At 41.5% G+C, this 57,671-nt stretch carries 46 protein-coding genes (1 of these 46 cut by a window edge); 21 read left to right on the top strand and 25 right to left on the bottom strand.

Features of this window, described 5'->3' with window-relative positions:
- On the bottom strand, window positions 1–1,262 hold the 5' portion of the coding sequence (uvrD, locus tag J8L86_RS05995) for a DNA helicase II (RefSeq protein ID WP_211029331.1). The gene continues 907 nt to the left of window position 1, outside the view; only the first 1,262 of its 2,169 coding nucleotides appear in the window; it begins with the start codon at window positions 1,260–1,262; the stop codon falls past the left edge of the window.
- 713 nt (window positions 1,263–1,975) lie between these two features.
- Here uvrD and J8L86_RS05990 point away from each other — a divergent pair.
- The 4 genes from J8L86_RS05990 (at window position 1,976) to J8L86_RS05975 (ending at window position 3,978) form a co-directional block, all read left to right on the top strand.
- Complete coding sequence (locus J8L86_RS05990) at window positions 1,976–2,464, top strand: hypothetical protein (RefSeq protein ID WP_211029329.1); 489 nt, start codon at window positions 1,976–1,978, stop codon at window positions 2,462–2,464.
- A gap of 120 nt (window positions 2,465–2,584) precedes the next feature.
- A complete protein-coding gene (locus tag J8L86_RS05985; RefSeq protein ID WP_211029326.1) occupies window positions 2,585–3,046 on the top strand; it encodes a hypothetical protein in 462 nt (153 codons plus the stop codon).
- Window positions 3,047–3,131: 85 nt separating this feature from the next.
- Window positions 3,132–3,551: a hypothetical protein gene (locus tag J8L86_RS05980; RefSeq protein WP_211029325.1), complete on the top strand. Its 420-nt coding sequence runs from the start codon at window positions 3,132–3,134 to the stop codon at window positions 3,549–3,551.
- A gap of 184 nt (window positions 3,552–3,735) precedes the next feature.
- A complete protein-coding gene (locus tag J8L86_RS05975) occupies window positions 3,736–3,978 on the top strand; it encodes a hypothetical protein (protein ID WP_211029323.1) in 243 nt (80 codons plus the stop codon).
- A 36-nt stretch (window positions 3,979–4,014) separates the two neighbouring features.
- On the opposite strand, the gene J8L86_RS05970 is transcribed toward J8L86_RS05975, so the two are convergent.
- Window positions 4,015–4,371, bottom strand: a complete 357-nt coding sequence (locus tag J8L86_RS05970) for a RidA family protein (RefSeq protein WP_080916895.1) — start codon at window positions 4,369–4,371, stop codon at window positions 4,015–4,017.
- A gap of 213 nt (window positions 4,372–4,584) precedes the next feature.
- On the opposite strand from J8L86_RS05970, the gene J8L86_RS05965 reads away from it, so the two are divergent.
- On the top strand, window positions 4,585–5,529 hold the full coding sequence (locus J8L86_RS05965; RefSeq protein WP_211029321.1) for a LysR family transcriptional regulator: 945 nt from the start codon (window positions 4,585–4,587) through the stop codon (window positions 5,527–5,529).
- 42 nt (window positions 5,530–5,571) lie between these two features.
- Here J8L86_RS05965 and J8L86_RS05960 read toward each other — a convergent pair whose 3' ends face one another.
- The gene (locus J8L86_RS05960; protein ID WP_065109359.1) at window positions 5,572–6,111 is read right to left on the bottom strand and encodes an outer membrane beta-barrel protein; all 540 of its coding nucleotides are present in this window, start codon (window positions 6,109–6,111) and stop codon (window positions 5,572–5,574) included.
- Between the two features lie 397 nt (window positions 6,112–6,508).
- Here J8L86_RS05960 and J8L86_RS05955 point away from each other — a divergent pair, with 397 nt between their 5' ends.
- The 4 genes from J8L86_RS05955 (at window position 6,509) to J8L86_RS05940 (ending at window position 14,557) form a co-directional block, all read left to right on the top strand.
- Window positions 6,509–7,618: an efflux RND transporter periplasmic adaptor subunit gene (locus J8L86_RS05955; protein WP_211029319.1), complete on the top strand. Its 1,110-nt coding sequence runs from the start codon at window positions 6,509–6,511 to the stop codon at window positions 7,616–7,618.
- Window positions 7,615–10,671, top strand: coding sequence for an efflux RND transporter permease subunit (locus J8L86_RS05950; RefSeq protein ID WP_247663247.1), 3,057 nt, complete (start codon window positions 7,615–7,617; stop codon window positions 10,669–10,671). Before J8L86_RS05955 ends, J8L86_RS05950 begins: the two co-directional genes overlap by 4 nt.
- The gene (locus J8L86_RS05945; RefSeq protein ID WP_247663246.1) at window positions 10,658–12,130 is read left to right on the top strand and encodes an efflux transporter outer membrane subunit; all 1,473 of its coding nucleotides are present in this window, start codon (window positions 10,658–10,660) and stop codon (window positions 12,128–12,130) included. Before J8L86_RS05950 ends, J8L86_RS05945 begins: the two co-directional genes overlap by 14 nt.
- Before the next feature lie 108 nt (window positions 12,131–12,238).
- Window positions 12,239–14,557, top strand: a complete 2,319-nt coding sequence (locus J8L86_RS05940) for a patatin-like phospholipase family protein (protein WP_211029317.1) — start codon at window positions 12,239–12,241, stop codon at window positions 14,555–14,557.
- Between the two features lie 76 nt (window positions 14,558–14,633).
- Here the strand turns inward: J8L86_RS05940 and J8L86_RS05935 are convergent, their stop codons facing one another.
- Window positions 14,634–15,242: a hypothetical protein gene (locus tag J8L86_RS05935; protein ID WP_247663245.1), complete on the bottom strand. Its 609-nt coding sequence runs from the start codon at window positions 15,240–15,242 to the stop codon at window positions 14,634–14,636.
- 71 nt (window positions 15,243–15,313) lie between these two features.
- Window positions 15,314–17,515 (bottom strand): LruC domain-containing protein, encoded by a 2,202-nt coding sequence (locus J8L86_RS05930; protein ID WP_247663244.1) that lies wholly within the window; start codon window positions 17,513–17,515, stop codon window positions 15,314–15,316.
- 1,071 nt (window positions 17,516–18,586) lie between these two features.
- Between J8L86_RS05930 and J8L86_RS05925 the strand changes: the two genes are divergently transcribed.
- Complete coding sequence (locus J8L86_RS05925) at window positions 18,587–19,099, top strand: hypothetical protein (protein ID WP_211029315.1); 513 nt, start codon at window positions 18,587–18,589, stop codon at window positions 19,097–19,099.
- A gap of 46 nt (window positions 19,100–19,145) precedes the next feature.
- A complete protein-coding gene (locus J8L86_RS05920) occupies window positions 19,146–19,733 on the top strand; it encodes a hypothetical protein (protein WP_211029313.1) in 588 nt (195 codons plus the stop codon).
- A 48-nt stretch (window positions 19,734–19,781) separates the two neighbouring features.
- On the opposite strand, the gene J8L86_RS05915 is transcribed toward J8L86_RS05920, so the two are convergent.
- The 5 genes from J8L86_RS05915 to udp form a co-directional block, all read right to left on the bottom strand.
- Complete coding sequence (locus J8L86_RS05915) at window positions 19,782–20,876, bottom strand: glycosyltransferase family 4 protein (RefSeq protein ID WP_211029311.1); 1,095 nt, start codon at window positions 20,874–20,876, stop codon at window positions 19,782–19,784.
- Between the two features lie 292 nt (window positions 20,877–21,168).
- On the bottom strand, window positions 21,169–22,113 hold the full coding sequence (locus J8L86_RS05910) for a stomatin-like protein (RefSeq protein ID WP_055023521.1): 945 nt from the start codon (window positions 22,111–22,113) through the stop codon (window positions 21,169–21,171).
- Entirely contained in the window at window positions 22,113–23,048 is a 936-nt protein-coding gene (locus tag J8L86_RS05905) for a slipin family protein (RefSeq protein WP_065109351.1), read from the bottom strand. Before J8L86_RS05905 ends, J8L86_RS05910 begins: the two co-directional genes overlap by 1 nt.
- 128 nt (window positions 23,049–23,176) lie before the next feature.
- On the bottom strand, window positions 23,177–23,647 hold the full coding sequence (locus J8L86_RS05900) for an NfeD family protein (protein WP_055023523.1): 471 nt from the start codon (window positions 23,645–23,647) through the stop codon (window positions 23,177–23,179).
- Between the two features lie 336 nt (window positions 23,648–23,983).
- On the bottom strand, window positions 23,984–24,742 hold the full coding sequence (gene udp / locus J8L86_RS05895; protein WP_055023524.1) for a uridine phosphorylase: 759 nt from the start codon (window positions 24,740–24,742) through the stop codon (window positions 23,984–23,986).
- A 306-nt stretch (window positions 24,743–25,048) separates the two neighbouring features.
- Here udp and J8L86_RS05890 point away from each other — a divergent pair, with 306 nt between their 5' ends.
- The gene (locus tag J8L86_RS05890) at window positions 25,049–25,258 is read left to right on the top strand and encodes a YdcH family protein (protein WP_055023525.1); all 210 of its coding nucleotides are present in this window, start codon (window positions 25,049–25,051) and stop codon (window positions 25,256–25,258) included.
- 95 nt (window positions 25,259–25,353) lie between these two features.
- Here the strand turns inward: J8L86_RS05890 and J8L86_RS05885 are convergent, their stop codons facing one another.
- Window positions 25,354–25,815, bottom strand: coding sequence for a hypothetical protein (locus tag J8L86_RS05885; protein ID WP_211029309.1), 462 nt, complete (start codon window positions 25,813–25,815; stop codon window positions 25,354–25,356).
- 283 nt (window positions 25,816–26,098) lie between these two features.
- On the opposite strand from J8L86_RS05885, the gene J8L86_RS05880 reads away from it, so the two are divergent.
- The 3 genes from J8L86_RS05880 (at window position 26,099) to J8L86_RS05870 (ending at window position 27,836) form a co-directional block, all read left to right on the top strand.
- Entirely contained in the window at window positions 26,099–26,932 is an 834-nt protein-coding gene (locus tag J8L86_RS05880; protein WP_055023527.1) for a mechanosensitive ion channel domain-containing protein, read from the top strand.
- A gap of 293 nt (window positions 26,933–27,225) precedes the next feature.
- Window positions 27,226–27,645, top strand: a complete 420-nt coding sequence (locus J8L86_RS05875; protein ID WP_080916917.1) for a hypothetical protein — start codon at window positions 27,226–27,228, stop codon at window positions 27,643–27,645.
- The gene (locus J8L86_RS05870; protein ID WP_055023529.1) at window positions 27,642–27,836 is read left to right on the top strand and encodes a helix-turn-helix transcriptional regulator; all 195 of its coding nucleotides are present in this window, start codon (window positions 27,642–27,644) and stop codon (window positions 27,834–27,836) included. Before J8L86_RS05875 ends, J8L86_RS05870 begins: the two co-directional genes overlap by 4 nt.
- A gap of 27 nt (window positions 27,837–27,863) precedes the next feature.
- On the opposite strand, the gene J8L86_RS05865 is transcribed toward J8L86_RS05870, so the two are convergent.
- Window positions 27,864–28,334 carry a GNAT family N-acetyltransferase gene (locus J8L86_RS05865; protein ID WP_055023530.1) on the bottom strand — a complete coding sequence of 157 codons (471 nt, stop codon included), beginning with the start codon at window positions 28,332–28,334 and terminating at the stop codon, window positions 27,864–27,866.
- Between the two features lie 198 nt (window positions 28,335–28,532).
- Between J8L86_RS05865 and J8L86_RS05860 the strand changes: the two genes are divergently transcribed.
- Window positions 28,533–29,252, top strand: coding sequence for a DUF3313 family protein (locus J8L86_RS05860; RefSeq protein ID WP_211029307.1), 720 nt, complete (start codon window positions 28,533–28,535; stop codon window positions 29,250–29,252).
- A gap of 369 nt (window positions 29,253–29,621) precedes the next feature.
- Here J8L86_RS05860 and J8L86_RS05855 read toward each other — a convergent pair whose 3' ends face one another.
- Window positions 29,622–30,500 (bottom strand): radical SAM protein, encoded by an 879-nt coding sequence (locus tag J8L86_RS05855; protein ID WP_119967889.1) that lies wholly within the window; start codon window positions 30,498–30,500, stop codon window positions 29,622–29,624.
- 155 nt (window positions 30,501–30,655) lie between these two features.
- Here J8L86_RS05855 and J8L86_RS05850 point away from each other — a divergent pair, with 155 nt between their 5' ends.
- Window positions 30,656–30,913 carry a hypothetical protein gene (locus tag J8L86_RS05850; RefSeq protein ID WP_055023532.1) on the top strand — a complete coding sequence of 86 codons (258 nt, stop codon included), beginning with the start codon at window positions 30,656–30,658 and terminating at the stop codon, window positions 30,911–30,913.
- An 88-nt stretch (window positions 30,914–31,001) separates the two neighbouring features.
- Here the strand turns inward: J8L86_RS05850 and J8L86_RS05845 are convergent, their stop codons facing one another.
- The 4 genes from J8L86_RS05845 to J8L86_RS05830 all read right to left on the bottom strand — a co-directional run bounded on the left by J8L86_RS05845 (window position 31,002) and on the right by J8L86_RS05830 (window position 38,763).
- The gene (locus J8L86_RS05845; RefSeq protein ID WP_055023533.1) at window positions 31,002–31,319 is read right to left on the bottom strand and encodes a putative quinol monooxygenase; all 318 of its coding nucleotides are present in this window, start codon (window positions 31,317–31,319) and stop codon (window positions 31,002–31,004) included.
- 21 nt (window positions 31,320–31,340) lie between these two features.
- Complete coding sequence (locus J8L86_RS05840; RefSeq protein WP_211029305.1) at window positions 31,341–31,820, bottom strand: GNAT family N-acetyltransferase; 480 nt, start codon at window positions 31,818–31,820, stop codon at window positions 31,341–31,343.
- Between the two features lie 132 nt (window positions 31,821–31,952).
- Complete coding sequence (locus J8L86_RS05835; RefSeq protein ID WP_211029303.1) at window positions 31,953–35,117, bottom strand: TonB-dependent receptor; 3,165 nt, start codon at window positions 35,115–35,117, stop codon at window positions 31,953–31,955.
- 484 nt (window positions 35,118–35,601) lie between these two features.
- Window positions 35,602–38,763, bottom strand: a complete 3,162-nt coding sequence (locus tag J8L86_RS05830; protein WP_080916927.1) for a TonB-dependent receptor — start codon at window positions 38,761–38,763, stop codon at window positions 35,602–35,604.
- Window positions 38,764–39,094: 331 nt separating this feature from the next.
- Here J8L86_RS05830 and J8L86_RS05825 point away from each other — a divergent pair, with 331 nt between their 5' ends.
- Entirely contained in the window at window positions 39,095–39,889 is a 795-nt protein-coding gene (locus J8L86_RS05825) for a S1/P1 nuclease (RefSeq protein WP_211029302.1), read from the top strand.
- Window positions 39,890–40,108: 219 nt separating this feature from the next.
- Here J8L86_RS05825 and J8L86_RS05820 read toward each other — a convergent pair whose 3' ends face one another.
- The 5 genes from J8L86_RS05820 to zntR form a co-directional block, all read right to left on the bottom strand.
- Window positions 40,109–41,986, bottom strand: coding sequence for a cytochrome c3 family protein (locus J8L86_RS05820; protein ID WP_211029300.1), 1,878 nt, complete (start codon window positions 41,984–41,986; stop codon window positions 40,109–40,111).
- Between the two features lie 421 nt (window positions 41,987–42,407).
- Window positions 42,408–44,363 (bottom strand): hypothetical protein, encoded by a 1,956-nt coding sequence (locus J8L86_RS05815; protein WP_065109341.1) that lies wholly within the window; start codon window positions 44,361–44,363, stop codon window positions 42,408–42,410.
- A 570-nt stretch (window positions 44,364–44,933) separates the two neighbouring features.
- On the bottom strand, window positions 44,934–46,775 hold the full coding sequence (locus tag J8L86_RS05810; RefSeq protein WP_211029298.1) for a hypothetical protein: 1,842 nt from the start codon (window positions 46,773–46,775) through the stop codon (window positions 44,934–44,936).
- Window positions 46,776–47,086: 311 nt separating this feature from the next.
- Window positions 47,087–48,460 (bottom strand): SO_0444 family Cu/Zn efflux transporter, encoded by a 1,374-nt coding sequence (locus J8L86_RS05805; protein WP_065109339.1) that lies wholly within the window; start codon window positions 48,458–48,460, stop codon window positions 47,087–47,089.
- 24 nt (window positions 48,461–48,484) lie between these two features.
- Window positions 48,485–48,937: a Zn(2+)-responsive transcriptional regulator gene (gene zntR, locus J8L86_RS05800; RefSeq protein WP_211029296.1), complete on the bottom strand. Its 453-nt coding sequence runs from the start codon at window positions 48,935–48,937 to the stop codon at window positions 48,485–48,487.
- A 303-nt stretch (window positions 48,938–49,240) separates the two neighbouring features.
- Here zntR and purH point away from each other — a divergent pair, with 303 nt between their 5' ends.
- Entirely contained in the window at window positions 49,241–50,830 is a 1,590-nt protein-coding gene (purH, locus tag J8L86_RS05795) for a bifunctional phosphoribosylaminoimidazolecarboxamide formyltransferase/IMP cyclohydrolase (protein ID WP_211029294.1), read from the top strand.
- Window positions 50,831–50,925: 95 nt separating this feature from the next.
- Window positions 50,926–52,227, top strand: a complete 1,302-nt coding sequence (purD, locus tag J8L86_RS05790) for a phosphoribosylamine--glycine ligase (protein WP_211029292.1) — start codon at window positions 50,926–50,928, stop codon at window positions 52,225–52,227.
- A 327-nt stretch (window positions 52,228–52,554) separates the two neighbouring features.
- On the opposite strand, the gene J8L86_RS05785 is transcribed toward purD, so the two are convergent.
- On the bottom strand, window positions 52,555–53,130 hold the full coding sequence (locus J8L86_RS05785; protein ID WP_211029291.1) for a type VI secretion system amidase effector protein Tae4: 576 nt from the start codon (window positions 53,128–53,130) through the stop codon (window positions 52,555–52,557).
- 1,026 nt (window positions 53,131–54,156) lie between these two features.
- Between J8L86_RS05785 and nhaC the strand changes: the two genes are divergently transcribed.
- Window positions 54,157–55,632 carry a Na+/H+ antiporter NhaC gene (gene nhaC / locus J8L86_RS05780; RefSeq protein ID WP_211029289.1) on the top strand — a complete coding sequence of 492 codons (1,476 nt, stop codon included), beginning with the start codon at window positions 54,157–54,159 and terminating at the stop codon, window positions 55,630–55,632.
- Between the two features lie 30 nt (window positions 55,633–55,662).
- Here nhaC and J8L86_RS05775 read toward each other — a convergent pair whose 3' ends face one another.
- A complete protein-coding gene (locus J8L86_RS05775) occupies window positions 55,663–57,015 on the bottom strand; it encodes an FAD-binding oxidoreductase (protein ID WP_211029287.1) in 1,353 nt (450 codons plus the stop codon).
- Between the two features lie 59 nt (window positions 57,016–57,074).
- Window positions 57,075–57,665 carry a GNAT family N-acetyltransferase gene (locus tag J8L86_RS05770; RefSeq protein WP_055023547.1) on the bottom strand — a complete coding sequence of 197 codons (591 nt, stop codon included), beginning with the start codon at window positions 57,663–57,665 and terminating at the stop codon, window positions 57,075–57,077.
- Window positions 57,666–57,671: the final 6 nt, after the last annotated feature.

The following is a 57,671-nucleotide window of genomic DNA, read 5'->3' as shown; positions in this document are numbered from 1 at the left end:
CGGTTACCAATACCACGGGTTGGCGTGTTAACCACACGTTCAAAAGCGGCATCATCATCTTTGTTGTTGATAAGTCGCATGTAACCCATGGCATCTTTAATTTCTTGACGCTCGAAGAAGCGTAAGCCGCCATAAATTCGGTAAGCTAAGCCTTTATGCAGCAACGCTTCTTCAAGCACACGAGACTGTGCATTAGAGCGATATAAAATGGCGCAATCAGCTAAATTGCCACCTTTTGCATGCCATTCAGCCATTTTGCCGACAATAAAACGGGCTTCATCCATTTCGTTAAAGGCGCAGTAAACAGAAATAGGCTCACCCGCTTTATCTTCGGTCCACAGTTTTTTACCTAAACGCTCAGGGTTATTAGCAATTAATTCATTCGAAGCATTCAAAATGTTAGCTGTTGAGCGATAATTTTGCTCAAGCCTAACGGTATTTGAACCAGGGAAGTCATTTAAAAATCGGTGTAAGTTTTCAACTTGCGCCCCGCGCCAGCCATAAATGGACTGATCGTCATCACCGACAATCATCACATTGGCAGAATTACCGGCAAGCACTCTGATCCACGCATATTGAATGGCGTTAGTATCTTGAAATTCGTCTACCAAAATATGTTTAAAGCGCTCTTGATAGTGCGCTAAAACATGGGGTTTATTGAGCCATAACTCGTGAGCACGTAAGAGGATTTCAGCAAAATCGACTAAGCCTGCACGATCGCACGACTCTTGATAAATCTTATAAATATTTAATAAGTTCTGCTCAATCGGAAAGTTGCCGGCATCAATATGTTTAGGGCGTAATCCTTGGTCTTTTTTGCCATTAATGTAACCTTGGCATTGACGTGGCGGGTATTGCTTTTCATCTAAATTGAGGCTTTTTAAAATACGTTTAAGTAAACGTAATTGGTCATCAGAATCGATGATCTGGAAGCTTTGCGGTAAATTCGCATCTTGATAATGAGTCCGCAGTAAACGGTGGGCTAACCCGTGGAAGGTACCAATCCACATGCGGCCCATATTCGTACCGACGACCTTCTCAACACGCTCGCGCATTTCTGCCGCCGCTTTATTGGTAAAGGTTACCGCTAAAATGGAGTATGGACTTTGTTGTTCAACCTGCATCAACCAGGCAATACGGTGGGTTAATACCCGTGTTTTACCACTGCCTGCTCCAGCTAAAACAAGCATGCTAGAAAGCGGGGCACCCACTGCTTCGCGCTGCATTTCATTTAAGCCGTCTAATAAAGATGATACGTCCATTGGTCCTCCCAAAAATCAGGCGGGCAGTATATCAGTTCAATGGCATCTGATCCTAGGGCGCAAAAAGGCTTAATCGTATTAGCGCGGATAACCAGCGATAAATATCTCAATTAATGTTGATGGATACTCAAATTAAGAAGGAGATAAATAGGTAATTGTGCATTTAAAAGGGAGTGAACTGCGACTCCCTTTTACTTTTCACTAAGAGCTACGCTCCGCAGAACCAGCGACATTTAAACAGCAAAATTTCCAACGGAGAATCATCTGGCTTTAAACTTCGTTTGTGGTTCTAACGCGTTTCTGCCCCATAACGAGCTAGCAAGAGAAACTCATGTGGCAGTGAGCGGAAATATCCCCTTATCTTTTCTAATGTATTGCGCACTATATCTGACTTTGAAGTACTAGATAGAAACACAGTTATAATTGTACGCAGATGACTCGCGAGTATAGTGAGCAAAAAATCGGGTGATTTATGCTCGATAAACTGCTAGTTTTTTGATAAGTTGTTGAATCTAAAGTTATTGATAAAAGGTTGTAGAGACCTCTACATCAAAGCGCTCACTTTTGCGGGCTTGATATTAATAAAACGGGTGTTAAATTTTCATTTTATCAATACTAAACAGTCGGTTGGCTTGGTATCGTTGCTACTAAGTTGAATTTTGTCAGGAATATTATCGAGCAGCTATATAATAAGCTGTTAGCAGTACAAGAATATGAATCGAATTTTAGTGTTAATTTTAAGCTTTTTTACTTTTGAAGCATTAGCGTGTTCAATGATGCCAACTTCAAAGTATTTTGATATAACGGGCAAAGGTACAATTAAACCTGTTACACCTGTTTTTGAGTTAGATGGTGTTCACAGAGGTACTGATGATGGAAATCACGGTTCATGTTCTGATGCAGGTTCTATTATTTTAAAACTCAAAAATATTCCAAATATTGAACAAGGTTATATTTTTGAAATAGCAGAGGGCACATTTGAAGATACTCTGTTTACTGACAAAGCAATTACCCTTGCTGACTTCCTTGAAGAAAAAGATAAATACTATTTCATCTGGTTTGATGGTAATTCGGAAGAGCAAGAAGCCTTTGATATAAGAATAAAAATTACAGCAGTATCAGAATCAGGTATTAAAAGTGAACCACAGTATTTAAATGTATCTCATCCGGGTGTTCAAAAGCCTTGGTGGAAAATTTGGTAAGTACTGCTAACAAGTCGTTAAAGCAGGACAAATAACAGTTGGCTTTTGCTACTGCGTCGCTTATTTTAGCCAACATATTATTTGCCTCTTAACGAGGCGTTATGTGCCTAAGGAGTTGTGATGGAGTACGATATGTCAAATGCTTATGCTCTCAAGGCTCTTATGGAAAGAGTTTTAGGTAATAAAGCTTGGCGTGAATTAAAACATTGCCAAGACTTAGCAACTTGGAAAAAGTATTCTAAAAGGTTAATTTCCGCAGTTCATGCTTCAATTGTGTCAACTGTTCAGGTCTCTGATGAAGCTTGGTTCGAAGAAATATCTTTTGAAGTTGAGCATGCTAAAAAAAGTTTGGATACTGCAAAAGAACTAGATGTACTTTTTGCTAACTTATCGGCAGCTCTTGGCACGATTAGCTTTTTACAAGTTGGTTTATTACCCCAAAGGCATCAACAAGATAATGTAGCTACTCGCCCTGGTAGTAACTGGAAGTTAGATGTTGTTCGTTCTGTCCAATATGTACAGAGTAATAATCAAAAAGAGTTGCAAGCGGCACATAACAAGTCGTTAAAGCAGGACAAATAACAGTTGGCTTTTGCTCCTGCGTCGCTTATTTTAGCCAACATATTATTTGCCTCTTAACGAGGCGTTATGCCTAAAGGAGAATACAATGAGTAACAGTTTATTTATTGGTGCCTCCCAAGAGTTAGATTTGGCGAGCAAGCTTACTAGCGAGGGGATAATAGTTTCAACGCCGCTAGTTGATATCGGAGTTGACCTTATTGCTTCCAATAAAGATTTTTCAAATAGTATTCCAATTCAAGTAAAATATAAAAGTGTAGAAAGGAACATTTTCTTTACTGGAAAAGAGATAGATTCATACAATTCTAAGAATGTTTATATTGCTTATTATTTAGCTCAAGAGTCATGGTTTATGCCATTCTCAAAATTCCTAGAGTTGGCGGAGCGTCCAGAAGGAAGAAAAGATCGAGCAGGTTACATAAAAGTAAAAGATAAATCTACTGAGTTAGCGCAATATAAGGGCAAGCAAGGCTTTACTTTAATGATAGATGCGATAAAAAATGCATAACAAGACCAAGCAAAGGACAGCCAACCGCTTGCGCCTTTTGCATCCCTGCGGCATTTTAATGCAAAAGTCACAATCAATTGTCAGCCCGTGTTGGCGGCGTTAACAGCACAAGATGAACTTTCTCTGGAATCTGATATTTAAGCGAGATGTTAAAGTTCCATTAACTCAAATTTTGGAACAGACTTTGGCGTATCTTGAAAAGTCGGAAGACTCCATATGGTCAGATATGGAAGTCGATGCAACAGTGAAGCTAATCAATAAGCAATTACATTTGCTAAAGAGTTCAGGCAAAGTTAATGTGAGTAAACTCAATTACTTGTTTTTACCAACAGCTCCATTGCAAGAAATCGCAATGGAGAATGGTTGGGTAGATGAGTATTTAAAACTAGCAGAGCAATTTGATAGTCATATGGCAAAATACTGCTAACAAGAAACTATAGTTAAGCACTCACTCATTTCTGTATTAAGCCTGAATTTCAGCAGCCACCACTGAAATCTCAACCAACAATGCTTCGCGCGCCATTTTAGCGGCCACACAAGCTCTCGCTGGTGCATAACCTTCAATCACCCATGCATCCCAAACCGCGTTCATTTCAGCGAAGTAAGACATATCTTTAACGTAGATGGTGGCAGATAATATGTGTTTTTTATCACTGCCTGCTTGCAATAATAACGCCTCGACTTTATCCAGCATGGTTTGGGTTTGTTCGGTAATGTCCTTCGTCGCATCTTGGCAAACTTGACCACATAAGTAGATAGTACCGTTATGTTTTACAATGCGGCTCATACGTTTGCTGGTTTCTATGCGTTCTATTGTCATGCTGTTTTCTCGTTTATCACTGAAGTAAGTGCCCTATTATCAGCCATAAAAAACCATAAACACAACTGATAATCCCTCATTGTCTCTTCAACCACTATTTCAGCTTAACCCCGTTCAGGTGTGAGCTAACCAGCGAAAAATCGCCTCTGAATTGACAAGTAAATCACCCACTTATTACACTGATTGTGCGTGTCACTCATATAAGACCACAGTATGCACATCAATGATTTAGAGTTATTTATTGCCGTAGCCAAATTAGGCAGTTTTTCCAAAGCAGCTGAATCACTTGATACCCGACGGGCGTTAGTCAGTCGTCGTATTGCCGACTTAGAAAAACACCTCGGTGCGCCACTCTTTATCCGTACCACTCGCGCAATGTCGTTAACCCCCAACGGTGAGCAATTTCTTGAACAAGTAGAGCCTCTGGTTAACCAGCTTCGAAATGCAGCTCATGTGTTGCGAAACGATCGAGCTGAAGTCCAAGGACGAGTGAGAATTGGCCTTATTCCATTCACAGACAGATTGTTAGATAAATACATCGCAGAGTTCGTCACTAAATACCCTAATGTTCAGTTAGATATTTTTATGGTGAATGGGGGTTATAAAGAGTTGGCGCGACTCGGACTAGATTTTGTATTGGATACTGGGACGCTTGATGACAGTGGGTTTATTGCTAAAAAACTGGGTACTTTGAACCTTAAATTATTTGCATCGCCGCTTTACATAGATAAAGCTGCTGACATTCATGATGTCACCGATTTAGAGGATCATTCATTTATTGGCAGTCGTTCAATCAATGGTATGGTCGACACCAAACTTAAAATGGGCGATCAAACCATTGAGGTCAAATACAATATCATCACCAACGAGCTGAATTCTTTATATAGCTTTTGTTTGGCGGGTGCGGGGATCTCAATGCTACCTTATAGTATTGCAGCTGAAGCCATTGCATCAGGTAAACTCGTCAGTGTGTTACCTGAAATTGAATCGACTCCCATCGACACATTTTTAGTCTATCCAAGTCGTAAACATATGACTGCAGCAGCTAAGTTATTTGCCGACACCATTGTTGATATGGCCACGTCTCTTATTGAAACCGAAACGGGCTATTACAAGGGTGCTAAAAACGATACCAAAACAGAATTAAAAAAGGCATAAGCGACGACCCTATGCCTTTTGGAGCGATTAACCAGCGTTAACTTAGAACTTGTAATCTAAGGTTAAGTACACTTGTTGGCTGTTATCAATATCGACGCCATTTTTACTGTAGTCTTGTTCTAAATAACGGTAACCCAAGTCAGATGAGAAATGTTCGTTCCATTGGTAGGTGACGCCCGCTTGACCACCCCATGCAAAATCCGCTGACGCTTTACCTGCCACTTTATTATCATTGCCGCCCGCTGTAACCCCCATAAACAAATGCGTGTTGTTTGCCACAGGGATCATATAGTCGTAAGACACTAACCAAGAATACTGTTCATGTTTGTACTTTTGATCGTCAATTGAGAACTTGTCTTCCATGTAACTGAACGTTCCCGTAATACGATGCTGCTCGTTAATCAATAAACCTGCTCGAAGCTGCACTGGTAAGCCGTCAGTATCTTTTTTTATGTCACCATTAATAGTATCGGTTTGATAACCCGTACCAGCACCAATAAAGTATTCAATGTCAGCAGCTTGAGCATTGGCTAGCATCATAGAAGAGCACAGTGTTGTCATTAAAATTGTTTTCATTTTCATCAGATTCACCTCATCAAGCACAGTAAGAAAGTCAGTCCTAGATTGCGTTCTCAATCCAGATGCCCTCACTGTACTTGGCTGAAATTCACTTGAGAAGATGACAAAAAGCAGACTCTTAGTCTCTTAAAAAGAGACAATTAATATGATGTTATCCATGTTACCGCTTTGATAAATTGATATTACCCTCAAGTGAATAACAACAAGCCACAGAATAAAAACCTGAAATTATAAGCAAATAAACCATATCAGCCGTTATTAAATTCAATAAGTCATCAATTTATTTAATCCTTAGCATATTCTGATTGTCTCATTTTATAAGTAAGTGAAACTACTCATATACCGCTACTTAATAAGTGAATATCTGAATAAACTGCCCTCATTAATTATGAGGTGTTCCATGAAAATGAAAAAAATCACTAATCTGACTCAACTTGCACTTATTACTGCGATGGTCAGCGGCTGCAGTCAAGACGCTACTGTTGCAAATAAACCAACTCAACCAGTTTCTGTCATTGTTATCGGTGAAAATAACCAAAACCATGACTTGCGCTTTTCAGGTGTATTAGAAGCCCAAGAAAAGGCACGTCTTGCATTTAGAGTGGCTGGAACCCTAATTGAAATAAACGCTGCACAAGGTGATTACGTCGAAAAAGGACAAGTGATTGCCCGTCTTGATCCCCATGACTACCAAGTCAGAGTTGCAGAGCTGGAAGGCCGTTTAGCTGAAGCGAACGCAAGTTACTATCAAGCTAAAAATGAGTTAGACCGCACCCAGATGGCGACCACAGACAATGCTATGTCTGATGTCAGCTTAGATCGTGCTAAAACGGGGGTAGCAAGAGCCAAGGCTGCCGTCACTGTTGTCGAGCAAAATCTAAAACAAGCTAAAGATGCCCTTAACTACACTGAGCTCGTCGCGCCATTTAGCGGCATTGTAGGTCAACGCTCATACGATAATTTTGAACAAGTTTCACCAGGGCTTGCCTTTGTCACCTTGCATCAACCTGAAAAACTACAAGCCATTATCGATATTCCAGAAACGATGTTACCTGCGTTTTCTCAAGGCCAAGCTGCCAGTGTATTCACTAATGAAACCAAGGGTGCTGCAAGTAATGGCAGCAAGGCGCTTAACGGCACAGTGATCGAAATAGCCAGTATCCCAGATAGCATTAAACGCACCTTCTCGGCGACCATTGCACTTAACGAAAAGCAAGATCATCTCTATCCAGGCAAAGTGGTCAATGTACGTATTGCAGATCAAACTCTCGACAACAACAGCATTTGTTTACCAGCAAGTGCGTTAGTCAGTCGTCAAAACATCACCCAATTGACCAAGATTGTTGATAGTAAAGCGGAGCGTGTTGATGTGAACGTCATTAAACAAGGTCGCAACCATGTTTGTGTGCTTGGTGACATCAAGATCAATGACACCGTCATTGTGGCTGGTAGCGCCTTTATTCATGACGGCAAAGTCGTTGAAAATATCATTTCTGTGAGAGGTTCATGATGAATTTAGCTGAATTTGCCATCAAGCAGCGAGTGTTCGTGTGCTTCTTTACCGTGCTATGCATCATTGCAGGTATCTACTCTTATTTTGACTTAGGTAAACTTGAAGACCCATCATTTACCGTTAAAACGGCTGTTGTGGTGACACTCTATCCAGGTGCTTCTGCATCGGAAGTTGAAAACTTGGTAACAGACAAAATAGAAACCAAGCTACAAGAAATGAGTTCATTAGACACGCTGCGCTCATTATCTCGTCCAGGTATGTCGATGATTTTTGTCGATCTACATTCGACCATATCATCAGAAAAACTGCCACAAGAGTGGGATTTACTGCGCCGTAAAGTCAATGACGTAAAACTCAGTTTGCCGCTCGAAGCCCAAATCAATATCGTCCAAGACGAGTTTTCTGAAGTGTACGGAATGCTCTTTGCCATTCACAGTGACGATGCGAGTTTACAGCAACTTAAAGATTACTCTAAAGAGTTGCAGCGCCGCCTAAAAGAAGTCGATGGCATTAAAAAAATTGAACTGCACGGCGTTAGAGATCGTGTCGTCAATGTTGATATCAGTGATGAACGTATTGCTGAGTCAGGATTGTCGGCCGCCCAAGTGTACAATCAACTGGTTAGCCAAAACCTGCCTATCGATGCTGGTAATTTCGATATGGGTATTGAACAAGTACGTGTTGAGCAAACGGGCAGCTTTACCAGCATTGAAGATATCAAAAACCTCACCATTAAGTCGGGTGTTGGCCCTATTTCAAGTGGGTTAATTCGTTTAGGTGATATCGCCGATATTTACTATGACTACCAAACACCTTCACTAACAGAAAGCCGTTTTAATGGTGAACAAGCCATCACATTAGCGGTCAGCCCAGTTAACGGGATTAATGTCGTGTCGCTGGGCGACACCCTCAAAGACGTGATCAGTCAGTACCAATCTGAACTGCCATTAGGTGTGGATATTAGCACTATTGCTTTTCAGCCTGATGAAGTCCATAAGTCGATAACAGGTTTTATTAACAACTTACTTGAAAGTATCGCCATTGTGGTGGTGATCCTAATGATATTCATGGGTTGGCGCAGTGCATCTATTGTCGGTACAAGCTTATTAATGACCATCCTATTCACTCTGATTTATATGAACCTGACTTCAGTTGACTTACAGCGAGTATCAGTGGGTTCATTTATTCTTGCATTGGGTATGTTGGTTGATAATGCCATTGTGATTACTGATATGTTCGTCAGTAAACTCAAAGCAGGTAAAGCACGTTTTGAAGCCGCTAAAGCATGTATTGGCGAAACTGCATTACCACTGCTTGCTGCGACCGTCATTGCCATTATGGGGGCAACACCTGTCATTTTCTCAACGACTGATGCCGCTGAATTTGCCGTATCTGTGGTGCAAATCCTTGCCAGCTCATTATTGCTGTCATGGGTTGTGGCGATGACCATTACCCCGCTGATGTGCTGGGCATTTATTAAAGCGCCAGAACATGACGGCGAAAAAGCACCGAGCGCCGCTGCCACTAAATTTAAAGCCGCCATTACATGGACTGTCGCCAACCCTAAATACACTATCGCTATTATTATTCCGTCGCTTATCGTGACATTACTGGCGACGCCAATGGTGAAAGTCAACTTTATTCCGACCTCAGACAGAGCCATGGTGTTTGTGGATTACTGGTTACCTAATGGCAGTCGTATTCAAGATGTCTCACAAGACATGACACAAATTGAGCAATGGCTATTGGCTCGCCCTGAAGTAGAAAGTATTTCTACTTCTATCGGCGCCAGTGCACCACGCTTTTCGGTTACGGTAGAGCCAGAACCACTAGATGGCAGTTATGGCCAAATCTTAATTAATACTCATAGCTTTGAGGACATTGAAACATTAGTGGCTGATGGCGATGTATGGTTATCAAAAACCTTCCCGCAAGCACAACCACGTTTTCGGGATTTAAAACTGGCCACATCAGATAAATTTAGTATCGAAGCACGTTTTTCAGGTAAAGACCCTCTCGTGCTAAAACAGCTGTCAGATCAAGCGCAAGTGATTTTAGAGCAGCACCCTCATACTCGTTATGTACGTGATGATTGGCGTCAAGAAAGCAAAGTGATTCACCCAATTATTAATCAAGAGCAAGCCCGTCTTGCTGGTATTAATCGTGCCGATATTGCCTTAGCGATAAAACGCGCCAGCGACGGGATTACTTTAGGCCAAATACGTGAGCACGATACCTTAGTGCCAATTGTATTGCAGTCATCAAATGCCAGCTTAGACGATCTAGGCGATATCCCTGTTCGATCCATTGTCGGCTTGCATAGTGTGCCTCTTTCCCATGTGGTTGATGGTTTTGAAATGCGCGGTGAGCAAAGCATGATTTGGCGCCGTGATCGTGTGCCAACCATTACCGTTCAAGCCGGTGTATTAGGCGACACCATTGGTAATGTGCGTAATGAAATCGCCGCTGAGATTGAAGCGATTGAATTACCACCGGGTTACAAAATGGAATGGGGCGGCGAATATTCAGAAGAACGTGAAGCCATTGACGACATAATGACTCAAACGCCTAAGTCATTCTTAATCATGGTCATTATCTTGGTGCTGCTATTTAATGCCTTTAAGCAACCCGCCATCATTTTAATTACCTTGCCACTGGCCTTTATCGGCGTGTGTTGGAGCTTAATTTTATTCGACAAACCATTTGGCTTTATGGCGCTAGTCGGGGCAATCGCTTTATCTGGAATGATCATTAAAAACGGCATTGTGCTAATGGATCAAATTGAGCTTGAACGTAAAAATGGCGCTGAATTAGACGACGCCATTATTCACTCAACCCTCAATAGAACCATGGCGATTTCGATGGGCGCCCTGACGACAGCTTTAGGTATGGTACCGCTATTGTCTGACTTATTATTCGATCAAATGGCTGCAACCATTATTGGTGGCCTTGCGGTCGCAACTGTACTGTCATTATTCATTATGCCAGCACTGTATAAATTGTTTTTTAAACGCCAAGCACAACAGGAGTTAACTCATGAAAATGCGTAATATCTCATTAGTCATCGCCCTTTTACTTGGCGGTTGTAGCATGACACCAGACTACCAAGCCCCTGAAACCGTCGGGCTAGATCACGTCTACTTACATGCAGACAATACCCAGCAAATTGAAACCGATATGTGGTGGAACAATTTCAGCGATCCACAACTCGATCGTTTAGTTGAAGAAGTGCAGCAGCAAAACATCAGTATTCAAATTGCTGCAGAGCGAATAACCGCAGCGCAGTCTTATGAATCAATGGTGTCATCGCTAAAAATTCCGACCGTTAATTTAGGAGCGGGAGCTGTGGATTACCGCTTATCAGAAAACGACTCATTATCGGGCCCTGCTATAGGCGCCCAGGTGATTGACAAAGATCATCAAGCCCTGATGGTTGGCGCAAATGTCAGTTGGGAAATTGACTTATTTGGTCGTTTAGATGCGTTAAGCGATGCCGCCAATATTCGTGTTCAACAAGCAGAAATTTTGTCTCAAGGCGTTAATACACTGATTACCGCCGATGTGGTACACAACTACCTGCAATATCGTGGGGCGCAAGCTCGTCTCGCCATTGCTCAACGTAATATTCATGAGCAACAACAGACCTTAGAAATGGTACAAACCTTAGTCAATAGCGGCTTTGGTTCAGAACTCGACTTAGCCAGTGCTCGTGCAGCACTCGCTACAGTCTCAGCTAGCCAAACCCTATTTGAAACGGCTGAGAAAGTGCATTTATATCGCCTTGCAACGCTATTAGGTCAACACCCAAGTGACATCATCAATCGCTTTGAAGATGCGCCCTTACCCACAGTAACAGGGCAAATCCCGACAGGAATGCCATCAGACATCCTTAAACGACGCACTGATATTGCATTAGCAGAGCGAGAGATGGCCGCCATTAATGCAGAACTCGGTGCCAGTATTGCCAATCAATATCCGCAGTTTTATCTGACTGCAAGCCCTGCTGTGATTGCTGATAGCGCAGATGATTTATTCAGCTCAACCTCTGTTGGATGGGCTGCAGGATTAGGGGCAAAGTGGACAGTGTTTGATGGCGGGCGCAGCAGCGCAATGGTCGATATGCAACAAACTCGTTTTAAGCAAGCCAGTTTGCGTTACGAACAGGCAGTCAATGCGGCATTTAATGAAGTTGAAACCACATTAATGAGCTACGGCAATAGTTTACGTTTTTATCAACAATTAGAGACTGCAGCCCAGCAAACCCAAACAGCTGTGGCAAAAGCCAATAGTTTATACAAAGCGGGCTTAATTGATTACATCCAAGTGTTGGATGCACAAAGACAAGATAACACCATGCAAGATGCACTTGTCACAGCGCAGCTGAACATTGCGTCAAATGTCATTTTGGTCAACAAAGCCTTAGGCGGAGACTGGAAAGTGAAGCCATCAACTGATGACAACACCCAAAAAGACACCGCAACAGGCAAGCAATCAATCCTGACCGATTGATCACAAACCCTAAGCCTCACAGACCACTGTTTCCCCCATTTTTCGGTGGTTTGTGAGCACCCAAATCTTTTCAACCCTAATTCAATCATTCCAATTTAAAGGTTTCTGATGCGTCAATTCCTATTGCCCCTTTTTAACGTCAACCTAGCGAAAACCTGCCTAGCTTGGCTAGCGGCAAGCTGTATTTGCATCAGTCACATGGTAGGCGCAAACTCATTAAACCCAGTAAACACTCACCCAGATGCTCAACTTGAGTCATCACCTAGACCCACCGTCGGTTTAGTACTCAGTGGCGGCGGAGCAAAAGGGTCAGCCCATGTGGGCGTAATACGGTATTTAGAGCAACAACAAATTGAAGTCGACTATATTGTCGGCACCAGTATTGGCGCTTATGTTGGCGGCTTATACGCATTAGGCTTTAGTGCAAACGACATCGAAACCATCATGCTCGGCTTAGATTGGGAAAGTGGTTTTAACGATAATGTGCCAAGACAATCATTACGCTACCGTGATAAACAAGATGTCGACCGCTACAACATGCCATTTGAATTAGGCCTACTTGATGGCCAATTGCTGCTCCCCAAAGGCCTACTTAGGGGCCAAACCATGGGCAACCTTTACCTGGATTCATTTGGCGCTATCGAAAACCAAGTCAGCTTTAATGATCTCGCAACGCCTTTTAGCGCGATAGCAACCGATATCTCCACAGGTGAAGCTGTGGTGCTAAACCAAGGTAATTTACTCAAAGCAATGCAAGCTTCCGCCACGGTACCCGGCATATTACAGCCCACCGTGATTGATGGAAAATCCTTAGTTGATGGTGGCATTGTAAGTAATTTACCCGTTGAAACCGCTAAAAATATGGGGGCAGATATTGTTATTGCCATCGATATTGGTGCGGATTTATCAGCCCAAGAACAGCTCAACAGCGCTATTGCCATCGTCGGTCAATTAAGTACCTTGATGACTCGCGCCAATGCCGTTGAACAAATAGCCACATTGTCTGATGCCGATATCCTTATCCGCCCTGATGTCAGTAATTTCGATACCACAGATTTTAGTGCGTTAGCCAGTGGCTTTGAGCTTGGACAACTCGCCGCTTCAAGCCACCAGCAGCAGCTAGAAACACTGGCTTCAACCAATGAGCAATTTCGTCAATACCTCAGTCAACGAGCTCGGTTCAAGCAAGGTATTATTGCTTTTCAACACGCGCCTATTGAACAGGTTCGTTTTAATAATCAGTCATCAACCTCAACAGCCCTCATTAAACAAAAGCTCAATATTGATGACGGCGAATCAGTGAGTACAGACATGCTTATCGAAGCCATTGATCGGGTGTATGCCCTTAATGACTTTGAAAAAGTCACCGTTGAATTTGAACAAGAAAACAACCAAAAAGTGCTGGTGGTTAACACTGAAGAAAAAAGCTGGGGGCCAAATTTTTTTGATATTGGTTTTAGCTGGCAAGAAGACTTTGAAAACAATTCTAACGTGATACTCGATCTGGCATATCAAATAAATCATATTGCCGATACCGATACCCAAGTTCGCTTTGAGCTGACCACAGGCAAAGATAAGTTACTGGCAACAGAGGTTTACTTACCACTGGATGAGCTTGAGCAGTTTTACGCAAAAAGCCGTTATCAGTATCAACAGCAACAACAAACCTATTATGAACAAGGGCTCTTGTTACTAAAAACCACCCATAATGCCCATCATTTGTATGCAGCCTTGGGGTACTCACCGCTTGATAATATGGTGATTGAACTTGGCATATACGGTGAAACGGGCGATATGGAGGGCCCACAATATCCTCAACTCAATTTTGATTATGACGCATATGGCAGCATGATTCATGTAGGTTATGACAGCTTGGATAGTTATAGTTTTCCCTCTTCAGGCATCTTAATTGAGGCGAATGTTTTTTGGCATAAAGATAAATTAACTATGACCGATAGCACTTCATTCAATTCAAGCCAAGGTTATGAATCGGTTACTGAATATCAATTTAGTTTAAAGAAAGCCAGCAGTTATCAGCACCATACTTTAATTGCCAAAGTCGATTTAGCAGGCGTTGATACTGAAGAGTTTAGTCTGTTGCATACCCAAAATCTGGGAGGTTTTTTAAACTTATCAGGCGAATCAAATAATGCCCTAGTGGGAAGTCAATTAGCGTACGGTGCGCTTATTTACCAACACCGCTCTGATTGGCAAATACTCAATAAAGATGTCCCTGTTTATATGGGGCTATCCGTTGAGGCTGGCAATGTTTGGCAACGAAAATCTGCCCGAGATACTAATGACTTGATTTATGCCGCCAGTATATTTGTAGGCACAGAGACAGATTTTGGCCCAGCTGTGTTTGGCTTTGGAGTCAACGACTTACATCATCAATCTTTTTACTTAACCTTAGGTAAACGTTTCTAGCATGCCCCAGTGAAGGGATAAAACCAAAAAAGTCCGCGTTAACGGACTTTTGGTTAATGTATTGTTGGCAACCCCGTTAGATAGCACCAATGGTTAACGTTTGCTCCTCTGCCTCTATATCATATGACCACATTTGATAAATAGGATCTGAACCATCGTAAAACCACACTACCGCCACTAAGTTTTGTTGATGGTTTGCCACTAATAGCGCTTCATTTAAGCTACCTTCATCTAATGCGCCACGTAATAAGCATGACTCAAAGTTAACCGTCACTTGGGCACCATTTTGCTCATATTGGTCACATAACGAAAAATAACCTCGCTGCGTAGACTCAAGCGCCACATCAATATCCAGATTAAAAGCCGCTTGTAAGTCAAAATCAGCATCAACAATCAGATCATCAATTGACGTTGCTGGTATCGTTGGCTCCTCAGGCGTTTCAGGATCCGTTGGTGTTTCTGGGGTCGTTGGCGTCGTCGGTGTTGTTGGTGTCGTCGGCGTCGTTGTCGTTGTGGTTGTCGCTGGTGTTGCAGCCACTGGCGCTGGAGAGCTGTCATCTCCGCCCCCCCCGCCACCACAGGCAGTCAGTAATGTGAGTAACATTGTCGCCGCTACCGTTACACCTTTATTCGACGTGATTAACATTGCACTTTTAGCCGTAGTTGTTTGAGTTAATGTGTTCATAATATTCACCTTAAAATTCCGTTTATGACTTAAGTTAATTGGGTTTGCGGTTATGCGATTCATCGTGACTTTTAGTCTTTAAAAATCAAAGAATCTTGTGCATTTAGGTACCAGTAAGGCTTAGTCTCACCAGTTTCGTCTGCAGCAAATTCAATAAACTCAATGTAAGCACTATCAACACGTTGGTTTTCTGCAGGATGCTGCCATGAATCAGGTACTTCAATCGCCCAGCTCATGCCGTTTTGATCTTGGAAATACTGGCCTTGTGAAGCCGCTGACGCATCGTCATGCATGCCTAAAAAGCGCGTATCAAACAAATCAGTTGGTGCTTTATTTTTCAAATGGATTTCTAATTTACGGCCAGGGTTTTGCCCATCAGTAATATTCTTCGCCGCTAAGCCATGATCTGTACCTGGAGTGGCAAAAATAAATGGGTCATAAGGAAATTCAGGCATGTCATCGACATGAACCGAATCAATAAATGGCACGGTCATTTGCCATGTCGCACGATACTGAGTACCACAACCCGGCTCTGTTCTGAAGTATAAACAGCCGTTACCTGGCGTAGCGTGCTGCCATAAATCTTGACTGAACAGTAATACCGCATTAGTTTGATTTTCTTCTAATGGCGAGGTGGTTTGTTTCACCCCTTGCATGCTCCACTCAATCGCAGACTCTTGCACATTACCACGTCCCACATCAGGCAGTTGCACCGCAAAGCCGTTATGGTAAGCAGCGCCCATTGCCACTAACTGCGCATCAAATGCCACACGACGCACCATGTCATTTTTACTGAACTGGCTAATACGTAATTGCATCACCACATCGTTCATATCAAAGTCACCTTGGTTCGGATATAAATCCTCATAAGCCAGCGTGGTGTACTCAGAAGAAGATGGGTAATAACTGATCGTGATACCCGTTTCAGTGACTGTAATTGGGTAATCCTCTACCTCACCATCACTCACACCACCAGTAGGCAGTAGATCAGCAACCGAACTTAAACGAAATCGTGCCCATGTCTCACCGGTTTTAGCCCAATTTGGGACATCAATTGATAAGGTGGTTGTACCCGCATTTAATGAACGAGCAGCAATCACTTTTTCGTCAGTATCAAACTCGCCATTTTGGTTCCAATCAATCCAACCATTTAAAAATGCCGCATCGCCTTGGGTTGTGACAATCAACATCGCATTTTCGCCGATTTCAAACCCTGTAGGCATACTGATACCGTCATCATCATCGATACCATCACTTTCATCATCAGATAATGGTGCTGGATAACCGTCTGATTCATTATCAACGACACTACCCAATTTCATATTGCCAACAATTCCGTGGCGAGCACCATTTGAGTCTATTAAGGTGCCGTAACTGTCTGGCGCATCACCAAAATCAACACTGTCTCCTACTGGCACTTCGGCAAGCGCACAACGCGCACCGTCATTAGAAGTAGAAGAAGGACCATAAGAGAAAAGTTCAGCTTGTGGAATATCAGCATCAACCTTGACTTTAAATACATTACCGTCACCGTTATTACTCAAGTATAAGTTGCCATCAGGATCGAAAAACTGTGCCCCAAAGGTAAAACTACCGCTGTCTTTGGTGATCACATTACCCAAGTTTTCATGCGCACCCGTACTAGGATCAATTTTGATTAAGGTACCAGAGCTGCCGTTAGTCACTGCATATAAAAAGCCATTGGTTGGATGGAATGCAAAATCGGTAATATTGTAAGTGGCATTATTTTTACTGCCCGGCACAATGTTCATAGGATGGTCATTACCATCAAGCGGTACGGTAAATAACCCTTTACCTTTACGGTAGCCGTACCAAACGTTTTCGTTAATGGCGACGTCACCAACATAAAAGTTTTGATTAGCTGCCGCGCTGTCTTTGGTGATTGTTAATGGCTCTACTTGATAATCTTTACCCACTTTACCGACAGTGGCATTTTCGTAATCCCAACCGTAGAGGTAATTATCAAGATAACTAAAACCCACACCGTTGAGTGCTTTGTTAATCCCCATATCTGGTGACAATACAGTATAACTACCTGTACCAAGTTCAACGCCAAAGGTCTTTGGAATACCCGATGGCGTTTGCACGATAAAGGCTTCCGTCGGACAAGCATCAAATGCGTCAGCAGCATGGGTATTAGCACTAAATAGCGCCATGCTAGTGCCAATAGCAATACTACTGAAACCAAGAATATTGATGATTTGGGCGTTCAATGAATTTACATTACTTGCTTTTACAGTTGCTGTTTTCATATTGCATCTCGCTATTCGTTATCAGGATGTAACGGTGTAATGCACAGCGAATGCCAACTTTTAATACCTTTTAAATACAGTAACTTATATAATTATCAAAGATTTTAATTATGGCTAAAATGCATTCTGCAACGCATTCTGAATTTGAGAAGATGGGTGTTTATATTTCCAAACTTGGTTTGTATTAAGGTCAAGGTCTTGGGGCTTCGCCCACACCAGATTGCGGCTGCTCTGTTATTCTCCAAACTCCGTTTGGATTAAAGTCAACGTCGTGGCGCTTCGCCCACACCAGACTAAAAGGGAGTGAACTGCGACTCCCTCTTAGAACACCCCGCAGCTCCAGCGAAGTTTAAAAAGCAAAACTTCCAATGGAGGACTTCATAACTTTAAACTTTAACTGTAGTCCGCTTCAGCAAGCTACAAAAATCACTAACGCTTCCGATGGTGCATCCATGCACCGCGAAAGCTATGCTCATATCCATGTGAGCATCACGCTATTTTCTTCAACGTCCTCAATTTAAATTGCGCCTTTAGCTCTTCAAATTTTCACGAATACCGTTAAATCGAAGAAATAATAATCCCAGTGTAGATGCAGCAGCGAGCTTCCAAAACATGGATGTTTTGGCAGAGCTTACATGGACGTACTTGCAGCGTCTCGCAGTTGTATCTGCACATAAGCCTGCGGCAGGCAATGGATTAGATTGAAGTAATAGACTTAGATAACCAAGCCAACAAAAAACTAAGCAAAACATTGAATTATTAATAAAAGTTATATTAAGGTATAACCACTTAAGGACAGAGTTAGGTAACCTCGAACACAATCTTCGAGCACGCCATTTAGGGAAGAAGAAGCCATTAAATAATGATGTGCCTATCAACTCCCTTGTAAAGTTTACCCTGCCCCCACTAGTTAGTAGTGTGCTCGGCACCATAACAGCACTACATTTTTACAAGAAAAACCATGGTACCCCAGAAAATAAGTAGGGGCAGAGCAAACTTAATTACAAGCAGTCCGAAAGATGACTCGCTGGTACTCCTAAATTTCAGCGGTTTCGGACATTAGGCATCACTATGAAAATCACTCTATCTATTTTACTACTCATTATGTCAGCAAATAGTTTTGCAACCGATGTGAAGCTGGGAAATCTACAGCGATATGGCACCTCTCCGCATCTGGAGCTATTTCTAATGCCAAGCGGAGGCAGTAGCATAGCTGAAGTTTTCGAAGTAATTACTTATCGTGAGCGCGAATTTACAGTCCGTCTCATTGGCCAGTCATCTGAATTAACCAATCAAGAGCTGCTAACCTTTTATCAAACTCATTACCCAATCGAGCTAGAGGCTGCATTTAAATCTTCAGGCAATTTGCATAACCCCGCAATAAACGGAGTGAGAGATAAGTTTCCGGAAGCGTTGAAGTCTACGACTATTTTCAAGCAGTTACTTATCGAATTAAATAAACTAGGGTATGAAGTGACTAACATTGAGTTTGAAAAATTTACCGCATATAAAAAACATGGCATATCAATACCTGATGTCTATATAAAAGTGGTTAAAAGTACCAAGCAAGACGAGGTAAATTAGCCCTACGGGCGCTCTTACGTAAAGCGTAGAAAACAAGGAAGTTTTTATGAAAAAATGGCATTTTATTACAACGTTAACACTCCTATTTCTATCACAGGTCTCGGCCACTGACCTTGATATTTCTCTGTCACATGACAGTGAAAAAGAAAAGATGAAGCGGGCTCAGATAATACGACTTATTGAGCAACATGATCTCAGCCAATGGTGGTTTACGGATACCATCGTCATAGATGAGTCTATTCGCAGCCCGTTTAGTCACCCCGTTTTAACACTTAAAGCTTCAATGCCAAACAATGATCCTGCTGGTCTGTCTCAATTGTTGCATGAACAGATTCATTGGTTTGAAGACACAAGGCAAAAAGAAGTAGAGAATACTATTTCAGCCCTTCGAAAGATGTATCCGATTGTCCCCGTTGGCTATCCAGAAGGCGCAAGAAGTGAGTTTTCGACCTACTTGCACCTTGCTGTTTGCTTACTCGAACTAGATGCACTTGCTGAAGTGTTAGGCAAAGAAAAAGCAGAAACAGTTATTGCCACGAATGGACAGTATTTTTATAAGTGGATATATAAAACCGTACTAAAAGATCAAGCTAAAATACGTACAGTTTTAAAAAGTAATAATCTGTATATTTAGCAATGTCTTCTTACCAGCAAAACAATCTGAAGAGTATTTTTAACAATCTTATCTCTCTTTCAATAACTCATCGAACAAGTCTTTCCATGCTTGCTGTAGCTCAAACCATTGTTGCTGTTTCCAGTGATTGATATAGCCAATATTCGAGTCTGTGTTTGATGAAACCGCTTGAGATAAAAATTGATTAATTGCATCGGCAATAGATTCAGCGCTAACAGGCTCAGAAATAGGATGAATAACAGGAAGGTTTTCCCCTTGATTAACATCGTATGCAGCATGCTGATTAATTTGATCCCCTAGCCCATCGACAGTGCTTGAGATAATGGCTTTATTCATGGCCAATGACTCAATAAATATGAGCCCAAAGGGCTCCCAGCGAGATGGGATAACCACAGCATCAACTTGATTTAAAAACTCAGGGACACGTTCAACTTTCCCCACAAACTCAACATTCGCAGCGCCACCAGCTAATTGCTCTAGCTCATCGTCCAAGGGGCCTTCACCCGCGATTTTCAGTAAACAAGGTTGATTAATCAGCGACATCGCCTTTATCAATAAATCAAAGCCCTTTTGATAATGAAAACGCCCATAAGCGGCTATAACAGGCACTTTTATGTCAGCGGATGTTTTATTAACATTACTTCGTTCAGCGTCGATTGCGGCGTTATTTAGGTCGTTCAATTTAGGAATAAACCGACTTAAATTACGTCCTTGGCCTAATAAATTGATCTTATTTTTTGGCACTAAATCATGGTTAAGCATCCATAACTGCTGTGAAGGCGCAATGGCAATAACCCTGTCCACTAGCCAATAATTGAGTTTAAGCATCCAGTAAAAACGTTTAGGAGACTGAATTTGCGAGCGCACAAAGCTTGCGCTGTAGTGATGTTCTTGCAAGACGAATTTTGCCTTGGGGTGCCGTAATGTAAATATGAAAATATTGAACAGATTTCGCCAATTTGAAGCACCATGTAAGCAAATAATATCCGCTGTTGAATTCAAAGAAACCGGCTTTGAAAAATCCACATATTTGATGTCGAATTCAAAGTCGTGTTGCAATGTTGAGCCGCATAAGCTTTGAAGCGCAAAATTAACGCCGCCCATGTTTGGATCATCAACACAATGCAATACTTTTGGTTTCACTCTCACCTCTTATCTACAAGGGCATGCCATAACACGTTTATTCACTGACATTCTATTCATCTCGGTTATCACGACTTAACCTAATGCACTCATCATAAACATAACCTTATCTTATTGATTTCGCAAAATTTGAATGACTCATTAATCAGTTAGTCAATCAGGTTTTTAGTCAGTTTTAGCCACTTATTCGGCTATGTCGCCGCGATTTGAGCAGTAATTATACCCGCCACGGTATTTGCTATATAAAAAAGGCTAGCACTGCTGCTAGCCTCTCCCTTAACGAATCAAACAACTATTTTTTAGCCTTAAATTCGTCTTCAAGACCCATGGTCGTCATCCATTGCTCGAAATTAATCAAGTTAGCCGGTAATACCACTCGGTTATCGGCATCACTTAACCCTTCAAGTTGCTTGAAGTATTGCTCACCTAATTGCAAACGCAGTGCGCTGTGTCCGCCAGGTTTTGAAATAACGACAGCCAGACGCTCAATCGATTCAGCGGTCGCTTTAGCAAGGGTTAAAATCTCTTCAGCCTTACCTTCAGCTTCGTTAATACGGCGTTGCATCTCACCTTCTGACAAGTTAATGGTTTCAGCCATAAAACCTTCAGAGCGATTAATCTTACTTTGTTTATCACCTTCACTTTTTGCCAATAAAGCACGACGCTCACGCTCAGCATTCACTTGCATTTCCATGGCATTTTTAACTGTTTCTGGCGGGGTAATGTTTTTAATTTCATAACGATGAACTCGAATACCCCAAATCGCTCCAGCTTCATCAAGCACTTCAACCACTTTGGCCGATATAATATCGCGCTCTTCGAAAGTACGGTCTAAATCCAGCGTACCAATAACGGAGCGTGTGGTTGTTTGTGCCAATTGAATTGCTGCATAACGATAATCAGTAATCCCGTAACTCGCTTTAACGGGGTCCACCACTGAGATATAGATTACCCCGTCCACTTCAACATTGACCTCATCACTTGAGAAACATTCTTGTGGAGGAACATCAATGGTTTCTTCTTTCAAATCGTGGATATAAGCCACTTTATCAATAAAAGGCACTAAGGCATGAAAACCTGCATCTAGTGTGTTGTGATATTTTCCTAAGCGCTCAACAATGTAAGCAGACTTAGTAGGCACTAATCGAATTGACTGAAATAACTTCAGTACAAATATTAAAAAGATTGCGCCCCAAATGATCATCACGATGAAATCTGTATCAACTCCGTTTAACATTATCGTGCTCCTTTTGTGGCTGATGATGGTTTAGCTACGGCGTGGGTCACTTGCTCCATACCTTCAAAAAAGCCTTCTAATTTAGCCATTTCAGCAGGTACTACCGACACTTGAGACTCAGACAAAATGTTACCCACTTGGCTAATAAACTGCTCTTTTAGCATCATGTTCATCGCATCATTACCGCCTTCGTTAGCCAGTGCAGTACAAATCATATCCATGCCTTCTGATTTTGCTTTAGCAATGATGGTAATTTCTTGCCCTGAACCAATTGCTTCGTTGATCCGTTTTTGTTTTTGACCTTCTGACAAGTTAATCGCCTCTTGGCGTTCACCTTCTGACATGTTGATCATGGCCGCTTTTTCGGCGTTCGCTAGGGTGATCTCAGCACGTTTACGACGCTCTGCTTCCATTTGCTTTTCAAGCGTATGAATCACATGAATAGAAGGAGTGATGTTTTTGATCTCATAACGCAGCACTTTGATCCCCCAAGGATCGGATGCTTTATCAATCTCACGTACAATCGATTCATTCAAACTGTCACGTTCTGAGAACGTTTGCGATAGGGTTAATTTACCAATCTCTGAACGCATGGTGGTTTGTGCAAGGTTAACTGCAGCGCGGCGATAATCTTCAATACCGTAACTGGCTAACTTACCGTCCATGACTTTTAGGTACACTAAGCCATCAACTTCTAATTGAGTATTATCTTTTGAAATACAGCTTTGCGGTGGGACATCGAGTACTTCTTCACGGGTATCGTGGCGGTAAGCAACTCGGTCAACAAAAGGCACTAAAAAATGAAATCCCGGTTGTAATACGGTTCTAAATTTACCTAAACGCTCAATCACATTGACCTCACGCATCGGTACAATCAACATGAGTTTATACAAGATAAAAACGATGAATAAAAATGCTATGGTTAGTTCAAACATACTTCCCCTTCCTTTTGAAAATAATATTCAAGCCAATAATGAGCATGGCTTTAATATGACTTTATCCGTGATTTTTTATTAATTTGGCTTACGGTTTTGCGCTTTTGAAATGCACATATAGCGCTTCGTTAAGGCGACACTTCAGTTTCGATATATGGCTCAACAATTAACGCGATGTTTTCACGGCAAATAATACGCACTTTGCTACCTGACTTAATCTCACTACCGTCGCCTAATGCTGGCCATTCAGTGCCTGAATAAGTCACCCGGCCTTCTCGTTCACCTGGACCAATATCAGCCTTTACCGTGACAATTTGATTATATAAATCCATTTCTTCGTCGGTATTATCCACGTGAGCATCCCCTCCAATCATTCGTTGAGTGACATGACGAAAGCTCAGAAGTAATACAATTGAAGTGATAAACCACAGGGTAAAACTTTGTGTAGCGCCATCAACAACACCTGTAAATAGTGCAGCCGCAACGATGACACAGGCTGTGCCGAGTAAGATAACGATGCCCCCGGGAACAATAATTTCCGCGAACATTAAGATGAGACCAACAATTAACCAAATGCTGGTTGGATTTGAAAACTCCATATACCCCCCTGTAAACACGTTATCATAGAATCCTTTAAGCTATTAAACCCTGATCCAACCCAGATTTTAGGCAGGGAGTTTATAGTCTTGATAACCATTGGAATGCTAAAAGCACTTTGACAATATCTGTACTGTTCACACCAATTAAGATAAGGGTTAACAACACGACATATTATGTCAACAATACAGTAAAATGACTAAATTGCAATCATATTCCACACGGGGACACGTTCGCTTACATTAAAAACACTGCGCAATTTACCAAATACAACCAATAAAAAAGGTGCCTAAGCACCTTTATATTCAAACAGTTAAGTTAATTTATAAACTTAACGATTACGCCATGAGTTTTCGAGCAGCATCAACTACGATAGTAATTGCACTGACTTCGGTTTTCTTCATCATCGCTTCGTCAGGGATCTCTTGTTGAGTACGATTCACAATCACACCTGCAACGCAGGCTGCGCGCCAACCTTGTGAAGCACACATAGTAAATAGCGTCGCTGATTCCATTTCGTAGTTTAATACGCCCATCGCTTGCCACTCTTTCATTGAGCCAACAAAACGACTGGTCACTCGGCCTGAAACGGTATCGTAGCGCTCTTGACCTGGGTAGAAGGTATCTGATGACGCGGTAATGCCAACATGAGGCTCTAAGCCATAATCACGACAAGCGGCAACCATTGCTGTTGTACAGTTGAAGTCTGCAGCTGCTGGGAATTCAAGCGGAGCGAAATGTAAGCTCGCGCCATCTAAACGTACCGATGCCTGAGTTACAATCACATCACCAACATTAACTTGAGGCTGAATCGCACCAGTGGTACCGACACGCAAGAATGTGGTCACACCAAGTTGTGCTAACTCTTCAACCGCAATTGAAGTCGAAGGACCACCAATACCAGTTGAACAAACCACCACAGCTTTACCATCGATATAAGCAAGATAACTGGTATATTCACGGTGACTGGCTAGAAACGTTGCGTTGTCCATTAATTCAGCAATTCGCTTAACACGCTCTGGATCACCCGGAACAATTGCCGTTGTTGCACCATCAAGCATTTGCTTGGTTAAACCTAAGTGAAATACGTCGGCCATGTTGAAAACCCCTTTCATTATTGAATATAAAATCCTAATTATGTCGACTTTACCCCACTATTAACTCAGTTAGGGTTAACTCGATCACATAAATCTTGATACTTATAAAACGCTTGTTGTGACAAATTTACAAATGCCAATACCAACCTCTAATTTAGCGCACCATAAACTACCTGAAACTCAATAGTCAATTTTAGTTTATATTCAGTAATAACAAGCATTTTAATAATAATTGATCTTGGTCACGATACTGGCTTAAAAGTCGGCGTAATTTGGTATTAACAATAGAAAAAAAGGAGCCCTTCTATGTTTCCAGAGTACCGTGATTTAATCAGTAAATTAAAAACCACCAATGCCCATTTCTCAAAGATTTTCGATGAGCATAATCAGCTAGATGAACAAATTAAACAGTACGAGCAGCACTACAGTAGCGATACCACTCCCGAGCTTAAAATTCTCAAATCCAAGAAATTGCATTTAAAAGAAGAAATTTTCTCAATGCTGAAAAAGCATTAACGCTGACACTTTTATCAATTTTCAGCCAATAAAAAAGGACGCATATGCGTCCTTTAATATTGTCAGGCATCAGTGAGATGCCATCGAGTTTGTCATTACTGAGAAATAGCTTCAGTAATAGCTTCACTTGAATCAAAGTGCTCAATGCTAACGACATTGAATTTATCTAATTTGATGACTGACGCCATGTCTTTTTCTGATGGGAAAGTTGCTGTGACATCACCTTCACGATCTAACCCCATTGAGAATGGTAAGTCTTTCATTTTTGGGATAGCGACAAATCTAGCAATAAGAGAAGGCATACCGCTGATATCAGCAATATAAACTAAGTTCTCTGGTTGTTTTTCAGCTGGCAATAATTCAAGCGATGCTTGAATAAGCTCGCCACCTTTCATGCCACGGCTAAATAATACCCATTGAGTTTGTTCATTTACCACTAAAGGCTGCTCAAACTGATCTTCTAAAGTCACTGGTTCAATTTTATCATTCACAACAAACACCTCAGCTTGTGCTGTCGTCATAAACAATAAACTTGCTACAAATAAAATGGCTTTCATCTTGTTATTCCTGAAGTAGAGTACAAACCTTACCGTGAGGCAAAGTGATAAATGTAATTGCGCACTAAACTATACCTTCAATGTGATTTAACACCGATGAAATTGCATTGGAACCTTGAGGTATCTCACGGAATGGCATCATTGTTATGTATGAAATATGACTATTGCAATCAACTCACCTTTAAATGATTAAAAGTGTTAATAAACTCGACAAATTAGTGCTTTTTCGCAACACTATATTCAATGCATTCATGTTCCATCATTCACAGTAAAGAACACTATTATGAACGAAACAGGATTAGACCAAGAGCTAGCCCAACTGCAAAATGTTTACGATTTGCTCACCGAGTTTATTGTGCAATATAGCTTCCAGATTGTTGGTGCCGTAATCATCTTTTTAATTGGTGTATGGGTTGCGAATAAAGTCTCTAATGTCGTTACGAATCAATTCGAAAAACACAATATTGATGTCACCCTAGGTAACTTTGTTTCGAACTTAGTCAGAATCACAATTATCGTGATGGTGGCAATCATTGCCCTTGGTAAGCTAGGTATTAGTGTCACTCCAATGGTAGCAGCAATTGGTGCGGCATCATTAGGTGCAGGTTTAGCACTTCAAGGCATGCTGGCAAACTACGCTGCAGGGGTTACCATTATCGTGACTCGCCCTTTTGTGATTGGTAACACTATCGAAATCCAAGGGGTTTCTGGTGTGGTGCAAAAAATCCAGTTGGGCTTAACGATACTGACTAATGAGGAAGGCGAGCTAATTAGTATTCCTAATAAGCATATCGTCGGTGAAATTTTACATAACTCTCAAGAATATAAATTGGTCGACACTAAATTTAATATTGATTATCAAACCGACCCACAACACGTCATTCAGCTGATTGCTCAAGCACTACAAACGCAAGACAATATTAATCAGTCTCGCCCGCCTCAAGTGGGTATTAATGACTTCAACAGTATTGGTATGGAAATCGGCGTACGTTACTGGGTGCCAACTAATAGCTACTATGACGACAAATACCAGAGCAACTTGGCCATTATAAATGCCTTAAAAAATGCTGATATCACGATTCCTTGTCCGGTTAGAGAAATCCATTTACAACAGTAAACTGTAGTTGTTTCCATTAATTAGCGTTCAGCCAGAATAATTGCACTCTGGCTGAATAGGCTATTTCAAACAGTGCTAACTAAACTGGTATCATTTTTAATATCAACACCTTAACGACTTACCTACTCTACTTTCTCCCATTGGTTACCTCATCTGGCAAGCAACACTCTTGTCTTTAAAAGCAAGTTAGACAATACAAAATGTCGTCAAAACTTGACATGAGCAATATTTGAACACATAGTTAAGTCAAGTTAGTTTGACATTAAGACAAGTTTACTTGAAAGGAATCGGCGATGAAAACACCTCAATCAACGACAACAGATTGGAAAGAGCGTAACGCTAACTACACAAAAAAACTGGCCAAGTGGACCGCTGCTTGGGTTGTGACGTTAGCGATTGCAACGTTTGGTCCAGTCTTTATCTGGCAACAAGAAGCGATAACCATAACAGCAATTGTGATTAACTTTTTAGTGGGGATCGGGATGATTCTAGCCAATAAGCATCATTTACTGAGCCTTGATGAGTTACAACAAAAAATACAACTTAATGCCATGGGATTGAGTCTAGGCGTTGGGCTAATTTCAGGTATCAGTTACTCTACACTGAGTACCACTGGCGTAATAAACAGTCATGCAGAAATCTCCCATTTGGTGATTGTCATGAGCTTAACTTACATGGTCGGCATTATTCTCGGTAACAGGAAGTACCAATGAAAAACAGATTAAAAGTACTTCGAGCTGAGCGTGATTTAACTCAAGCTCAACTGGCGGATTTATTGGGAGTATCTCGACAAACGGTCAACGCTATTGAGAAGGGAAAATTTGACCCAAGTTTACCGTTGGCGTTTAAGGCCGCTAAACTGTTTGGCCTCACTATCGAGGACGTCTTTGAAGATGAGGCTTAGTTCAACGAGATTTTTTGTCGTTTACTTTTATAAAGAGAGCGACATAAAAATGCTATTTTCATCCGCTTGGTAATCAGCAAATGGGCCAGTTTCGATAAAACCGTGCTGGGCGTAAAGTTGTCTTGCTGGTGCAAAAAATGCCATTGAACCTGTTTCTAGGTAAACAGTTTTAGCGCCGGCACATTTAGCTTCATGTAGAATATGTTGCAATAGTTGTGCAGCAACACCTTGGCGTCGATAAGCATTTGCCACTCTCATTGACTTAATTTCCACACTCGTTGCAGAGTAAGTCTTTAACGCTCCACAACCTGCTAGCATTTGCTCATCCCATATGGTCCAAAATTTAATATTGGACTGACGAAGTTTAGATAAATCCAATGCGTGAACAGACTCAACTGGCGACGTCGCATACATATCTTGCAGATGCTCATTTAATAACTGCGCCACCTCATGACCAGATAAATCGTCCAATTTTATTGTAAACTTACTGACATCCATATCGCTTTTCCTTTGTTTTCACCGAACATTGCAAATGTTTTATTGTTAACCTACAAATCAAGAAGACTAGAGTGTTCTGACCACCGTTATTAACAATAATAGCCAGTGATGCTTTTTGTCATGCACTAGAACCAATATTGACTCTACCTTAATTCCTGCCATATTAATTAGCATCATGTAAATTAAGGGATTAAACATATGCGTCATATCAACACATCACATATCGCTATGGCAGGACTCGTTGTATTTGGCTTGTTTGGTTGTGCAACTCAGCCAGCCACACTTCAACAAGGGCCAGATGCAGAAATCACCAAGGATGGGCTGGTTAAAGTCGATAACTCTAGATTGGCACTGTCTTACGTTCGACCTGACGTAGATTGGACCCAATACTCCAAACTCTATTTCAGGCCAACAAAGGTGACTAATGATCACCCTAAAGATTACCGTGCTCCTAGAGTCGATCCACAGACTGACGGCTTAAATGCCACCTATGACTTACCACAAGAATCGCTGGACAAAATGGCACAACAGTTTTCAAAGACGGTGCAGGATGTCTTTAATCATGAGCAACCATTTGAGTTGGTGACTCGCGCAGGCCCTAATACCTTAGTGATTGACACTGCCGTTAGCGACATTCGCCTTAGCGCACCTGTTGAAAGCAGCCGCAGAAGCTATAATTCTATGGGTAAAACCTACACACAAAACTCAGGTTCAATGGTATTGCTGGCTGTGCTGAAAGATGGCCAAACAGATGAGGTACTCGCTAAGGCTGCCGATCGCGCTATCGGATTTGATCAATGGCGTCAAAACACTAAGGTATTTAATTGGGGTGATGTGAAAACAGTTTATCGACGCTGGGTAAATGACTTTAAAAATGCCTTGATGACCGCAGCTGCTGATACGCCTGAGACAAACTAACGATTGCTCATTGCCAATCGGTATCTGAAAAAGTGAGTCACTAGGGTCTGTTGATCTTTGCTGGTTAAGTTTTGTTCGAAATAAAAGCGTTTTAATTGAGGCGGATGGATTGATGCCTAGTCATCTAAGCAAAATTCATCCAACAAAGAGTAAAGCGCTTTTACTTGAACCCATTGGGCAAGGTTTGTTGGCCATTTTTACTGCATTATTAACTTTTTATGTAGAATAACTACACCACAAAGTCTCCTCCTTAGTATAAATGGCCAACAATTCGCTGCAAAAACAACCTTGAAAGATCAACAGGCCCTAGCAACAACGATATGTGGCTGCCCATTAGCGCTGCCACACATGTGACTCTTCGTTGCAGCCTTACAAACCTCGTTGCCATTCCTGTCGTAATGGCACCATACCTTGCATAGCCTGATTTACTTGGGCTAGTAACTGAGGTTTATCTTTACCAAGTACGCCCTTTAACACCAAATAATTCGAAGCGTGATCAGACCTAAAAATCGTTTTGTCTAATTCCAAATTAGCCAATAGTGTTTGCATCTCATCAAGTAGACCTATTTGATCGGGTAGTTCAAAATGACCGTCAAATGCTGCATCCATTCTGTCAGTACCAAGCGGTAAGGTGACCACTAACGTAGATAGATACTCAGGCTGCGCTGCATTCATCAATTCAGCAGAGGCTTTAGCATGTTGCAATGACAAACTTTTGCCGCCCAGCCCCATTAAAATCATCACTGACGACTTGATACCCGCTTGCTTTATTTTATTGAGCGCCGCTAAAGATGAGTCAAAATCCTCCCCTTTTTCGATACGACGAAGTACCTCGTTGTCACCACTTTCACAACCAACATAAAGCAATGACAAGCCCATTTGACGAAGCTCTGTAAGCTGCTCTACTGTCTTATTAGATAAATTACGAGGTAAGCAATAACTGCTAATACGAGTCACACTGGGTAAGTGCTTGTTAATTAGTTGGCAAATTTCTTTTAGCCGCTTAAAGGGCAAAGTCATTGCATCACCGTCGGCTAAGAATACTCGACTAATGGAATGTCCCGATGCCGCTGCTGCTAATATGTCTTGTTCAATTTTATCAACTTTATGAGCTCTAAACTTTTTTTGCTCTTGAGTATACATATCGCAAAAGCTACAGCGGTTCCAACTGCAACCATTGCTCACTTGTAAAATCAGTGATTTCCACTCAGAAGGCGGCCTAAATACTGGCTCTATATAGCTAATCAATGTCGTATCCTTTCGACCTCTCAAAACATATTTTGTATAAACAGTGAGCGTAATGACTGTTTTTTATTCTATTTTCTGATCCAAAATGTTTGAAATGATCGTATTAGTTGTTATATTCATTTTGTTAACTCAATAATTATTCAGGCTTATTGATTATGAATCAAGTTGCATATGCTATCGGCGAGCGTCGTGGGGAACCTCTCGATCAAGAACAGCATTGGGAACGGATGACAGCAGACCAAAAAATGGCGCTGTATGATTTAAACCGATTCGGCTACCGATTACTGTTTGTAAGAATGATGCCAGAAGGCCCTCTCGCGGTGGTTTCACAACAAAGTGAATTAGCAGTGATTGATTTTGAAGGCGAAGTGAATTTGCGTCCTGACATCAAATTACGTGAAGAGTCTCAATAGCAAGACGGTAATCTAATCATTGGTTCTATCAGTCACGCATAAAAAAGAGTGCCTCTGCACTCTTTTTTGATCCAATTTAAATCACACCTTAAGCAATGACTTCATTAAACACTTCCACATGATGAGACTCAACGAGCTCAGGCATGACGTTGTGGAAATAATGTTGAATATCATCTTTAGCGCAATGCTCATCAAACGTCGCTTTATCAGTAAATTTTTCAACGAATGCGACCTTACGATCGTCTTCTAAACTCACGTTAAGCTCATATCTAATACATCCCAATTCACGACGTGTGTCTGGGATCAACGATGCTAGCGCTTCAACTAATAACTCACGTTTGCCTTCTTTAGCGACAAACTGCGCAATACAAACTATACGAGTCGTATTAATTCTATAATCTGACATAGATATCCTTGAATAGTAAACTTAACTAGGTTTTAAAGTGAGTAACATATCAATATGCGGGATGCCGTCTTCAAGGTACATCTCTGAATTATTGATAAACCCTTGCTGCTGGTAAAAATGGTTTAAATGTTGCTGAGCGCCAATTTGAATATTTTCCTGTGGCCACAAGTCCTTTACCACATCGATTGACCGTTGCATTAATGCATGGGCAATTCCCTTTCCGCGTGCAGATTCAGCAATAATAACTCTGCCAATACTCGCCTCTGGGTAACTCACGCCTGCGGGTAAAATTCTTGTATATGCAATCAGTTCGCCTTGCGCATTGAGTCCTAATAGGTGTTTAGCGCCAGGCAACCTGTCTTTATTATCCAGTTCTGGATAAGGGCAGTTTTGCTCAACCACAAACACGTCAACTCTCAGCTTTAATACTTGGTATAGCTCATCTAGGCTAAATTCATTAAAGCTAAGTAATTTCCACTGCGTTGTATCTAGTTGCGACATTCTGATTAATCACCACTTAATGATTTTATCTCAAGCTTACCATGAATAAACAGCATCACTAAATGGACAAATCAGGTTCAAAAACACAAAAAAATACCGAGCCTAAGCTCGGTATTTTTCAACAGGTTCTTGTTAGAACATGTATTTTACTCCAACCTTAATCTGCCATGCTGACTGATTAATATCGTAAGTATTGAAGTTGGAAGTATCTATGCCGTCTTGACCAAACGGAGTTGAGTAAGTGTAAACACCAGTTTCTGCATCATAGCTGTGATCAACAAGCACCTTGTTGCCATAACTTTGATATTGCACCTTACCCCAATCATCATTAAGCAAGTTCAATACGTTCTTAACATCGAAGTACAGCATGCCTTTATGTTTTTGAGTAAAGCCCGGTAATTCTTGGGTGAAACGGAAGTCTAATTGATGTACCCAAGGTTGATTGTGAGTGCCTTTATCAATGAGTCCGCCTGCGTATTTACCTAACCCAAGCTCATCAATAGCCTTTTTAAACTCTTCATAAGTTAAGCCACCAGCATATTCAACATTGGCATCATCTGCACCTGTTGGAATATACGGTAGATATGCATCAGAGTAGGCGTAATCACCTTGGTCACCAAATCCGCGGTCATTATACGAACCTAATACCCAGCTCATTGGGTTACCTTGGCGTGCTTCATAGAACATATTGAAGCTAGAGTTATAACCTGCAAATAACTCAGTGTCGTAACCTAAGCTAAGAGTGAAACGATGTGGCGTTTCATAATAGCCTGGCCCCATAGTGGTGCCGTTACGATCTGCGCCAACAATCGGGTATTGATAGTTTGAACCTGCTGTTGAAGATGAACCTTGGTTACCTTCGTCAACTTGGTTATAAGCATAACCAAAGCGCATGTTCAGACCCATGTCCCAATTCTTCGCCAAGCTAAAGCTTAACGTTTTGCTTGAGCCGTCAGTATCTGCATTAGTGAGCATTAAATCTGAACGCTCTGTGTGTCCACCTTGTCCATTATTCGCTAATGGATCCCAGGTTTCATAAATTACACGGCCAGTATCATCAGTTCTGACTTTACGGCGAGATAAATCAACCCAAGTTACATCATTTTCTTTTTGGATGTAGAGGAATTCACCACCAAAGAACCAATCTTGACCTAAGGCCCCTAAGTCCCAAGTACTGTCAAAGCCAACACTGACGCGCCAATCTGATGGTAACTCAAAGTTCGGGTCAAGTGAGTTAGTATTACCGTCTCCACCCACAAGGCCATCTTGCGCTTCACCAGGAACATTACCAAAATCAGGTGTGCCCCACGCATCGTTCCAACCGCCGGTATAACTTAATAAGCTGTTGCCGTCATTTGAGAAACTATTCGACATCCAAACCGTTGGGTAACCACCGCTGTAACGACCGACGCCACCACGTAATGTCACATCATCCGTTAGTACGTAATTTAATCCTACCCGTGGCAGCCAAATATCTAGGCCATCCATTGTGCTGTTATTAGCAAAGCCGTAACGATCAACAAAGTTGCTATTTAACTCTGGTGAGTCTGACATCATGATCCTTTCGTAGCGCACACCAAAGGTCATTTCTAAGTCATAGTTAATTTCCCAGGTATCCTCTAGGAATAATGCCAGCGTTTCCATGTTAAATTGAGCGGCAACATCATCTGGATTGCCTGATAACGCATTTTGATAGCGGAAGCGATCAACAATGCCACGCTCGAAGTCTTCGATAGAATCAAAATCCCATGTACCCATAGTGTCTTGAGCGAACAGGTTAAAGACGTCAATGCTGTTGTACTGGAAACCAAAACCAATCTTATGCTCATCTAGGTAATAATCACCCACAAAACGCACTTCTAAATTCTGGTTATCTAACTGATTAGATTGGCGTGAACGTTCAGTACCGAACGTGACTGTACCGCCTTCAGTTTTTACAGCAACCTGACCGATACCTAAGTTATCTACAGGGTTAGAATTACTCACAGTATCTTTATAAGCGACTTTAAATTCAGTGGTAAAGTCATGGCTCCAGTCACTGTATACAATCGCAGCGTAAGATTCGAAATCTTCTTCTTTATCGTACCAATAGCTTGATAAGTTTAAGTAACCTTCGGTATCAGAAACACGGTTAGTCATATTACCGACCGTTTTTTGATAGGTTAAAGAAGCACGGTGGTCATCGTTAATGTTCCAGTCTAACTTAGCCAGAATCTTCTCATCTTTTTCTTGAGGTGTGGCGTTATAACTACCAATATTATCAAGGCCATATACGCTACTAGCGATGCTATTAATCTGCTCTAATTCTTCAAGTGTTACCCGAGAATCATTTGGGAAACCCGCTCCTGCAGGTCCCCATTCAGCCGCTTGTGGTGCATCAAAGTTTTCGTAAGAGCCGAAGAAGAATAGCTTGTCTTTAATCAAAGGAAAGCCAATCGTGCCACCAAATGTGGTTTCTTCGAAATCCTGCTTTAAGGCTTCACCAGTGATTTGATCTTTACCATCACCTGCCATGCTGTCATTGGTGGTTTCCCAAAACATCGTACCCGATAGCTCGTTGGTACCCGACTTGGTTACCGCATTAACTTGTGCCCCAGAAAAACCACCACTACGCGCGGTAAATGGCGAAGTATTTAATGCAACACTCTCTACAGCATCAATAGATATTGGAGAACGCTGAGTTGGGTAACCATTTGAATTTAAACCAAAATCATCATTTTGAGACACGCCATCAACCACAAAGGTGTTAAAACGAGGGTTAATACCCGCAACACTCATAGAGATACCATCATTCCCCACAACTGCCATTGGGTTTTGACGTAATACATCTTTTAAGTCACGGTTTATACCAGGTGAATTAGCAATATCGTCAGCACCAAACTCACTGTTACTGCCAGCTGAACGGTAGTAGTTGGCATTACCCACAACCCCAATTCGCTCAATATCAGCAGCAGATTTTAATTCACGATTAAAACGCAGTGTTTCGCCTACATTTAAAAACAAACCTTGCTCAACATCATCGGCAAATTCATCAGAACCGACTTTAATAATGTATGGACCACCAACACGTAAACCACGGGCTGCAAACTGACCATCAGCGCCTACTGGCACTTCTGTAACGGTACCTGTTGGCTCGTGAATAATAGTAATAGTTGCATCGGTAACTGCATTACCCATTGGGCCAACAATGTGGCCTCGAATGTTAGATGCAGTCTGCGATGCGGTAGCTGGTAGAGATACGACACCTAAAGCAAAGCAAGTCGCCAGCGCTAAGCGACTAATTTTATGGTTAAACATTATCTGACCCCTGAAAAATTATAATATAGCTAGTTGGTCTAGCCTTATATGAAGCTGTAGAGTAAAACTTCAGGGGCGGATGCTATTAAGCATATATTTCAGTGCCATTTCATATTTGTAGCAAAACGCATCAATGGCAAAGTACATCTATTTACAAAGCGTTAATTAACATATCGAATTTACCATCACCGAAATAACGGCATCTGACTAAAAGCCCGATGAGACCTAGGTTAACTAATGTTAATCTTGTGAGAGGGGTATGATTTTTTTAAAAACTGAGGCAATAAAAAGCAAATTAATTAGGTTAAAAAGTTTTTTAACACTTCAAAAAAACAAACAAATAAGCATCAACAGGCAAACAAATAAACCTCAATACGCGAACAAATAAAAAACAAATAACCCACCGACCAGTAACAACCTTTAGTGATAGGCAAAAAAATACCGAGCCTAAGCTCGGTATTTTTAAACGTTAAATATGCTCAAATTAGAACTGGTATTTAACACCCACTTTTAACTGCCAAGCAGACTTATTAATATCATAAGTATTTTGGTTAGCTGTTTCGATACCATCTTGGCCATAAGGCACTGAGTAAGTGTATACACCCGTGTCAGCATTGTAGTTATGGTCAACTAGGATTTTGCTACCAAATGATTGATACTCAACAACACCCCAATCGTCATTCATTAGATTAAGTACGTTTTTCACGTCAAAGTACAAGATACCTTTATGATCTTCTAGGAAGCCAGGTAGCTCTTGAGTGAAGCGGAAATCTAACTGGTGAACCCAAGGTTGGTTATCAGTACCCTTAGGTGCGATACCGCCGGCGTATTCACTTAGACCAATTTCATCAATAGCTGCTTTAAAGTCTTCGTAAGTTAAGCCACCAGCATATTCAACATTGGCATCATCAGCACCTGTTGGAATGTATGGAAGGTATGCATCAGAGTAGGCAAATGAACCTTGGTCACCGAAACCACGGTCATTGTGCGAACCTAGAACCCAAGTCATAGGACGGCCTTCACGTGCTTCATAGAACATGTTGAAGCTTGAGTTGTAACCCGCAACAAACTCAACATCATAACCTAAACTAAAGGTGAAACGATGTGGTGTTTCATAGTAACCAGGGCCAATTGTTGTACCGTTACGGTCATACTGAGTAATCGGGTATTGGTAGTTAGATGTCGCTGTTGAAGACGAACCTTGGTTACCTTCATCAACAGAGTTGTAGGCATAACCTAAGCGCATATTAAGACCCATGTCCCAGTTTTTCGCTAGGGTGAAGCTTAATGTCTGGCTCTTACCATCTTCTTCTGCATTAGTTAGCATTAAGTCATAACGTTCAGTGTTTCCACCTGCGCCATTGTTTGCTAATGGATCCCACGTTTCGTAAATCACACGGCCTGTTGAATCTGTTCCAACTTCACGACGTGCTAAATCAACCCAAGCTACGTCATTTTCTTTTTGGATATATAAGAACTCACCACCAAAGAACCAGTCTTGACCTAGAGCACCGAAGTCCCAAGTACTGTCAAAACCGATGCTTGCACGCCAATCTGAAGGAAGATCGAAGTTTGGATCTAATGAGTTAGTGTTACCATCGCCACCAACAAGACCATCTTGAGCTTCGCTTGGTACATTACCAAAATCAGGCGTACCCCAATCGGTATTCCAACCATCGTTGAAGCTTAATAAGCTGTTACCGTCATTTGAGAAGCTGTTAGACATCCAAACTGTTGGGTAACCGCCACTGTAACGACCAACACCACCACGTAAAGTAACATCGTCAGATAAGACGTAAGTCAAACCGATACGTGGTAACCAGATATCTTTACCATCCATTGTCTCGTTGTTTGCAAAACCGTAACGGTCAACGAAATTTTGGTTTAATGCCGGAGACTCAGACATGGTGATGGTTTCATAACGCATACCAAAGGTCATTTCTAAGTCAGCGTTAATTTCCCAAGTATCTTCAACAAATAATGCTAACGTTTCCATTGTGAAGTTAGCAGCAACATCGTTTGAGTTGCCTGATTCAGCATTTTGATAACGGAAACGATCAACAACACCATTTTCGAAATCATCAATTGAATCGAAATCCCATGACCCCATAGTGTCTTGAGCAAACAAGTTGAACACTTCGATGTCGTTATACTGGAAACCAAAACCAATGGTGTGCTCATCTAGGTAGTAATCACCCACAAAACGAAGCTCTAAATTTTGGTTATTTAATTGATTTGATTGACGAGAACGCTCAGTACCGAAGTTAACATCACCACTGCCAGTACGTACATTAACTTGACCAATGCCGATGTTATCAACAGGGTTAGAGTTACTTGTCGTATCTTTATAAGCTAATTTGATTTCAGTAGTAAATGAATCTGTCCAGTCACTGTAAACCGTTGCTGCATAAGACTCTAACTCTTCTTCTTTATCGTACCAGTAGCTTGATAAGTTAAGTGAAGACTCATCGTCAGATACTTTGTTAGTTAAGTTACCAACAGTATTTTGATAAGTGAAAGAAGCACGATGTTCATCGTTAATGTTCCAATCCACTTTTGCTAAGATTTTTTCATCTTTTTCTTGTGGAGTTGAGCTGTAACCACCAATGTTATCTAGACCATAAACACTGTTAGAAATACTGGTAATTCTGTCTAACTCTTCTTGTGTTACACGAGAGTCGTTAGCAAAACCTGCCCCAGCTGGTCCCCACTCAGCCGCTTGTGGAGCGTCAAAGTTTTCATATGAACCAAAGAAGAATAATGTGTCTTTAATTAATGGGAAACCAACAGTCGCACCAAATGTTGTTTCTTCAAAATCTTGCTTTAATTTTTCACCCGTTTCTTGGTCTTTACCGTCGCCAGCCATGCTATCGTTAGTCGTTTCCCAAAAAACAGTACCAGCTAACTCATTCGTACCTGATTTTGTCACTACGTTAACTTGTGCGCCAGAGAAGCCACCTGTACGAGCAGAAAAAGGAGATGTGTTTAATGCAACACTTTCTACCGCATCAATTGAGATAGGAGAGCGTTGAGTTGGGTAACCGTTTGAGTTTAAGCCAAAGTCATCGTTTTGAGATACACCATCAACAACGAACGTGTTAAAGCGTGGGTTAATACCCGCAACACTCATTGAGATACCATCAGTACCTACAACAGCCATTGGATTTTGACGTAATACGTCTTTAAGGTCACGGTTAATACCTGGAGAGTTAGCAATATCCTTAGCACCAAATTCGCTGTTGCTTCCAGCACTGCGGTAATAGTTTGCATTGCCCACAACACCGATACGCTCCATATCACCTTCAGCTTGAAGAGTACGGTTATAACGTAAGGTTTCACCAACATTTAAAAATAAGTCTTGCTCTAAATCATCCGCAAATTCTTCTGAATCTACTTTAATGATATATGGACCACCAACACGAAGACCACGAGCAGCAAACGTACCGTCAGCACCAACAGCAAGCTCAGTAACGGTGCCTGTTGGTTCATGAATGATAGTAATTGTTGCATCTGTTACAGCATTTCCTTGAGGGCCAACAATCTGACCTCGGATATTTGATGCAGTATCGGCTGCCATGGCAGGTAGAGAAACACCCATAGCAAAGCAAGTCGCTAGCGCTAAGCGACTGATTTTATTGTTTAACATTTTCAGACCCCTGAAATACTTTTATATTTTAATTTGTTTGCTAGTTAAGCTAGCTTTTAATATGAAGCCGTAGAGTAAAAACTTCAGGGCGGATTTTATAACCAATTTGTTTCAAAATCATGTCATTCTTGAACTATTTTTCAACAATATCTAAACTATTTGCGTCAAATTTGCTTCACAAATTTAACCAACCCCTTACTTGGTAAGGGTTCATGGTTGTTTTGTCACAAAAATTTAATTTGAAAAATATATGATAAAACGACCTCACTCACTCGATTTAGCATGCCGTACTAGGGTCAAAGCCTGTTAAATCGCTTTTGGAATAATAATAATGAAACCTGCAGTAATTCTTTTCAGTGCAACACTTGCGCTCAGTAGCCTTGTCAGCTCACCAGTTCATGCTTGGGGCCAAAATGGTCACCGTATTATTGGAGAGTTAGCACAAAACAACCTTTCTGCTGTCGCACAAGATAAAATCAATCAAATAACGCAAGGTGAATCTTTAGCACAAATGTCGACCTGGCCAGATGAAATCCGTTCAGATAAAAACTGGCATCACGCATCACCATGGCACTATGTATCAATTGCTGACGACGAAACTTGGGACACAGTCAAAAGAAACCCGAAAGGCGATATTATTGAAAGCCTTGAGCGTTTTGAAAAAGTGTTGAAGGATCCTAAAGTTAGCAATAAAGATAAGCGTGACGCATTAGCATTTTACGTTCACTTTGTCGGTGATATTCATCAGCCATTACATGTTGGCCATAGCCACGATCATGGCGGTAATAAGGTCAAGTTAAAATGGTTTGGTGAAGACACAAACTTGCATAGTGTTTGGGATAGTAAGCTGATTGATCATAAACAGCTTAGCTACACCGAATACACAAAATTCATTGAACGTATCTCAGATAAAGACATCAAGAGTTGGGTCGGAAAAAGCTATTATGACTGGGCTGATGAGTCAAAAACATTGCGTGAAGCAACCTATGAATTAGAAAAAAACCGCGACGACCAACCAGACTTACGCTGGCAGTATATTTTCGATCATACGCCAACAGTTGAATTACGTTTACAGCAAGCAGGGATCCGTCTTGCAGAAAAGTTAAATATTATTTTCAGTAAATAATTGTAATGCTTGTTATGTGAATAAAGAGTGTCATATTAAGATAATTCTGTCGTCATTGAACTGAAATTTATTCTTCATATTTTATACAAGCCGCGTTATTACATAGCTTATTACGTATAAAAAGAGCCACTCATTTGAGTGGCTCTTTTGTTTAACACTGACTGTTAAATGAAACGTTCTAGTTAGTCAGCTTGCAGGCACTGACTCACTTTACCGTCATTAACGTTCAAATACATGGAACTTATCAATACCAAATGATTTACCTTCGGCGTGACACGTTGAACAAGATTCCATTGTAGGTTGTAAATACCAATCAGCTACAACTTCAGCGTCAATCTCACCACCGTTTTGCTCCATATGATTCAGCGCAGAAGCTGAATCATGACAAGCGTAACAGTTGGCAGTGATTGGGCTAGCCATTTTAGTATTATCACCACCGTGGAAGGCTTTAGCGCGCATGTATTGATTAGGTATTGCATATAAATCAATACCATCAGCGTGACAAGAAACACAGTTATCCGCATTTAACTCTGTTGCAGAGTTAGGGATAGGATTACCGTCTTCATCAGTCTTAAGTAACTCACTACCTACACCCCAGTGCATGCTATGGACCATAGGACCAAAGCCTGGAGCCGAACCTGCTGAGTTACGGTCTTGACCATTGTTATGACATGCTACACAGTCGTAACCGCCTTCACTGTATCCACCATTTTTATGGTAATTAGTCTCGTTATTATGACAGGTACTACAACTATCAGTTGTCACTGCATGGCGACGGTCATAATCAGTCACTTCTCCATCAGCGATAGCAAACACAGGAGAGTAACTGGTAAATGTCACACCGTCATATGAAGGATCATCACCGTGAGCAAATGTGACGCGAGAGCTCGCCATAATTTGTGGTGCATTGATACCAAAACTTGATGCGGCATAACACATGGTTTTAGTACCATCGCCTTTAAAGCTGGCTTCATAAGAGTTGCTTTCACGGCCAATGATAGATTTATTGTTATAACCATGCATGTAACCGCCTGCATAGCTTAATGTTCCATCATTATAAAGCGTTTCGATATCTAACATGCTTTCGCCTTGGTAAAGGCTAAGATCGGTACAATAGGTAACACCAGAGTCCGTAGTGTAGATATCAGATAGGACTGTAGAATGGTCATTTCTATCAGCTTGTCGTTCAACTAAACCGATACCTGAAAGTGATGCATGGAATTCACGGGCATCAAAGTCATTCATCGCCATCACAATGCCGCTAGCAGCATCTGTTGAGTGACAATCGCTACAACCATTTCCTGCAATACTGGTATTAATCACTGGCTCAGCATGACAGGTATAACAGTTAGCAACCTCAAAGTCTTTTTCAAACTTCTGATGATTCACGTGACCGATTTTCTGTAATGTATTGGTGGCATATCCGCCATTTTCTTCAGCGCGAGACACATTGTTATGACACACTAAACAGCCTGCAACGAAATCGACCTCGCCTTCAACATTAATTGCTGTGTAGCTAGGATGCTTCATGCTAGAAGTGCCATAATCCACGTGACAGCTATAACAGGTTTCTGTCGTGCTGGTATGGATCATTTCAGGCTTATCCACCACCATAGGCTGTGAACGAGCGATTTCTGTTTCGCTATCTCCGCCTACACGTAACCAAACAATACCCTCTGAGGCAGCCGTCACAGCTGGCATAGCAGCAATAAACTCATAATGCCCATCACCGATAGCTGTTAATGATGACCCTTCTTTAGTGGAATCTGTATAGCCACCGACATTGCCATCACGATTTAACACCACACCACGGTCAGTTTTTTCAGCAAATTTAGCTTCTGCTTTACCTAAACCATTGACTAAAACGCCATCTTCGTTCGTCACTTCAAATTCGTAGCGAACTTGGCCTTCCTCAATCGCATGCGAAATCATAGTGATATGGGTAATATCAGCGGATTCTGTTACTGGTGGATTAGGTCCTGGACCTGGTTCACCTGGTGCGCCATCTGCACCGTCTTTTCCATCATCAGCACAACCAGCAATCCCCATCGCTGCTGCAACAACGAAGGCTAATCTGCGTTTCGTTAAATGTTTCATCATCACTCCGAATAGTTTAATTACTACTTTTTAGGTAAACACCTGATTGGCATAGTAGGGACTAACCGCTTTATCTGGAGTGATTAAGCTCACGAAAATTTATTGATTAAACAGCAGAAAACAGCCTTTGTGATTAAATTATGAATGAAATCAGAATCAACTTATCTGTAATTTGATTACTGGAAATACAAGAACAATATAACTCTCTTAAAATTATACACTTGTATCAAAAAGAAACTAAAAAATGTAATAAACAACGAGTGTAAATAGCAATAAAAACATAAGCATTATTACCTTTAAATACTAAATTAACCTCGTTTTTTGACCCGTTAACCAATAAAAAAGCCACTATATAAAATAGTGGCTTTTTTCAACTTATGACAATTATCTTAGCAGGGATAACATTGTCGTTAAGTTACTCTTAGCGTTCAAAGTTATGGAACTTATCAATACCGAATGACTTACCAGTATCATGACATGTTGCACAAGACTCTGAAGTACCTTCAGTGAACCATTCTGTCGTTGATGGTACATTCAACTCACCACCATTTTGCTCCATGTGGCTTAACGCTGAATCAGAGTTATGACATGCAAAACAGTTTGCAGTGATAGGGCTCGTCATTACACCAGCAGTACCGCCGTTATACGCTTTAGAAAGCATGTATTGGTTAGGTACATCAGCTAGGCTTACACCATCAGCATGACAAGAGACACAGTTATCGGCATTCAAGCTTGCTGCTGAGTTCGCTTCTGGCGCTTTATCACCTAACTCGTTACCAACACCCCAGTGCATGCTGTGAACCATTGGGCCGAAACCAGGACCAGACAATGCGCCTGTGCGATCTTGACCATTGTTATGACAAGCAACACAATCTAAACCGCCGTCACCGTAGCTACCGCTCTTATGGTAGTTAGTGTCGTTGTTGTGACAAGTCGTACAGCTGTTTTCATCGATAGTATGACGACGACCCCAATCTTGTACTTTTTCAAAGTTGATTGGGTCAACTACATCACTGTATCCAGTGAAAGACACACCGTATTCATTATCGCTATCAATCCAATTGGTATCAGCAATCGTAATACGTGAGCTGGCAGACAAGTTAGCAAGTTCATAACCCGCAGTTAGCGCGCCGTAACATACTGAACGTGAGCCATCAGCATTTTCAATGTAGCCTTCTGAACCATGACCAATAACACGTGCAACAATAGAATCATTGTAGTAGTTGTTAATGTAAGCACCACCATAAACAACTTCATGCGCAGCATACATTTCACCAATGTTTAATTGCACCGGTGTTTCACCAGAGTTATCAAACAATGCGATATCAACACAGTAACCTGATGTCCAAGCAACATCTTTGTGATCAATCCACTCATCCATTGTAGGATTAAAGTATGGCGCACTAGTTGTAGTGTAATGATTTGCACGAATTTCTTTACGCTCTTCTAAACCAATTTTAGAAGATTGGAAATGGAACTCACGAGCATCAAAATCATCGGCTAATACAGTGGCAGCACCTGAACCATCAGATGTATGACAATCTGAACAACCATTACCAGCAATACTGGTATTCATCACAGGCTCTGCGTGACAGGTGTAACAGTTAGTTGGGGTAAAATCTTTTTCAAATTTTTGGTGATTAATGTGACCAAGCTTTTGCATGGTATTTTTCGCATACCCACCGGTATCAAGTGAGGTACCATCTTCAGCAACATCACGTGGAACATTGTTGTGGCACACCATACAGCCACCAACAAAATCAACTTCGCCATCAATGTTTTGTGCGACATATTTCGCATGCTTAATATCTGAGGTGGCGTAATCAACGTGACATGAATAACAAGTTTCAGTTGTTGAGGTGTGGGTCATTTCTGGCTTATCAATAATGATATACGGTGAATCAGCAATATCGCCACCGCCCACTTGTAAGCGAATTAATCCTTCTGTATCTGCTTGTACAGCTGCCATTGGAGCAACGAGCTTATATTGCCCGCTGTCAACTTCTGTAATAGTTGCACCTTCAGTAGCATTATCGCCACCAAACGTTGCACTACCACCGACACTACCGTCACGGCTACGTTGAATACCGCGATCTGTCTTAGCAGCTAAGTAAATACCTGCATTTTCAAGACCCGTAATCGCAACGCCATCTTCATCAGTTAAGTTAAACTCTACTGTCACTTGGCCTTCTTCAACCATATGAGCAATATACTCAACATTGGTTACTGTAGACACTTCAGTAACTGGTGGAGTAGCGGGTTCACCCGGTGCACCATCTTCGCCATCAGCACCATCTTTACCGTCATCAGCACAACCTGCAATCCCCATTGCAGCCGCGACAACGAAAGCTAATCTTCTTTTCGTTAAATGCTTCATCATCATCTCCTATTGCCCATTACCACTTTGTAGGTACAGGTCTATTTTTATACTAGGCATTTCTTGCTCGCTAAATAGTGACAATGATCACGACTGAATTAACACGAAGCTGATTAACACTTTTTAATGTTCAAAGTTTGACTCAGATCTAAATAACTACATCCTTATATAAATAACAACAATGGCAACAGCAGGCTAAACCATTGTTTTAAAAGGATTTACAACTAATTAAATAATTTAACAAATAAATTAAACCTTATTATTCAGCAGCTTAACCCGCATTTATAGTAAGTAAAGGCCTATTTACTCTATAACTGAAATTACAATTAAGTTTAAATTAAGTTAATTTTAAGGTTTAAAGTTGAGCTCAAAAATCAGTCAATGACATTATGTTGCTTTAGCAAGCACCGAAGAAGAATAGAATATGAAATTCAAACCTGCCAATTGACAGATGAAATAGAAAAGCAAAAATGAAAAAAGCCACTATTTCTAGTGGCTTTTTATTATTTATGATTGCGATATTGAGCTTTGCAGGGCCAGATAATATCGCAAGCTATAAAATGTCAGTGATTAACGTTCAAAGTTATGGAACTTGTCGATACCCATTGACTTACCAGTGTCGTGACAAGTTGCACAAGACTCAGAAGTACCATTTGTGTACCAATTAGTACCCGCTTCAACATTTAGCTCACCGCCATTTTGTTCCATATGGTTAAGTGCAGTTGCGCTATCATGACATGCATAACAGTTCGCAGTAACTGGACTCGTCATCACACCTGAATTACCACCATTAAATGCTTTAGAAAGCATATATTGGTTAGGAATTTCAGCTAATGAGATACCCTCAGCGTGACAAGATACACAGTTATCAGCGTTTAATTCTGTCGCAGAGTTTGGTTCACCTGTTACTGCCGAACTACCCACTCCCCAGTGCATGCTGTGAACCATTGGACCGAAGCCTGGTGCAGAATTTTTTGCACTACGATCTTGGCCGTTGTTATGACAAGCAACACAATCTAAGCCACCTTCAGCATAGCTACCATTTTTGTGGTAGTTAGTTTCGTTGTTGTGACAAGTTGTACAGCTATCGTTTGTCACAGCATGACGGCGAGCATAATCAGTCACATTGTTCAGATCAGCTAACTCAGCTACTGGCGAGTAACTAGTGAATGAAACACCGTCATAAGAAGCATCTTCACCATGATTAAAGGTGACACGAGAGCTTGCCATAATTTGTGGTGCGTTCAAGTCTAGCGATGGGTGACAGAAGGTTTTAGTACCGTCGCCTTTGTATGACTCTTCATAAGAATTTGACTCACGACCAACAATTGAATCATTGTTATAGCCATGTAGGTATGTGCTTGCGTAAGTTAATGTGCCATCAGTATATAGCGCTTCAATATCCAGTACTTCTTCGCCTTTGAATAAGGTTAAATCAGTACAGTATTCACCGATATCATTCATGTAAACAGCAGATAATGACGTGCTGTGCTCTTCACGAATGGTTTGACGTTCATCAATACCAATCTTTTCAGATTTAGTGTGGAATTCACGTGCATCAAAGTCATTGTTTGCAGCTAATAATGCCATGTTGTCAGACATATCAGTGGTATGACAATCGCTACAACCGTTACCCGCGATGCTTGTGTTAATCACTGGCTCTGCGTGACAGGTATAACAGTTAGTAGCAGTGAAGTCTTTTTCAAACGCATTGTGATTGATATGACCAAGCTTCTGCATTGTGTTAGTAGCGTAGCCGCCATCTAGTTTAGTTACGTTATTGTGACAAACTAAACAACCCGCGACTAAATCAGTTTCGCCTTCAGTATCGATTGCTGTGTAGCTTGAATGCTTAATATCTGATGCATGGAAGTCAACGTGACAAGACTGACATGTTTCAGTCGTCGTTGTGTGCACGTTTTCAGGCTTGCTCACTACAATGTAACGAGACTTAGCAATTAAATCACCACCACCTACAGCTAAGCGAATAATACCTTCAGTACCCGCTTCAACATTTGGCATAGGTGCAACAAACTCATAATTACCGTTTTCAAGTACTGTTAAGCTAGCACCTTCAGTTGACTCGCTTGCACTACCACCAACGATAGTTCCTTCGAAATCATCACGACTACGAGCAATACCTTTGTCAGTCATCGCCGCTAATTCTGCGTTCGCTTTTTCTAAGCCAACAATTAGCATGTCTTTTTCGTTTGTGATTTGGAATTCAAAAGTTACTTTGCCATCACCAATTTCATGGTGAATAACGTCGACATTAGTAATCTCTGAGGTTTCTGCTGATGGTGGTGGTGGCGTTACGCCATCTTCGCCATCTTTTCCATCGCTACCACAGCCTGCAATCCCCATTGCTGCTGCGATAACGAATGCTAGTTTGCGTTTCGTTAAATGTTTCATCATCACTCCAATTTCTTATACCACCATTGAGGTAGCTCGGAATCATGTTAGGTATTAACCCAAACTTTATGAGTGATTCATGTCACGTAAGATCTGAACGTTAACAATTTCAATATTCTTTAAATTAAAACCTTGAGCCAGATCTAGTTTAGCTAGAGCTGATATTAACAATTAAAAATCATTCCTCAACCTGCTCGTTATTTACACGCAAACTACGTAACAAGCTGTATCAATCAATGCATTAGACTTAAGGTTCAGTTAATAAAAAAGGCCCTGAGGGCCTTTTCTATTGCTAAAGTAAAACAAATAACTTACGAACAGCAGTCTCGTCGCAAGCTTTTTTTCGGTAACTTATCATAAATAACTTTTGCCATTAACAAGGCCAATACAATCCCAGATCCCGTAGTAACAAAGTGAGGTAATAACTCATGTTCTTCACCAATTTGCGGCATGACAACAAAACCAAAGTGCTCCACAAGATAATTGACTAAGACACCAAAACTTAACGCTACGCCCAACACCCCGCCTAAATAGCCAAATAATGCGCGCTTACCTAGCTCTTTGGTAACAACACCTAAAGTGGCAATATTGGTTGCAGGCCCTGCCATCATAAAGACCAATACAGCCCCTGGTGACACACCAGCTAATAGTAAACCTGCCGCAATCGGTGTTGAGGCTGTAGCACAAATGTACATAGGGACAGATATCAACACCATCACCAACATAGCTAAAATCCCGTCACCCCATTTTGCTAAAAAGTCACCAGGAACAAACGTTTGTACTAACGCAGCAAAAAATAGACCGACTAACAACCACATCGTCGTGTCTCTCACTAAATCCGTTGCCGCGTAATGCAAACCTGACTTAATCCTTGACAATACTGACTCGTTTTTTAGCTCTGTCGCCATATCTTTTGTTGACTCGCAGCAGCTTTCAGCCGCATGTTCATGCGTGTCATTGTTGTCACTGACTGCAGCGTGATCTGTCTTAGTGGCACAGCAGCTTTTAGCAACTGTAGCCACTTTTTCGTTAATTGTATTATCTGTCTTACCCCCGCAACAACTACTCGTGCTCGGGATCGCTTCAACGTTGTCTTTGTTGCTAGAACAGCAACTGCTTGATGCCGGTTTACTTTGCGCCTTAGAACTACAACAGCTTGTTTCAGGAGCCTTAACCTCAGCGGCTTTTGAACTACAGCATGAGGACACCACTTCACCCGCGGTACCTAAATCATTCTCTTCAGCATTTTTTGCAACCTTTGATGAAGCCTTAGCCTCACTCACCTCATCTTTATCATCTCGACCAACCAATAACCCTGCCACAACGGCACTGGTAATTGCAGCAATAGGACGAATGATTGCCATAAAAGGCCCAAGTAAAACATAAGAAACTGTCACAGAATCAACTCCGGTTTCTGGCGTCGACACTAAAAATGAAGTGGTAGCTGCCTTAGAAGCACCGCTGCGGCGAAGCCCTACTGCAGCAGGAATAACCCCACATGAACAAAGTGGCAACGGCGCACCAATAACGGCAGCTTTAACCACGGTTTTAACCCCATGACCACCTAATTGCTTTTGCATCCATGCCATTGGCACAAACACTTTTAATAATCCGGCTAACACCAAGCCAAGTAATAACCAAGGCGCTGACTCTAAAAATAATTCTACAAAGTTAGTGAATAACATCTCTTGCCCCACTATTTCTTGCCACTAAGGATTGTGTACTACAGCTTGATGTTCAGATTTTGGCTGTAATTCTTTATCTGATGACTCTAATGCTTCTAATATAGAGCAGTGTTCGGCGCTTTCAGGCCCGCCACAACATGCCTCTGACAATTTACTCAACGAACTCGCAAAGAACTCCAGCTCCGCTATCTTTGCTTGTACTTGCTCCAACTTGATATCGACCATGCCTTTAACATCAGCACAAGCCCAATTGGACTTATCCAGTTCAATAGACAACAACTCAGCAATATCACTTAAACTAAAGCCCACTGCTTTAGCTCGAATGATAAATCGCAGCTTCTCGGCATCGTCTTGGTTATACAGTCGATAGCCAGAATCAGAACGATTCGAAGGGGCTAATAAACCATGTTTTTCATAAAAACGAAGCGTATCCGTTTTCACATCAAATAACGTCGCGAGCTCACCAATTCGATACATATCGTTACCTGTAAAGTTAGAATCTATATCAGTGTAATGTCATCATTATAAACCTTGGAGTTTAATCCAAGGTCAAGGGTTTTATAGAATAAAAAAGCCCCCGTACTTTGTTCTTATTTCAATATTGTGAAATCGCGCAGAAATTTCCCGAAATAAAACAGATTACGTTAAAATACGCGCGCTCGAGTACGGCTCACTAATAAAATAAAAACGAGATGTGCATCGTAGGAACTTTGGCAAAGCTGATTTAACAAACTCAGCTTTGCCAAACTTCCTTAAATAAATAGTGGACACTGTACCTACATGAATACTGTCAGACCTATTCGTCGCGCGCTGTTAAGCGTATCTGATAAAACTGGAATGCTTGAGTTTGCTAAAGCATTACATGAGCAAGGCGTAGAGCTACTTTCTACTGGTGGCACTGCTAAATTACTTGCTGATAATAATATCCCAGTGACCGAAGTTTCTGACTACACAGGTCATCCTGAAATCATGGATGGTCGTGTTAAAACACTTCACCCTAAAGTGCATGGCGGCATTCTAGCTCGTCGTGGTATCGATGAAATCGTGATGGAACAAAATGCCATCAAACCAATCGACTTAGTTGCCGTTAACCTTTACCCGTTTGCTTCTACAGTGGCAAAAGAAGGTTGTACTTTGGCTGACGCCGTTGAAAACATCGATATCGGTGGCCCAACCATGGTTCGCTCAACAGCTAAAAACCACAAAGACACCACCATTGTGGTTAATGCAAGTGATTACGACCGCGTGATTGCAGAAATGCAAGCCAATGAAGGCAGCACAACACTTGAAACTCGCTTTGACTTAGCCATTGCAGCATTCGAGCATACAGCAGCTTATGACGGCATGATTGCGAACTACTTCGGTACTATGGTACCAGCACACAGTAAAGATGAGTGCCACGAAGATTCAAGCTTCCCACGTACCTTCAATACTCAGCTGATCAAAAAGCAAGATTTACGCTACGGTGAAAACAGCCATCAAAAAGCTGCATTTTATGTTGATGCTCATATCGATGAAGCATCCGTTGCTAGCGCAACTCAGCTGCAAGGTAAGGCGCTGTCTTACAACAATATCGCTGATACCGACGCAGCTTTAGAGTGTGTTAAAGAATTCGACGGTCCAGCTTGTGTTATCGTTAAGCATGCTAACCCATGTGGTGTTGCACTAGGCGACACCATTTTAGAAGCTTACGATCGCGCTTTTAAAACTGACCCTACATCAGCATTTGGCGGCATCATCGCGTTTAACCAAGAGTTAGATGCAGACACTGCCAAAGCCATTGTTGACCGTCAGTTTGTTGAAGTGATCATTGCGCCAACAGTCAGTGCAGCAGCACGTGAAATCGTTGCAGCTAAAGCGAACGTACGTTTATTAGAGTGCGGCCAGTGGAACACTAAAACCACCACTCAAGATTTTAAGCGCGTTAATGGCGGCTTATTAGTACAAGACCGTGACCAGGGTATGGTTGATGTCGCTGACGTTAAAGTGGTATCAAAAGTACAACCAACAGCAGCACAACTTACTGATTTAATGTTCTGCTGGAAAGTCGCTAAATTCGTTAAATCTAACGCGATTGTTTACGCCAAAGATGGCATGACTATCGGTGTGGGTGCAGGTCAAATGAGCCGCGTTTACTCAGCTAAAGTGGCAGGCATTAAAGCCGCAGATGAAGGTTTGGTTGTTGAAGGGTCTGTAATGGCATCTGATGCATTCTTCCCATTCCGTGACGGTATTGATGCAGCCGCAGCAGCGGGCATCAGCTGCATCATCCAACCGGGTGGTTCAATCCGCGATGAAGAAATCATTGCCGCAGCAGACGAGCACGGCATTGCTATGGTGTTCACCGGAATGCGTCACTTCCGTCACTAAATAGCATTTGAATAGAGCAGCCTCATTTGGCTGCTTTTTTCGTTTAAAGAACATGATAATTTTTACCAAATTGAATATAAAAAAGGTGAATAAAGATGCAGGTACTTGTAATTGGCGGCGGCGGACGCGAACACGCACTAGCTTGGAAAGCAGCTCAATCAGCTCAAGTTGAAAAAGTTTTTGTTGCTCCTGGCAACGCAGGCACATCTTTAGAGCCAAAATTAGAAAACGTCGACATTAAAGTTGAAGCAATTTCAGAATTAGTGAAGTTTGCCCAAGACAACAAAATTGAATTAACCATTGTTGGCCCAGAAGTGCCTTTAGCACTTGGCGTAGTTGATGCCTTTAACGAAGCTGGTTTACCTATCTTTGGCCCAACTCAAGGTGCAGCACAACTTGAGTCTTCAAAAGCCTTCACTAAAGACTTTTTAGCTCGCCACAACATCCCAACGGCTGACTACTCAAACTTCACTGAAATTGACGCAGCGAAAGCTTACTCTGTTGAGTTAACTGCTAAAACAGGTTTCCCTGTTGTGATTAAAGCTGACGGTTTAGCTGCAGGTAAAGGCGTGATTATCGCGCAAGACCAAGCTGAAGCCGATGCTGCAATTGAAGATATGCTAGCAGGCAATAAGTTTGGCGAAGCGGGTTCTCGCGTTGTTATTGAAGAATTTTTAAAAGGTGAAGAAGCCAGCTTTATCGTCATGGTCGATGGCAATAACATCTTAGCTATGGCATCAAGCCAAGACCATAAAGCCCGTGATAATGGCGATTACGGCCCGAACACAGGCGGCATGGGAGCATACTCACCAGCGCCAGTGGTCACGCAAACCGTAGACGACTGGACAATTGCTAACGTTATCCGTCCAACGGTTGATGGGATGGCAGCAGAAGGCAATGTTTACACAGGCTTCTTATATGCTGGTTTAATGATTGCACCTGATGGCAGCGCAAAAGTACTAGAGTACAACTGCCGCTTTGGCGACCCAGAAACGCAGCCAATCATGATGCGTCTACAATCAGATTTAGTTGAACTTTGTTTAGCCGCCACCCGTGGTGAGCTTGATAAAGTGACCGCTGAATTTGATTCACGCGCAGCAGTCGGTGTGGTACTAGCTGCAGGCGGATACCCTGATGCCTACCGTAAAGCAGATGTGATTGACGGTTTATCTTTAGGTGATAACAACGCCAAAGTATTCCACGCAGGCACCGCCATGAAAGACGGTCACGTTGTCACTGCTGGCGGCCGCGTATTATGTGCAACAGCACTCGGTAACACAGTGACAGAAGCACAAAAAGCGGCATATGGTTTAGTCGATGCCATCCACTGGGATGACGTCTACTTCCGTACAGATATTGCATACCGTGCGATTGCACGTGAGCAAGGTAAAGACTAACTCGTTAATTAGCTTGTTGTTGAAGCTATGAAATAAAATCCCTGTGATAGCAGTCAATGCTAAAAGTCACAGGGATTTTTTTTGATTAATTATCGATAGTAAAATTTTAATATTTATTAATTACGGGTAAATAAAACTCTGAAGATGAATATTGATAGAATAGAAACAATGATATAACTTGGGAAAACATACATAAAAATATAAGGCGCAATATCCATCCTTTGCTCTTCATGCAGCAATGGAGATACTAAATAATTATAAAACCCTAAAAAAATCCCTATGTTAAAAATGGAATTTACAATGATAAAAGTAACTTTCTTAATCAAACTATTCATAATTATCACTTAATTTCCCAAAAATGGATTTCTTTGCTTTATTGAAATCAGAAACTGTCCCAAAAAACTCATAAATTGATCTCATTAACATACCGCTACTGCTTATTTCATCCTTGTTCCATAAGTCAATATGGTCACCACTTTGGTTATTAGTTGTTTCATTTCCTCTTTGCCAATAATCTTTAAAGAAAATTATTCCAGTTCGATTTTTTAAGTCTTTTTGAAAAGTACTAGGTGAAATTTTTTCAACCTTATGGAGTCCACCTATATTAGAAGAAGTTAACCATTTAGCCATTTCTTCAGCTCTTAAAATATGCTTAGTTCCTGAATGTGACCAACACTTTGCGGCCTTAGCGCTTGATGTAGAAACACCAACATTAATTAAAGCTTCACTTAGTAATATTGCACAATAATTGTCAAAAGGTGCAGAGCTTGTTTCTTGCTTATTTTGACACCGAGCTTTCATTAAGCTTTTCTCAGGAAATGATTCCCATAACGTTTTAAAATCTAACAAAATAAATCCCTTTATATTATTTTGATTATTAATCAGTGAATTATAACCTGCCATTTTTTTATTTTTACTTCAATTACCCTATGTAGCTATTACTCAAGTAATCACATCCCAATTAACTAGAATAATGTAGACCTTCCACCAAATGCTTACCTTGAAATAGTCGACTAAATTTAACTCTCTCAGAGCAAATAAATATCCAACCATAAAGCGCCACGACTTTTCGGCCAATAGTCCGCTTATTTAATACCCCTGTAGATATTGAATAATGTATCTAAGTTCATAGCTTCGACTTAACTAATTGCCTGCCGCAGGCTTATGTGCAGATACAACTGCGAGACGCTACAAGTACATCCCTGTAAGCTCAGCCAAAACATCCATGTTTTGGAAGCTCGCTGCTGCATCTACACTGGGATTATTAGCTCTTCGATTTAACTTCGTTTTTATATTCAATATAGAGCAAAGCCGCAGAGTTCAGTTGGCTTGAGTGCATCAAGAAAATTACGTGAGTCCTGACATGGCCTTTCTCGCACATCCATGTGCTTCAAGGCATTTTGTGCATCCTGCACTTAAGATATCAGCTAGCTTTCGAGGGGAAGGGACGCCCCGTCGTAAGCGTTAGTGATTTTTGAAGATGGACGAAGCTGAACCAAATGAAGCTAAAAGCTAAATAATACTCCGTTGGAAATTTTGCTTTTTAAATTTCGCCGGAGCGCTGAGGGATTACTCTTAGTAAATAAAATATGAGGACAAGCGCTTTACCCCTTGATTCTGATGTGGGCGAAGCGCCACGACTTTGATCTTATTAAATTAAGGGATAACAAAGAAATAAAATCACTAATTATAGCTAATCACATCTAAGTAAATATGCACCAATATCACCTCAAATGAATAGCTAATCTAGTATCTTAAATTAATAAGCAATAGATCTTGTAGTCCTATGCTTTTCTAGCAAGTTGCCAATTGCCAAAACATCGACTTATCCCTTGTATCTATGGCAGGATGTCGGCCAAGTTACAAATTAACAACAAATAACACCGACTATTTACAACACCCCATAAGAATAAAAATAGGGATCGCTTTATGTCTGACTCTCAACTCAAACAACCTAGTTTGTTTGACGCCCTTGCACCTGTTATCGCCCTTATCACCATGCTGGGCGCTGCGGTGTACCTTTTCTCTTCTGATAGCTCATCAGGAGCAAACCAAATTGCACTGATTCTCGCCGCTTGCATTGCCATTTTAATTGGTTACAAAAATGGCTACAGCTGGAACCAAATGGAACGTGGCATCATTAAAAGTATTGGTGTCGCAACTGGCGCTTTACTGATCTTATTTACTGTTGGCTCCCTAATCGGTACCTGGATTTTAGCCGGCACAGTGCCGACAATGATTTACTACGGTATGCAAATCCTCCATCCACAATATTTTTATGCTGCCAGCTGTATTTTATGTGCCGTTGTCGCTATAAGCATCGGTAGTTCGTGGACAGTAGCAGGTACTATTGGTATTGCCCTTATTGGTATCGCTTCAGCGATGGGTTTAGATATCAATATCACTGCAGGTGCAATCATCAGTGGCGCTTATTTTGGTGATAAAATGTCACCATTATCTGACACAACCAATCTAGCTCCTGCCGTTGCTGGCTCAAATATCTTTAGTCATATTAAGCATATGACTTGGACCACTGTGCCCAGCATTATTATTGCCTTAATCGTGTTTACTTTTTTAGGTTTATCAGCCGATGTATCCAGCTTTAACTCGCAACTAGGTGATACGCTGACATTACTAGAAAATACTTACCAACCTGGGCTGCATTTACTACTACCATTATTAGTTGTGCTCTTTTTGGCAAATAAGAAAATGCCCGCATTTCCAACCGTGATTATTGGTACCTTAGCGGGTGCTATCTGCGCAGCCATTTTCCAGTTTGATAATGTGATTACTTACGTTAACGACCCACAGTTATTACCAGTAATTGCCATCATTAAAGGCATTTGGATTGCGATGTTTGATGGTTATGTGGCTAATACTGGCGATGCCGTGCTCGACAACTTATTAAGCCGTGGCGGCATGAGCAGTATGGTGACAACAGTCTGGTTAATATTGTGTGCTATGGCTTTTGGCGGCGTGATGGAAGTGACAGGCTTATTAGCTCGCTTACTTGAAAGCATCATGAATTTAGTGACAGGCACCAGCAGCTTAATTATCACCACTCTTGGGGTCTGTATTGGCGCTAATGTGATTACTGCCGACCAATACATTGCCATCGTATTACCCGGTAGAATGTTAAAAATGGAATATCAAAAGCGTAAACTTGCACCTGTCAATTTAAGCCGCTCTTTAGAAGATTCAGCAACTGTCACTAGCCCGTTGATCCCCTGGAATACTTGTGGCGCCTTTATGGCAAGTACCCTAGGCGTGGCGACTATCGCATACCTACCCTACGCTATTTTTAACTTAGTTTGTCCGTTTATCAGTGCGTCTTATGCCTATTTCAATATTAAAATTGAGCCATTAGATGAATCAACGCTCAATGAAGAAATTCAAGCAAGCTAGCCTTGATGATATCGATGTATAAAATCAGTATTAACCGAATTTATCTTTGAGCCAGCCATAATGATAATAACCCCATTGCCCTAGCCGTCTTGCTTTTGCAAACGGCATCTGTGGTAATGGGGAGTTATACAAAGGTAAGTTCGGTAAGGTTTCTCCTGCAATACTTTGTGCCAGTCTAAAGGCAGCTTGAGCGCTAAATGATACGCCGGCGCCGCAATAACCCAAACTGTAACCAACGCCATTTTTACCGTAAACATGGGGCATGTCATCCATTGATGCTGCTATCCACCCCGTCCAGTTATAAGCAACCTTCTTTCGGCTCAGATGTGGAAAGCACTTATCCATCGCAAGTTTCAAACGCTGACCATATATCGGCTTAGCCGCGTCCTTGCCCCATACGGCGCCACGGCCTCCAAACAATAAACGGTTATCGGGCAGCAATCTAAAGTAATACTTTAATATTCGCGTATCCATGGTCACTTGGTGACTATGTAAACCTGCCGCTTTTAGCTCATCTGCAGTTAATGGTTCAGTGACGATAATATTGCTCAGTATCGGTAAAAACTTATCATCTATTCTTTGGTTCAGCTGCTTAGGCGAATAAGCATTACCCGCCATGATCACCTTATTGGCTAACAGTTCACCTTGATCCGTTACTAAACGGTGCTTTCCATTTTCTTCTATCCAGTCACGCACACAGGATTGCTCGTTTATGGTTATTCCCTGTTTTTCAAGCATGGACTTATAGCCCAGTAATAGCTTAAGAGGGTTAATCCCAAAGCCATCATTCAGCCTTAACGCACCATAAGCTTGATGATGGTTAAGGTACTGCTCTCTAAAGTGTTCAGCAGTAATAAACTCGGCTGTAAAATCGCTGCCTTGCGCCATATTTTTTTGAATATATTCGGCTGCCGCTTTAAGGTTTTTTAACGCTTTTGGATTATGAGCGACCTTGAGATAACCTTTCTCTTGTGGCTCACACTGTATGTGATGTTGCTGTATTAATCCTTCAACTCGACTTACCGCTTGACTAAACTCACTGTAGATCCCGCGCGCAGTGTCTAGTTCCCAACGTTCAGCCATTGCGGAATACCCCAAACGACCCGAGCCCTTTAAGACAAAACCCGCATTACGAGCGCTAGCGCCAAACCCCACTTGATTAGCCTCAAGCACACGACAATCAATGTGGTATTGTGTCGCTAAATAATAAGCCGTCAATAGACCAGTATAGCCGCCGCCTATAATAGCAACGTCTGTTTGCTGAGAACCTTTGAGTGAGGGAAGTAATGCGGGTAATGATTGTGTGCTCGCCCAGTAGCTATGCGCAAAAGGCTGCTTAGCAGGTGATTGATTAATTAAGGGATCATACAAAGCTTGAGGCATGTTGGGTACTCGTGGTTAACACCAATGTGGTCATACAGAGAAATGTTGAAATGAGTTATTTAGTTAAACTCAATCACCATTTCACAGGCTGTACAGTGGCAATCATCGCCGCATATCACGCACAGATAATCACTGTTGTCTTGCTGCTGGTTCCATCGACTCGGATGCTCTTTAATCAATTTACCGCCAGCATGAGTAAAGTAGCCCACTGCTGAATTTTTAGGGCTTTGTTTCCACAAATGACTCACTCCAGCTGTCGCACCTTGCGCTTTTACTGCTTTGATAGAGGCTTGTAGTAGTTGCGAACCTATGCCTTGCCCTCTAAGCTCTTGAGCCACTGTATTGCACTTGAAGTAACACATTTGATCGGGTGAAACTGGCCATTTTTGTGGTGTACACCATTTATCAATTGGCCAATTGCCCGCTGCATAGGTCAGTCTAAACCCAGCTATTTTTGATTGTTCTTGCGCCTGATGTACCGATGATAATTGTTCATTTTCTGCGATAAAATGGGCATTAATATTATTTTTTATTCCCATTTGATAAATATTTTCCAGCGAAGGCATGTCTAAGTAACCTTCACCATGCACTAAATTACCTAGCTCAATAACCTGTTGAAAATCTTCAGGAGTTAGTGTTCTTATTATCATTTTCAC

This window comes from Shewanella sp. MMG014 (assembly GCF_018100775.1).
Taxonomy (GTDB): domain Bacteria; phylum Pseudomonadota; class Gammaproteobacteria; order Enterobacterales; family Shewanellaceae; genus Shewanella; species Shewanella japonica.
The sequence above is the reverse complement of the archived record's forward strand: the minus strand, read 5'-3'. Positions and strand labels throughout refer to the sequence as shown.

Coding starts and splice junctions, on each gene's coding strand:
- J8L86_RS05990 (WP_211029329.1), top strand. CDS start 1,976: ATGAATCGAATTTTAGTGTTAATTTTAAGCTTTTTTACTTTTGAAGCA.
- J8L86_RS05985 (WP_211029326.1), top strand. CDS start 2,585: ATGGAGTACGATATGTCAAATGCTTATGCTCTCAAGGCTCTTATGGAA.
- J8L86_RS05980 (WP_211029325.1), top strand. CDS start 3,132: ATGAGTAACAGTTTATTTATTGGTGCCTCCCAAGAGTTAGATTTGGCG.
- J8L86_RS05970 (WP_080916895.1), bottom strand. CDS start 4,371: ATGACAATAGAACGCATAGAAACCAGCAAACGTATGAGCCGCATTGTA.
- J8L86_RS05965 (WP_211029321.1), top strand. CDS start 4,585: ATGCACATCAATGATTTAGAGTTATTTATTGCCGTAGCCAAATTAGGC.
- J8L86_RS05960 (WP_065109359.1), bottom strand. CDS start 6,111: ATGAAAATGAAAACAATTTTAATGACAACACTGTGCTCTTCTATGATG.
- J8L86_RS05955 (WP_211029319.1), top strand. CDS start 6,509: ATGAAAATGAAAAAAATCACTAATCTGACTCAACTTGCACTTATTACT.
- J8L86_RS05950 (WP_247663247.1), top strand. CDS start 7,615: ATGATGAATTTAGCTGAATTTGCCATCAAGCAGCGAGTGTTCGTGTGC.
- J8L86_RS05945 (WP_247663246.1), top strand. CDS start 10,658: ATGAAAATGCGTAATATCTCATTAGTCATCGCCCTTTTACTTGGCGGT.
- J8L86_RS05940 (WP_211029317.1), top strand. CDS start 12,239: ATGCGTCAATTCCTATTGCCCCTTTTTAACGTCAACCTAGCGAAAACC.
- J8L86_RS05935 (WP_247663245.1), bottom strand. CDS start 15,242: ATGAACACATTAACTCAAACAACTACGGCTAAAAGTGCAATGTTAATC.
- J8L86_RS05930 (WP_247663244.1), bottom strand. CDS start 17,515: ATGAAAACAGCAACTGTAAAAGCAAGTAATGTAAATTCATTGAACGCC.
- J8L86_RS05925 (WP_211029315.1), top strand. CDS start 18,587: ATGAAAATCACTCTATCTATTTTACTACTCATTATGTCAGCAAATAGT.
- J8L86_RS05920 (WP_211029313.1), top strand. CDS start 19,146: ATGAAAAAATGGCATTTTATTACAACGTTAACACTCCTATTTCTATCA.
- J8L86_RS05910 (WP_055023521.1), bottom strand. CDS start 22,113: ATGTTAAACGGAGTTGATACAGATTTCATCGTGATGATCATTTGGGGC.
- J8L86_RS05905 (WP_065109351.1), bottom strand. CDS start 23,048: ATGTTTGAACTAACCATAGCATTTTTATTCATCGTTTTTATCTTGTAT.
- J8L86_RS05900 (WP_055023523.1), bottom strand. CDS start 23,647: ATGGAGTTTTCAAATCCAACCAGCATTTGGTTAATTGTTGGTCTCATC.
- udp (WP_055023524.1), bottom strand. CDS start 24,742: ATGGCCGACGTATTTCACTTAGGTTTAACCAAGCAAATGCTTGATGGT.
- J8L86_RS05890 (WP_055023525.1), top strand. CDS start 25,049: ATGTTTCCAGAGTACCGTGATTTAATCAGTAAATTAAAAACCACCAAT.
- J8L86_RS05885 (WP_211029309.1), bottom strand. CDS start 25,815: ATGAAAGCCATTTTATTTGTAGCAAGTTTATTGTTTATGACGACAGCA.
- J8L86_RS05880 (WP_055023527.1), top strand. CDS start 26,099: ATGAACGAAACAGGATTAGACCAAGAGCTAGCCCAACTGCAAAATGTT.
- J8L86_RS05875 (WP_080916917.1), top strand. CDS start 27,226: ATGAAAACACCTCAATCAACGACAACAGATTGGAAAGAGCGTAACGCT.
- J8L86_RS05870 (WP_055023529.1), top strand. CDS start 27,642: ATGAAAAACAGATTAAAAGTACTTCGAGCTGAGCGTGATTTAACTCAA.
- J8L86_RS05865 (WP_055023530.1), bottom strand. CDS start 28,334: ATGGATGTCAGTAAGTTTACAATAAAATTGGACGATTTATCTGGTCAT.
- J8L86_RS05860 (WP_211029307.1), top strand. CDS start 28,533: ATGCGTCATATCAACACATCACATATCGCTATGGCAGGACTCGTTGTA.
- J8L86_RS05850 (WP_055023532.1), top strand. CDS start 30,656: ATGAATCAAGTTGCATATGCTATCGGCGAGCGTCGTGGGGAACCTCTC.
- J8L86_RS05845 (WP_055023533.1), bottom strand. CDS start 31,319: ATGTCAGATTATAGAATTAATACGACTCGTATAGTTTGTATTGCGCAG.
- J8L86_RS05840 (WP_211029305.1), bottom strand. CDS start 31,820: ATGTCGCAACTAGATACAACGCAGTGGAAATTACTTAGCTTTAATGAA.
- J8L86_RS05835 (WP_211029303.1), bottom strand. CDS start 35,117: ATGTTTAACCATAAAATTAGTCGCTTAGCGCTGGCGACTTGCTTTGCT.
- J8L86_RS05830 (WP_080916927.1), bottom strand. CDS start 38,763: ATGTTAAACAATAAAATCAGTCGCTTAGCGCTAGCGACTTGCTTTGCT.
- J8L86_RS05825 (WP_211029302.1), top strand. CDS start 39,095: ATGAAACCTGCAGTAATTCTTTTCAGTGCAACACTTGCGCTCAGTAGC.
- J8L86_RS05820 (WP_211029300.1), bottom strand. CDS start 41,986: ATGAAACATTTAACGAAACGCAGATTAGCCTTCGTTGTTGCAGCAGCG.
- J8L86_RS05815 (WP_065109341.1), bottom strand. CDS start 44,363: ATGAAGCATTTAACGAAAAGAAGATTAGCTTTCGTTGTCGCGGCTGCA.
- J8L86_RS05810 (WP_211029298.1), bottom strand. CDS start 46,775: ATGAAACATTTAACGAAACGCAAACTAGCATTCGTTATCGCAGCAGCA.
- J8L86_RS05805 (WP_065109339.1), bottom strand. CDS start 48,460: ATGTTATTCACTAACTTTGTAGAATTATTTTTAGAGTCAGCGCCTTGG.
- zntR (WP_211029296.1), bottom strand. CDS start 48,937: ATGTATCGAATTGGTGAGCTCGCGACGTTATTTGATGTGAAAACGGAT.
- purH (WP_211029294.1), top strand. CDS start 49,241: ATGAATACTGTCAGACCTATTCGTCGCGCGCTGTTAAGCGTATCTGAT.
- purD (WP_211029292.1), top strand. CDS start 50,926: ATGCAGGTACTTGTAATTGGCGGCGGCGGACGCGAACACGCACTAGCT.
- J8L86_RS05785 (WP_211029291.1), bottom strand. CDS start 53,130: ATGGCAGGTTATAATTCACTGATTAATAATCAAAATAATATAAAGGGA.
- nhaC (WP_211029289.1), top strand. CDS start 54,157: ATGTCTGACTCTCAACTCAAACAACCTAGTTTGTTTGACGCCCTTGCA.
- J8L86_RS05775 (WP_211029287.1), bottom strand. CDS start 57,015: ATGCCTCAAGCTTTGTATGATCCCTTAATTAATCAATCACCTGCTAAG.
- J8L86_RS05770 (WP_055023547.1), bottom strand. CDS start 57,665: ATGATAATAAGAACACTAACTCCTGAAGATTTTCAACAGGTTATTGAG.